Annotated in this window: 52 protein-coding genes and 2 tRNA genes (2 of these 54 only partly in view); 28 read left to right on the top strand and 26 right to left on the bottom strand. The window is 72.6% G+C overall.

Annotated features, from left to right (window positions below; all coding sequences use genetic code 11):
• The 3 genes from KG111_RS03945 to KG111_RS03935 all read left to right on the top strand — a co-directional run.
• Positions 1–104 carry the 3' end of a DNA glycosylase AlkZ-like family protein gene (locus tag KG111_RS03945; protein ID WP_205290809.1) on the top strand. Its footprint begins 991 nt before the window's first position, so 104 of the gene's 1,095 nt are visible here — the last part of the coding sequence; its start codon lies off the left edge, out of view; the stop codon is at positions 102–104.
• A gap of 82 nt (positions 105–186) precedes the next feature.
• Positions 187–1,947, top strand: coding sequence for a phytase (locus KG111_RS03940; protein ID WP_205290661.1), 1,761 nt, complete (start codon positions 187–189; stop codon positions 1,945–1,947).
• Between the two features lie 53 nt (positions 1,948–2,000).
• Positions 2,001–2,606, top strand: a complete 606-nt coding sequence (locus tag KG111_RS03935) for a Maf family protein (RefSeq protein ID WP_205290662.1) — start codon at positions 2,001–2,003, stop codon at positions 2,604–2,606.
• A 15-nt stretch (positions 2,607–2,621) separates the two neighbouring features.
• Here KG111_RS03935 and KG111_RS03930 read toward each other — a convergent pair whose 3' ends face one another.
• Complete coding sequence (locus KG111_RS03930) at positions 2,622–3,821, bottom strand: acyl-CoA dehydrogenase family protein (RefSeq protein WP_205290663.1); 1,200 nt, start codon at positions 3,819–3,821, stop codon at positions 2,622–2,624.
• A 164-nt stretch (positions 3,822–3,985) separates the two neighbouring features.
• On the opposite strand from KG111_RS03930, the gene KG111_RS03925 reads away from it, so the two are divergent.
• From KG111_RS03925 to KG111_RS03910, 4 genes are all read left to right on the top strand, one after another.
• Positions 3,986–5,770: an acetyl/propionyl/methylcrotonyl-CoA carboxylase subunit alpha gene (locus KG111_RS03925; RefSeq protein ID WP_249666286.1), complete on the top strand. Its 1,785-nt coding sequence runs from the start codon at positions 3,986–3,988 to the stop codon at positions 5,768–5,770.
• Between the two features lie 126 nt (positions 5,771–5,896).
• Positions 5,897–6,382: a PH domain-containing protein gene (locus KG111_RS03920; protein ID WP_249666285.1), complete on the top strand. Its 486-nt coding sequence runs from the start codon at positions 5,897–5,899 to the stop codon at positions 6,380–6,382.
• The gene (locus tag KG111_RS03915; protein WP_205290664.1) at positions 6,379–7,887 is read left to right on the top strand and encodes a PH domain-containing protein; all 1,509 of its coding nucleotides are present in this window, start codon (positions 6,379–6,381) and stop codon (positions 7,885–7,887) included. The genes KG111_RS03920 and KG111_RS03915 overlap by 4 nt, the downstream gene beginning before the upstream one ends.
• A gap of 25 nt (positions 7,888–7,912) precedes the next feature.
• On the top strand, positions 7,913–9,223 hold the full coding sequence (locus tag KG111_RS03910; protein ID WP_249666284.1) for a benzoate/H(+) symporter BenE family transporter: 1,311 nt from the start codon (positions 7,913–7,915) through the stop codon (positions 9,221–9,223).
• On the opposite strand, the gene KG111_RS03905 is transcribed toward KG111_RS03910, so the two are convergent.
• Positions 9,183–10,379, bottom strand: a complete 1,197-nt coding sequence (locus KG111_RS03905) for a SpoIID/LytB domain-containing protein (protein ID WP_205290665.1) — start codon at positions 10,377–10,379, stop codon at positions 9,183–9,185. The two genes, KG111_RS03910 and KG111_RS03905, sit on opposite strands and share 41 nt — an antisense overlap.
• A gap of 58 nt (positions 10,380–10,437) precedes the next feature.
• Between KG111_RS03905 and valS the strand changes: the two genes are divergently transcribed.
• From valS to KG111_RS03890, 3 genes are all read left to right on the top strand, one after another.
• Positions 10,438–13,071 (top strand): valine--tRNA ligase, encoded by a 2,634-nt coding sequence (valS, locus tag KG111_RS03900; RefSeq protein ID WP_205290666.1) that lies wholly within the window; start codon positions 10,438–10,440, stop codon positions 13,069–13,071.
• A gap of 181 nt (positions 13,072–13,252) precedes the next feature.
• Positions 13,253–14,830: a class I adenylate-forming enzyme family protein gene (locus KG111_RS03895; RefSeq protein ID WP_205290813.1), complete on the top strand. Its 1,578-nt coding sequence runs from the start codon at positions 13,253–13,255 to the stop codon at positions 14,828–14,830.
• A 24-nt stretch (positions 14,831–14,854) separates the two neighbouring features.
• Complete coding sequence (locus tag KG111_RS03890) at positions 14,855–16,012, top strand: acyl-CoA dehydrogenase family protein (protein ID WP_205290667.1); 1,158 nt, start codon at positions 14,855–14,857, stop codon at positions 16,010–16,012.
• 117 nt (positions 16,013–16,129) lie between these two features.
• Here the strand turns inward: KG111_RS03890 and clpX are convergent, their stop codons facing one another.
• The 12 genes from clpX to lpdA form a co-directional block, all read right to left on the bottom strand.
• Entirely contained in the window at positions 16,130–17,413 is a 1,284-nt protein-coding gene (gene clpX, locus KG111_RS03885) for an ATP-dependent Clp protease ATP-binding subunit ClpX (protein WP_205290668.1), read from the bottom strand.
• 105 nt (positions 17,414–17,518) lie between these two features.
• Positions 17,519–18,124 (bottom strand): ATP-dependent Clp protease proteolytic subunit, encoded by a 606-nt coding sequence (locus KG111_RS03880; RefSeq protein ID WP_205290669.1) that lies wholly within the window; start codon positions 18,122–18,124, stop codon positions 17,519–17,521.
• Between the two features lie 2 nt (positions 18,125–18,126).
• On the bottom strand, positions 18,127–18,732 hold the full coding sequence (locus KG111_RS03875) for an ATP-dependent Clp protease proteolytic subunit (RefSeq protein ID WP_205290670.1): 606 nt from the start codon (positions 18,730–18,732) through the stop codon (positions 18,127–18,129).
• A gap of 164 nt (positions 18,733–18,896) precedes the next feature.
• Positions 18,897–20,087, bottom strand: a complete 1,191-nt coding sequence (locus tag KG111_RS03870; protein ID WP_205290671.1) for an esterase/lipase family protein — start codon at positions 20,085–20,087, stop codon at positions 18,897–18,899.
• Between the two features lie 117 nt (positions 20,088–20,204).
• Complete coding sequence (tig, locus tag KG111_RS03865) at positions 20,205–21,608, bottom strand: trigger factor (RefSeq protein WP_205290672.1); 1,404 nt, start codon at positions 21,606–21,608, stop codon at positions 20,205–20,207.
• A gap of 40 nt (positions 21,609–21,648) precedes the next feature.
• A tRNA-Pro gene (locus KG111_RS03860) sits at positions 21,649–21,721 on the bottom strand.
• A 26-nt stretch (positions 21,722–21,747) separates the two neighbouring features.
• Positions 21,748–21,818 (bottom strand) — tRNA-Gly (locus KG111_RS03855).
• Between the two features lie 175 nt (positions 21,819–21,993).
• Positions 21,994–23,076 carry a PP2C family protein-serine/threonine phosphatase gene (locus KG111_RS03850; RefSeq protein ID WP_205290673.1) on the bottom strand — a complete coding sequence of 361 codons (1,083 nt, stop codon included), beginning with the start codon at positions 23,074–23,076 and terminating at the stop codon, positions 21,994–21,996.
• Entirely contained in the window at positions 23,073–23,933 is an 861-nt protein-coding gene (locus KG111_RS03845; RefSeq protein WP_205290674.1) for an Fpg/Nei family DNA glycosylase, read from the bottom strand. Before KG111_RS03845 ends, KG111_RS03850 begins: the two co-directional genes overlap by 4 nt.
• Complete coding sequence (locus KG111_RS03840) at positions 23,926–24,444, bottom strand: ribose-5-phosphate isomerase (protein ID WP_205290675.1); 519 nt, start codon at positions 24,442–24,444, stop codon at positions 23,926–23,928. Before KG111_RS03840 ends, KG111_RS03845 begins: the two co-directional genes overlap by 8 nt.
• Before the next feature lie 68 nt (positions 24,445–24,512).
• On the bottom strand, positions 24,513–25,880 hold the full coding sequence (locus KG111_RS03835) for an NAD(P)H-quinone dehydrogenase (protein ID WP_205290676.1): 1,368 nt from the start codon (positions 25,878–25,880) through the stop codon (positions 24,513–24,515).
• Between the two features lie 159 nt (positions 25,881–26,039).
• Positions 26,040–27,440: a dihydrolipoyl dehydrogenase gene (gene lpdA, locus KG111_RS03830; RefSeq protein WP_205290677.1), complete on the bottom strand. Its 1,401-nt coding sequence runs from the start codon at positions 27,438–27,440 to the stop codon at positions 26,040–26,042.
• Between the two features lie 116 nt (positions 27,441–27,556).
• On the opposite strand from lpdA, the gene KG111_RS03825 reads away from it, so the two are divergent.
• From KG111_RS03825 to KG111_RS03815, 3 genes are all read left to right on the top strand, one after another.
• Positions 27,557–28,798 (top strand): S8 family peptidase, encoded by a 1,242-nt coding sequence (locus tag KG111_RS03825; protein WP_205290678.1) that lies wholly within the window; start codon positions 27,557–27,559, stop codon positions 28,796–28,798.
• Positions 28,799–28,888: 90 nt separating this feature from the next.
• Positions 28,889–29,341, top strand: a complete 453-nt coding sequence (locus KG111_RS03820) for a gamma-glutamylcyclotransferase family protein (RefSeq protein ID WP_205290679.1) — start codon at positions 28,889–28,891, stop codon at positions 29,339–29,341.
• A gap of 54 nt (positions 29,342–29,395) precedes the next feature.
• Complete coding sequence (locus KG111_RS03815) at positions 29,396–30,229, top strand: purine-nucleoside phosphorylase (protein WP_205290680.1); 834 nt, start codon at positions 29,396–29,398, stop codon at positions 30,227–30,229.
• Positions 30,230–30,239: 10 nt separating this feature from the next.
• On the opposite strand, the gene KG111_RS03810 is transcribed toward KG111_RS03815, so the two are convergent.
• Positions 30,240–31,364, bottom strand: coding sequence for a hypothetical protein (locus tag KG111_RS03810; protein WP_205290681.1), 1,125 nt, complete (start codon positions 31,362–31,364; stop codon positions 30,240–30,242).
• A gap of 123 nt (positions 31,365–31,487) precedes the next feature.
• Here KG111_RS03810 and KG111_RS03805 point away from each other — a divergent pair, with 123 nt between their 5' ends.
• From KG111_RS03805 to KG111_RS03790, 4 genes are read left to right on the top strand one after another with little or no spacing between them, the layout of a single operon-like run.
• Positions 31,488–32,189, top strand: a complete 702-nt coding sequence (locus KG111_RS03805; RefSeq protein WP_249666283.1) for a response regulator transcription factor — start codon at positions 31,488–31,490, stop codon at positions 32,187–32,189.
• Positions 32,186–33,568, top strand: coding sequence for a sensor histidine kinase (locus KG111_RS03800; RefSeq protein ID WP_205290682.1), 1,383 nt, complete (start codon positions 32,186–32,188; stop codon positions 33,566–33,568). The genes KG111_RS03805 and KG111_RS03800 overlap by 4 nt, the downstream gene beginning before the upstream one ends.
• Positions 33,565–33,765 (top strand): hypothetical protein, encoded by a 201-nt coding sequence (locus KG111_RS03795; RefSeq protein ID WP_205290683.1) that lies wholly within the window; start codon positions 33,565–33,567, stop codon positions 33,763–33,765. The genes KG111_RS03800 and KG111_RS03795 overlap by 4 nt, the downstream gene beginning before the upstream one ends.
• A gap of 10 nt (positions 33,766–33,775) precedes the next feature.
• A complete protein-coding gene (locus tag KG111_RS03790) occupies positions 33,776–34,351 on the top strand; it encodes a TetR/AcrR family transcriptional regulator (protein ID WP_205290684.1) in 576 nt (191 codons plus the stop codon).
• A 48-nt stretch (positions 34,352–34,399) separates the two neighbouring features.
• On the opposite strand, the gene KG111_RS03785 is transcribed toward KG111_RS03790, so the two are convergent.
• Genes KG111_RS03785 through KG111_RS03760 form a run of 6 tightly spaced genes read right to left on the bottom strand, consistent with a single transcriptional unit; the run spans position 34,400 to position 41,564 of the window.
• Positions 34,400–35,839 carry an HtaA domain-containing protein gene (locus KG111_RS03785; RefSeq protein ID WP_205290685.1) on the bottom strand — a complete coding sequence of 480 codons (1,440 nt, stop codon included), beginning with the start codon at positions 35,837–35,839 and terminating at the stop codon, positions 34,400–34,402.
• Between the two features lie 42 nt (positions 35,840–35,881).
• The gene (locus tag KG111_RS03780) at positions 35,882–37,294 is read right to left on the bottom strand and encodes a hypothetical protein (protein WP_205290686.1); all 1,413 of its coding nucleotides are present in this window, start codon (positions 37,292–37,294) and stop codon (positions 35,882–35,884) included.
• Complete coding sequence (locus KG111_RS03775) at positions 37,284–38,477, bottom strand: hypothetical protein (protein ID WP_205290687.1); 1,194 nt, start codon at positions 38,475–38,477, stop codon at positions 37,284–37,286. The genes KG111_RS03780 and KG111_RS03775 overlap by 11 nt, the downstream gene beginning before the upstream one ends.
• The gene (locus KG111_RS03770; RefSeq protein ID WP_205290688.1) at positions 38,474–39,307 is read right to left on the bottom strand and encodes a heme ABC transporter ATP-binding protein; all 834 of its coding nucleotides are present in this window, start codon (positions 39,305–39,307) and stop codon (positions 38,474–38,476) included. The genes KG111_RS03775 and KG111_RS03770 overlap by 4 nt, the downstream gene beginning before the upstream one ends.
• Positions 39,304–40,452 (bottom strand): FecCD family ABC transporter permease, encoded by a 1,149-nt coding sequence (locus KG111_RS03765; protein WP_205290689.1) that lies wholly within the window; start codon positions 40,450–40,452, stop codon positions 39,304–39,306. Before KG111_RS03765 ends, KG111_RS03770 begins: the two co-directional genes overlap by 4 nt.
• On the bottom strand, positions 40,449–41,564 hold the full coding sequence (locus KG111_RS03760; RefSeq protein ID WP_205290690.1) for a heme/hemin ABC transporter substrate-binding protein: 1,116 nt from the start codon (positions 41,562–41,564) through the stop codon (positions 40,449–40,451). Before KG111_RS03760 ends, KG111_RS03765 begins: the two co-directional genes overlap by 4 nt.
• A gap of 209 nt (positions 41,565–41,773) precedes the next feature.
• Here KG111_RS03760 and KG111_RS03755 point away from each other — a divergent pair, with 209 nt between their 5' ends.
• Positions 41,774–42,451 (top strand): biliverdin-producing heme oxygenase, encoded by a 678-nt coding sequence (locus tag KG111_RS03755; RefSeq protein WP_249666282.1) that lies wholly within the window; start codon positions 41,774–41,776, stop codon positions 42,449–42,451.
• Here KG111_RS03755 and KG111_RS03750 read toward each other — a convergent pair.
• Genes KG111_RS03750 through KG111_RS03740 form a run of 3 tightly spaced genes read right to left on the bottom strand, consistent with a single transcriptional unit; the run spans position 42,436 to position 45,484 of the window.
• On the bottom strand, positions 42,436–43,488 hold the full coding sequence (locus tag KG111_RS03750) for an alpha/beta hydrolase (RefSeq protein WP_205290691.1): 1,053 nt from the start codon (positions 43,486–43,488) through the stop codon (positions 42,436–42,438). The two genes, KG111_RS03755 and KG111_RS03750, sit on opposite strands and share 16 nt — an antisense overlap.
• Positions 43,485–44,123: a TetR/AcrR family transcriptional regulator gene (locus KG111_RS03745; RefSeq protein WP_205290692.1), complete on the bottom strand. Its 639-nt coding sequence runs from the start codon at positions 44,121–44,123 to the stop codon at positions 43,485–43,487. Before KG111_RS03745 ends, KG111_RS03750 begins: the two co-directional genes overlap by 4 nt.
• Positions 44,120–45,484, bottom strand: coding sequence for a flavin-containing monooxygenase (locus KG111_RS03740; RefSeq protein ID WP_205290693.1), 1,365 nt, complete (start codon positions 45,482–45,484; stop codon positions 44,120–44,122). Before KG111_RS03740 ends, KG111_RS03745 begins: the two co-directional genes overlap by 4 nt.
• Before the next feature lie 120 nt (positions 45,485–45,604).
• Here KG111_RS03740 and KG111_RS03735 point away from each other — a divergent pair, with 120 nt between their 5' ends.
• The 4 genes from KG111_RS03735 to KG111_RS03720 all read left to right on the top strand — a co-directional run bounded on the left by KG111_RS03735 (position 45,605) and on the right by KG111_RS03720 (position 49,967).
• The gene (locus KG111_RS03735; RefSeq protein ID WP_205290694.1) at positions 45,605–46,357 is read left to right on the top strand and encodes an SDR family NAD(P)-dependent oxidoreductase; all 753 of its coding nucleotides are present in this window, start codon (positions 45,605–45,607) and stop codon (positions 46,355–46,357) included.
• A complete protein-coding gene (locus tag KG111_RS03730; RefSeq protein ID WP_205290695.1) occupies positions 46,354–47,193 on the top strand; it encodes an SDR family oxidoreductase in 840 nt (279 codons plus the stop codon). The genes KG111_RS03735 and KG111_RS03730 overlap by 4 nt, the downstream gene beginning before the upstream one ends.
• Before the next feature lie 34 nt (positions 47,194–47,227).
• Positions 47,228–48,217 carry an aldo/keto reductase gene (locus KG111_RS03725; protein WP_205290696.1) on the top strand — a complete coding sequence of 330 codons (990 nt, stop codon included), beginning with the start codon at positions 47,228–47,230 and terminating at the stop codon, positions 48,215–48,217.
• A 73-nt stretch (positions 48,218–48,290) separates the two neighbouring features.
• Positions 48,291–49,967, top strand: coding sequence for a phospho-sugar mutase (locus KG111_RS03720; protein WP_205290697.1), 1,677 nt, complete (start codon positions 48,291–48,293; stop codon positions 49,965–49,967).
• Positions 49,968–50,012: 45 nt separating this feature from the next.
• Here the strand turns inward: KG111_RS03720 and KG111_RS03715 are convergent, their stop codons facing one another.
• On the bottom strand, positions 50,013–50,633 hold the full coding sequence (locus KG111_RS03715) for a hypothetical protein (RefSeq protein ID WP_205290698.1): 621 nt from the start codon (positions 50,631–50,633) through the stop codon (positions 50,013–50,015).
• 23 nt (positions 50,634–50,656) lie between these two features.
• Here KG111_RS03715 and deoC point away from each other — a divergent pair, with 23 nt between their 5' ends.
• From deoC to KG111_RS03690, 5 genes are all read left to right on the top strand, one after another.
• Positions 50,657–51,640: a deoxyribose-phosphate aldolase gene (gene deoC / locus KG111_RS03710; RefSeq protein ID WP_205290699.1), complete on the top strand. Its 984-nt coding sequence runs from the start codon at positions 50,657–50,659 to the stop codon at positions 51,638–51,640.
• A gap of 7 nt (positions 51,641–51,647) precedes the next feature.
• A complete protein-coding gene (locus KG111_RS03705; RefSeq protein WP_205290700.1) occupies positions 51,648–53,084 on the top strand; it encodes an aldehyde dehydrogenase family protein in 1,437 nt (478 codons plus the stop codon).
• A complete protein-coding gene (locus tag KG111_RS03700; protein ID WP_205290701.1) occupies positions 53,084–53,962 on the top strand; it encodes an aldehyde dehydrogenase family protein in 879 nt (292 codons plus the stop codon). The genes KG111_RS03705 and KG111_RS03700 overlap by 1 nt, the downstream gene beginning before the upstream one ends.
• A gap of 194 nt (positions 53,963–54,156) precedes the next feature.
• On the top strand, positions 54,157–55,515 hold the full coding sequence (locus KG111_RS03695) for an HNH endonuclease signature motif containing protein (protein ID WP_205290702.1): 1,359 nt from the start codon (positions 54,157–54,159) through the stop codon (positions 55,513–55,515).
• A 131-nt stretch (positions 55,516–55,646) separates the two neighbouring features.
• Positions 55,647–55,895, top strand: coding sequence for a hypothetical protein (locus KG111_RS03690; protein WP_205290703.1), 249 nt, complete (start codon positions 55,647–55,649; stop codon positions 55,893–55,895).
• Here KG111_RS03690 and KG111_RS03685 read toward each other — a convergent pair.
• Positions 55,886–56,890, bottom strand: a complete 1,005-nt coding sequence (locus tag KG111_RS03685; RefSeq protein WP_249666281.1) for a stage II sporulation protein M — start codon at positions 56,888–56,890, stop codon at positions 55,886–55,888. The genes KG111_RS03690 and KG111_RS03685 overlap by 10 nt on opposite strands.
• A 43-nt stretch (positions 56,891–56,933) precedes the next feature.
• On the opposite strand from KG111_RS03685, the gene KG111_RS03680 reads away from it, so the two are divergent.
• Positions 56,934–57,140, top strand: partial view of an RDD family protein gene (locus KG111_RS03680; RefSeq protein WP_205290704.1) — the 5' end (the start) only. It continues 618 nt past the right edge of the window; the window shows 207 of its 825 coding nt (coding positions 1–207); the start codon lies at positions 56,934–56,936; its stop codon lies off the right edge, out of view.

Genomic DNA, 57,140 nt, shown 5'->3' with positions numbered 1-57,140 from the left:
CCCTGCACCGCGACGTGCCGTGGACCGCGGCCGTGGTCGAGGCGGTGGAGGCCGAGGTCGCCGCCCTGGGCAGGTGGCTCGGCCTGGAGGTCGCTGGGGCCTGAGCAAGTGCTCCCCCATCTGGTCGATGCCGACTCCCGCGGCCAGGCAGCAGGCTGGATGCGAGCCCACCGGGAGGTATCTCTGATGCGCCTCTATGTCGCCGCCCTGCTCATCTGCCTGGGCCTCGCGCCGGCGCTCTCGCCGGTGGCCCCGGCACACGCCGCCCCCGACCCCGTCGTCCCGGTCCCCTCCGTGGCCGAGACCGTCCCGGTGGGCACCACCGGCGACTCCATGGACGACCCCGCCGTGTGGCGCCACCCCACCGACCCCTCCCGCTCCCTGCTGCTGGGCAACAACAAGCGGGGCGCGCTGGAGACCTACGACCTGGCCGGCAACCGGGTGCAGCGGATCACCGACTCCGTGACCTTCTGGGGCAACGTCGACGTCCGCCAGGGGGTCCCCGTCGCCGGGGTGGTCGGCGACGTCGTCGCGGTCTACCACCGCGGCCTGCAGCTGTACCGGGTCGACCCGGCCACTCGGATGCTGCAGCGGGCCAACGAGGGCACCGCCATCTCCACCGCCGGTGAAGGACTGTGCCTGTACTCGAGCCCCGCCAGCGGCCGGCTGTACGCGTTCGTGATCGCGATCAGCGGCGCGGTGCGCCAGTTCGAGATCCGCGACGCCGACGCCGACGGACTGCTCGAGGGCGTCGAGGTCCGCCAGTTCGCGGTCGGCTCGGAGGCCGAGGGCTGTGTGGCCGACGACGACCGCGGCGTGGTCTACATCAGCGAGGAGGAGCGGGGCCTGTGGCGCTACGCCGCCGAGCCGACCGGCGGCACCAGCCGGGTCGCGGTGGACACCACCGGCGCGGGCGGACACCTGGTCGGCGACGTCGAGGGCGTCACCCTGGTCGACCTGCCCGACGGTGGCGGCTACGTGATCGCGTCGGCGCAGAACTCCGCGGACCCCGACAACTCCTTCTTCGTGGTCTACGACCGGCACTCGAACGCCTACGTGCGCACCTTCCGTGTCACCTCGGGCTCCGCCTCGGACGACTGCGACCGCACCGACGGCATCACAGCGCTCGCCGCCGACCTCGGGCCACGCTTCCCCCGCGGGATCTTCGTGTGCCAGGACAACAACAACGACGCCCCGGGCACGGTCGGGAACCAGGACCTGAAGATGGTGCCCCTGCAGGACGTCGTCGCGCTGGACTCGACACCACCTCCGCCGCCACCACCGCCTCCGACGGACCCTCCCCCTCCGCAGGGGCAGGTCACCCTGGTGACCGCGTCCGCGGTGAACAGCAACGCCACCGCGTGGTCGCGCACCGTCCCCGCCGGGGTGGCGCCCGGGGACGGCATGCTGCTGTTCTTCTCGCGCAGCGCCGACTCCGGTGCCCTGAGCGGGCCGGGCTCCGGCTGGAGCCGCCTGGCCGACGTGGTCGACGGCAGCCTGCAGACCACCGTGTGGCAGCGGGTGGCGACCGCCACCGACCCGGGCACCACGGTGCAGGTCTCCGGCGCCGGCGGCCAGCGCAAGGGAGCCCTCACTCTCGCCGTCTACCGCGGCACCGTGCCGAGCGTGCCCTTCGCCACCGGAGCGGGCGCGGCCGAGAGCAACCTCACCGCAGCGCACACCACGCCACGTCTCACCGCCTCCGCCGGGATGCTCCGCGTCTCCTACTGGGCCGACCGCAACAGCAGCGCGTCCGGCTGGACCGCGCCGGCAGGTGAGCAGGTGCGCGTGGTCTCCGGCGGCACGGGCGGCGGCCGGATCGGTGTCCTGCTCACCGATCCGGCCGCTCCCGTGCCGGCCGGCGCGACCGGCGGGCTCACCGCGACCTCGGCGTCGGCCTCGGACAAGGCCACGTCGTGGACGATCCTGCTCCGCCCGACCCCGTAGCCGGGCGCGGCCGCACGGCCCGGATCGCCGGCGCGGATCAGTAGTCTGGCCCGATGCCGGTCCTCGTGCTCGCGTCCGCCTCCCCCTCCCGTCTCGCCACGCTGCGCAAGGCGGGCCTCGACCCGCAGGTGATCGTCTCCGGGGTGGACGAGTCCGGCGTCGGCGGCGTCACCCCCTCCGAGCTGGCGCTGACGCTGGCGGAGCTGAAGTGCCGTGCGGTCGCCGAGCGCGACGACCTTCCCGCCGAGGCCCTGGTGCTCGGCTGCGACTCCGTGCTGGAGCTGGACGGCGAGGCGCTGGGCAAGCCGGCCGACGCCGAGGACGCCGTACGACGCTGGCGGTCGATGCGCGGGCGCAGCGGGGTGCTGCACACCGGGCACTGCCTGCGCGACACCGCGACCGGTCGGCAGGCGGCGGCCACCGCCTCCACCCGGGTGCACTTCGCCGAGGTCACCGACGAGGAGATCGACGCCTACGTCGCCACCGGCGAGCCGCTGAACGTGGCCGGCGCGTTCACCATCGAGGGCCTGGCCGGTGGCTTCATCACCCGGATCGAGGGCGACCACCACAACGTGGTCGGGGTGAGCCTGCCGCTGCTGCGCTCCATGGTCCGCCAGCTGGGGCACGGCTGGACGCAGCTGTGGGCGCCGCGCTCCTGAGCGCGACGCCCCGGCTCACTCGACCGGCAGGCCCAGGCCGCGGGCGATGAGCATCCGCTGCACCTCGGAGGTCCCCTCGCCGATCTCGAGGATCTTGGCGTCGCGGTAGAAGCGCGCCACCGGGTACTCCTCCATGAAGCCGTAGCCGCCGAAGACCTGGGTGGCGATCCGGGTCGCGGTGACCGCGGACTCGCTGGTGTAGAGCTTGGCGACCGAGGCGGCCTGCTTGAACTCCTTCGTCGACGGCCCGCCGCCACCGAGCATGGCGTCCTTCATGGCGGCGGCGCGGTAGGTCAGCAGCCGTGAGGCGTGCAGCATCACCTCGAGGTCGGCGATCTGGAAGGCGACGCCCTGCTTGCGGCCGATGGGTCCGCCCATGGTCTGCCGGTCGCCGGCGTACTCCACGCACAGGTCGACGCAGGCCTGGATCAGCCCGACCGCGAGGGCGGCGATGGCGACCCGGCCGTCGTCGAGGGTGGCGAGGAACTGCGCGTAGCCGCGCCCGCGCTCCCCGAGCAGGTTGGCCTCGGGCACCCGGCAGTCGGTGAAGGTCAGCGGGTGGGTGTCGGAGATGTGCCAGCCGAGCTTGTCGTAGCCGGGCTCGGCGACGAAGCCGGGCGTGCCGGAGGGCACGATGATGGTGGAGATCTCCGGCGAGCCGTTCTCGCGCACGCCGGTGCGGGCGGTGACCGTGACCAGGCTGGTGATCGCGGAGCCGGAGTTGGTGATGAACTGCTTGGCGCCGTTGATCACCCACTCGCCGTCGGCGAGCTCCGCGCGGGTGCGGGTGGCACCGGCGTCGGAGCCGGCGCCGGGCTCGGTGAGGCCGAAGCCGGCCAGCCGCCTGCCTGCGACCAGGTCGGGCAGCCACGTCTGCTTCTGCTCGTCGGTGCCGTAGGTGAGGATCGGGTTGATGCCGAGACCGACCCCGGCCTCCAGGGTGATCCCGATGGACTGGTCCACGCGACCGAGCTCCTCGATGGCCAGGCACAGCGAGGTGAAGGGGCCGTCGGCGGCGTCGATGCCCGCCCCGCCGTACTCCTCGGGGGCGGTCAGGCCGAAGAGTCCGAGCTCCCCCATCTGCTGCACGACGTCGGTCGGGAAGTGGTGCGCGGAGTCCCACTCGGCGACGTGCGGAGCGATCGCGCTCCGAGCGAAGTCGCGGACGGTGCGACGGAACTCCTCGTGCTCGCGGGACAGCTCGAACTGCGTCATGCGGCCATCCTAGGGGCCGGGTTAGCGTCTGTTAACCACCATCGGGTGCCCGGTGCGCGGATGCGGTCCCGGATCGTTCCCGCCGACGCCCTACACTCCCACGTTGGCGTGACACTCCGACGTTGGCGTGCCTCGCCGCCCCCGACCGCTCGACAGGAGAAACCGTGTCTCAGCCCGTGCAGCCGCTGCGCAAGGTCCTCATCGCCAACCGCGGCGAGATCGCCGTCCGTGTGATCCGAGCCGCCAAGGACGCCGGCATCGCCAGCGTGGCGATCTACGCCGAGCCGGACGCGAACGCACTGTTCGTACGTCTCGCCGACGAGGCCTACGCCCTCGGCGGCAACACCCCGGCCGAGTCCTACCTGTCGATCGAGAAGATCATCGACGCCGCCAAGCAGTCGGGTGCCGACTCCGTGCACCCCGGCTACGGCTTCCTCGCCGAGAACGCCGAGTTCGCCCAGGCCGTGATCGACGCCGGCCTGATCTGGATCGGCCCCTCCCCCGAGGCCATCGACGCGCTCGGCGACAAGGCCAAGGCCAAGCACATCGCCGAGAAGGCCAACGCCCCGCTGGCGCCCGGCACCAAGGACCCGGTCAAGGACGCCGACGAGGTCGTCGCCCTGGCCAAGGAGTTCGGCCTGCCGATCGCCATCAAGGCCGTGTACGGCGGCGGTGGCCGCGGCCTCAAGGTCGCCCGGACCATGGAGGAGATCCCCGAGCTCTTCGAGTCCGCCACCCGTGAGGCCATCGGTGCCTTCGGCCGCGGCGAGTGCCTGGTCGAGAAGTTCCTCGACCGTCCGCGCCACGTCGAGACCCAGTGCCTGGCCGACACCCACGGCAACGTCGTCGTCGTCTCAACCCGCGACTGCTCGCTGCAGCGCCGCCACCAGAAGGTCGTCGAGGAGGCCCCCGCGCCGTTCCTGACCGACGACCAGGTCAAGCGCCTCTACGAGTCCTCCAAGGCGATCCTCAAGGAGGCCAAGTACGTCGGCGCCGGCACCTGCGAGTTCCTCGTCGCCGCCGACGGCACGATCTCCTTCCTCGAGGTCAACACCCGCCTGCAGGTCGAGCACTGCGTCTCCGAGGAGGTCACCGGGCTCGACCTGGTCCGCGAGATGTTCCGCATCGCTGCCGGCGAGGAGCTCGGCTACGGCGACCCGGAGATCAAGGGCCACGCCATCGAGTACCGGATCAACGCCGAGGACGCCGGTCGCGGCTTCATGCCGGCCCCGGGCACGCTGACCGAGTGGGCGCCGCCGAGCGGCCCCGGCATCCGGCTCGACTCCGGCTACGAGAAGGGCGAGACCATCCCGGGCGCGTTCGACTCGCTGATCGCCAAGCTCATCGTCTCCGGCGCCGACCGCGCCCAGGCCATCGCCCGCTCCAAGCGCGCGTTGTCGGAGTTCAAGGTCGACGGCATGCCGACGATCATCCCGTTCTTCACCAAGGTCCTGGACGAGCCGGCCTACGTCGGTGCCTCCAACCCCAGCGGCGAGGGCTCCTTCGACGTCTACACCACGTGGATCGAGAACGAGTTCGTCAACGACATCGAGCCCTACGGCGGCGAGGCCGGCGAGGCCGACGAGGCCGGTGAGAAGCACCGGGTCGTCGTCGAGGTCGGCGGCAAGCGCGTCGAGGTCGTCCTGCCGGCCGGTCTGGGCGGGATGTCCGCCGGTGCCGGTGCCAAGAAGCCGAAGCGTGCCGCCGGCAAGAAGGCCGGGGCCGCCGCCTCCGGTGACGCCGTCGCCTCGCCGATGCAGGGCACCATCGTCAAGGTCGCCGTCGAGGAGGGCCAGGAGGTCGCCGAGGGCGACGTCGTGGTCGTGATCGAGGCGATGAAGATGGAGCAGCCGCTCAAGGCGCACAAGTCCGGCACCGTGACCGGGCTGTCCGCCACCGTCGGCGCCACCATCGGCAACGGCGAGGTCGTCTGCGAGCTCAAGGACTGACGCAGCAGCTGCCTGCGAGTCGGTGCCGCCACGCTGAGCGTGGCGGCACCGTCGTTTTTCCCTGCCCGCAGGTCACAGCACCATGGCAGCAGCGAGTGCTCGGAGGACGCCGTTAGGCTCCCGACGGTGACGACCCAGCTGCGCGAGCCCGCCCACCAGGTCAGCCGGCGTGCCTTGACGATGTGGCAGGTGGAGGCCGGCCTCGAGGCCGTGGCGTTCGCCGTGGCCGGCACGGTGGCGGCCCTGGTGTGGACGCCGGCACCGCTGCGCTGGTGGCTGGTCGCGCTCGCGGTGCTGGTGCCCGCGGCCCTCGCGGTCGTCGTACCGCCGTGGCGGTTCCGGGTGCACCGCTGGGAGGTCGTCGCCGAGGCGGTCTACACCCAGCGCGGCTGGTGGGCGCGTGAGCGCCGGATCGCCCCGCTCTCGCGGGTGCAGACCGTCGACATCGCCGAGCCGCCGCTGGCGCGGCTGTTCGGCCTGGCCACGGTGACCGTCACCACCGCCTCAGCTGCCGGCGCACTGCGCATCGACGGCCTGGACCGGCCGCTGGCCGTGGCCCTGGCCGACGACCTGACCCGCCGCGCCAACGCCGTCGCCGGGGACGCCACGTGACCTGGGAGCGCCTGGACCGCCGGATGCTGCTGGTGCATCCGGTCAAGGAGCTCATCCGCTTCGCCCCGGCCCTGATCGCGGTGCTGGTCGCCGGCAGCAGCAGGGGTTTCGGCGGCTGGAGCCTGATCGGCGTCGCGGCGCCGATCACCCTCGGCGTGGTGCGCTACCTGACCACCACCTACCGGATCACCGCCGACCGCGTCGAGCTGCGCCGGGGCCTGCTGCACCGGCACCAACTCTCCGCGCCGATCGACCGGGTGCGCACCGTGGACCTCACCGCCTCGCCGGTGCACCGCCTGCTGGGCCTGGCGACCGTCGTGATCGGCACCGGGAGCGCGGTCGGTGACGAGGAGCGCCTGGAGCTCGACGCGCTCTCCCGCGACCAGGCGGCGGCGCTGCGGGAGCGACTGCTGCGTGCGGCCGGGGCCGCCCAGGCGCCCGAGCCCACTGCGCCCTGGCCAGCGCCCGACGGCGCGATCACCACACCCCCGGCCCCCACCGCACCCGGTGCGGCCGCCGCCCCGGAGGTGGTGCTGGCCAGGTTCTCGGCGAGCTGGCTGTGGTACGCGCCGTTCAGCGGGGCGCTGCTCGTCGTGCTCGGCGCGAGCGCCGGCGTCCTGAACGAGGTCGCCGAGTTCCTCGAGCTGCGGGTGCGTGAGCCGCACCTCGGGAACGTGAGCAGCCTTCCCCTGGTCGCGCTGGCACTCGCGGTCCTGCTGCTCGCCGTGCTGGTCAGCGTCGTCGGCTACGCCCTCGTCAACGGCGGCTTCGTGCTCGCCCGCCAGGGCGCGACCTGGCACCTGCGACGCGGCCTGCTCACCCGGCGCGAGACCAGCATCGACACCGCCCGGCTGGCCGGCGTCCGGCTCGGCGAGCCCGCCGCCCTGCGCGCGGTGCGCGGCCGGCGGCTCACCGCGATCGTGACCGGGCTCACCGGGGCCCACGAGAGCTCCACCGTGCTGCTGCCCCCGGTGCCGGCGACCGTCGCACTGGAGGTGATGGCCGGCGTGCTCGGCAACGCCGAGCCGGTCGTCGGCCCCCTGGCCACGCACGGCCGGACCGCCCGGACCCGGCGCTTCACCCGGGCCGGGCTCGCCGCCCTCCCCGTCGCCGTCGGGATCGCCGCAGCGGTGGTGCTGCTGGACGCCGGCCCCTGGCTGCTGCTCGCGGCGGTCGCGGTGCTCGTGCTCGCGGTGCTGCTGGCCGCGGACCGGTGGCGGGCCCTGGGCCACGCACACCTGGCCGGCCACGTGGTGATGCGCTCGGGGTCGGTGCGCCGGGGACGAGACGTGCTGGAGGACAGCCACGTGATCGGCTGGAACCTGGACGCCACGTGGTTCCAGCGGCGCGCGGGGTTGGTCACCCTGTCGGCGACCACCGCCGGTGGCGGCGGCCGGATCCACGTCCCCGACGTACCCGTCCCGGCGGCGCTCGCACTGGCCGAGGCGGCCACCCCCGGCCTGCTCACGCCCTTCCTGGTCGAGAACCAGGCGAGCACCGAGTGAGTCCGGCGCACGCTACCTTCGCCCGGTGACCAGCGCGCCCCCGCCGAGCAGCGACGCAGCCCCGGGCGCGAGCGGCGCCCCCTCCCCCGTCACCTCCCCCGGTACGACGTCCCTGCTGACGCCCGTGCTGGCCGGGGTGGTCGCGGCGGTGGTGGGGTTCGCGAGCACCTTCGTGGTGGTGCTGGCCGGCCTGACCGCCGTGGGCGCCACACCCGCCCAGGCAGCCTCGGGCCTGCTCACGCTGTGCGTGGTGTCGGCGCTGACGATGCTCTGGCTGGCGGTGCGGCACCGAATGCCGATCACCGTGGCGTGGTCCACCCCGGGGGCCGCGCTGCTGGCCACCACGGCGGGGGTCACCGGGGGTTGGCCGGCGGCCGTGGGTGCGTTCGTGGCGACCGGGCTGCTGATCGTCGCGACCGCGTTCGTCCCCCGGCTCGGCGACCTGGTGGCCGCGATCCCGCACAGCCTCGCCCGGGCGATGCTGGCCGGGGTGTTGCTGCCGCTGTGCCTGGCTCCGGTCGTGGCGCTCGTGGAGTCACCCGAGGTCGTCGCCCCGGTGGTGCTGACCTGGCTGGTGCTGCTCCGTCTCGCCCCGCGCTGGGCGGTGCCGGGCGCGCTGGCGGTGGCGCTGGCGATCGTGGCCGCGACCGCCCACGTCCGCGCCGCCGACCTGGTGCCGGTGGTGACCTGGACGGTGCCGAGCTGGTCGCTCTCCGCGCTGGTCGGCATCGCGCTTCCGCTCTACGTGGTCACCATGGCCTCGCAGAACGTGCCGGGGGTGGCGGTGATGAGCAGCCTCGGCTACCGGGTCCCCTGGCGGGAGTCGCTGGCCGTGACCGGCCTGGGCACCGTCGCCGGGGCCTGCTCCGGTGGGCACGCGGTCAACCTGGCCGCCATCAGCGCGGCGCTGGCCGCGGGACCGGCCGCCGGTGGTGACCGGGCCCGGCGCTGGGTCGCCGCGCTCAGTGCCGCGGTGACCTACCTGGTGCTGGCGGTGGGCAGCAGCGCGCTCGCCGCGATGGTGGTGGCCGCCGCCGACGGGCTGATGCAGGCCGCCGCGGGCCTGGCGCTGCTCGCCACGCTGGGCGCGGCGCTGGGTGAGGCACTGGCCGACCCGGCGGAGCGGGAGGCCGCGGCCGCGACGCTGGTCGTCGCCGCGTCCGGCGTCACGGTCCTCGGCATCGGCGCCGCCTTCTGGGCGCTGCTCGTCGGCCTGGTGCTGCGGGCGTTCCTGCGCACCCCCGTCCCCGGTCGGTCCGCCCCAGACGGCCCAGTCAGCCCAGGCGGCCCGGACGTCAGCCCAGGTCGAACATCGTCGAGCGCAGGCCGAACCTGACCCGGAACGCGTCGCCGGACAGCGGCGCGGCGCTCTTCTCGGTGCCCACGACGGTGACGGAGCGGACCCGGCCGCTGGTGGGATCCTTGGTGAGCTCGAGGCGCACGAAGTCGCCGATGCCGGGGAACTCCTTCTCGATGGCGTCGTCGCTCAGCACCACGCGCCACTGCTGGTTGGGGTTGCCGGCCCAGCGGTCGAAGGGGTCCTCGCGCGCGACGAGGTAGGGCTGCGAGCCGGCCAGCGTCCAGCCACCGTTGCTGGAGGAGAACTGGGTGAAGGCCGGCTTGCCGGCGTAGGTGCGGATCTGGCCGGTCGTGGCGCGGATCGCCGCGTCGGCGGCGGGGTGCTCGACGGCGACGCCGCGGTACACCTGGCAGGCGGTGGTGTCGCACAGGTCGTAGGAGCGGCGCTTGCGGTCGGTGCGCGCGAACACGGCGTAGGTGCGGGCGGCCACGGACTGGGCGCGGACCGCCTGCGGGTGCCAGCCGGCCGGCACCTCGGCGGGCACCACCCCGCGCAGGTAGTTGTTCAGCCCGACGACGTTGACGGTGTCGCGGCCCCCGCCCGAGTCGGGGACCGCGGAGCGCAGCTTGCCGCGGTACTCACGCCACCCGCCGGGCACGTAGAGGCGGATCGCGCCGCTGGTCACCTTGAACTCGGCCTCGCCGGGGAGGTCGCGCACCTTGATCCAACGCTTCTTCGCGGTGCGGTACCACAGCCGGGTCTTGTTCCCGCGCGCGGTGAGCATCCAGAGCCGGGCGCCCTTGCGCTTGAGGTTCCAGGTGCGCCCGTTCTTCACGCTGCGCACCTTCAGCCCGCTGCGGTGCTTGACCATGACGCTGCTCGTGGTGTCGGCGGTGATCAGCACCCGCATCGCCCCGGCCACCTTCGTGGTCCTGGTGCCCGGGTAGTAGAAGTCGAGGATCTGCTCGGCGCTCTGGCCGTGGTTGCGGGCCCGGTTCTGCGCGCCGTACTGCGACATGCCGCGACCGTGGCCCCAGCCCGAGCCGACCAGCGTCACGGACTCCGCGCCCTTCTTGGCCGCAGCCGCGGCGGGCGCCGAGGACGCAGGGCTCGCGGCTCCCGGCACGGCGAGCAGGACACCGAGCAGGAGCAGCAGGGACAAGGAGGCGGCGGGACCCGAGGACGGACGCATCGAACGAGACTAACCCGCGGTTCCAGGCTTCCGCAGCCGCCGCCATAGGATTCGAAGCATGACCGAGCAGCACAGCACCCAGGCACCGGACCCGACCCCGGAGACGCAGGCGACGCCCGCGCCCGCGGGCGCGGCCGTACCGGAAAAGCCCGCGCTGGAGGGGCTCGAGGCGAAGTGGGCGGAGCGTTGGAAGGCCGACGGTACCTACACCTTCGACCGCACCCAGCCCCGCGAGAACGTCTACTCCATCGACACGCCGCCGCCGACGGTCAGCGGCAGCCTGCACGTGGGCCACGTCTTCTCCTACACCCACACCGACCTCATCGCCCGCTTCCAGCGGATGCAGGGCAAGTCGGTGTTCTACCCGATGGGCTGGGACGACAACGGCCTGCCGACCGAGCGCCGGGTGCAGAACTACTTCGGCGTGCGCTGCGACCCCTCGCTGCCCTACGACCCCGACTTCACCCCGCCGGAGAAGCCGGACCCGAAGCGGCAGGTGTCGATCAGCCGGCCCAACTTCATCGAGCTGTGCGAGCAGCTGGTCGAGCAGGACGAGAAGGTCTTCGAGGAGCTGTGGCGCACGCTCGGCCTCAGCGTCGACTGGGACATCACGTACACCACCATCGGCGCCAAGGCGCAGACCGCGAGCCAGCGGGCGTTCCTGCGCAACCTGGCCCGCGGCGAGGCCTACCTGCAGGAGGCGCCCACGCTGTGGGACGTCACCTTCCAGACCGCCGTCGCCCAGGCCGAGCTGGAGGCCCGCGACTACGCCGGTGCCTACCACCGCGTCAGCTTCCACAAGCCCGACGGCAGCCCGGTGTTCATCGAGACCACCCGCCCCGAGCTCATCCCGTCCGTGGTGGCGCTGATCGCGCACCCCGATGACGAGCGGTACGCCGACCTGTTCGGCACCACCGTCACCTCGCCGGTCTTCGGCGTCGAGATCCCCGTCCTCGCCCACGAGGCAGCCGAGAAGGACAAGGGCGCCGGCATCGCGATGTGCTGCACCTTCGGCGACCTCACCGACGTCACCTGGTGGCGTGAGCTGCAGCTGCCCGTGCGCACCGTGATCGGCCGCGACGGCCGGTTCACCCGGGAGACGCCGGAGTGGCTGGGCTCCGAGCAGGCCTCGGCGGCGTACGAGGACCTCAAGGGCAAGACGGTGCACTCCGCGCGCGAGGCGATCGTCGCCAAGCTGCGCGAGAGCGGCGACCTGGACGGCGACCCGAAGCCGACGCAGCGGATGGCGAACTTCTACGAGAAGGGCGACAAGCCGCTCGAGATCGTCTCCACCCGGCAGTGGTACCTCCGCAACGGCGGCCGCGACGCCGGCGTGCGTGAGCAGATGCTGGCCCGTGGCGCCCAGATCGAGTGGCTGCCGCCGCACATGAAGCACCGCTACGACAACTGGGTCGGCGGCCTCAACGGCGACTGGCTGATCTCGCGCCAGCGGTTCTTCGGCATCCCGTTCCCGGTCTGGTACCCGCTCGACGACGAGGGCCAGCCCGACTACAGCCGCCTGCTGCTGCCAGGCGAGGAGCAGCTGCCCGTGGACCCGTCCACGCAGGCGCCCACCGGCTACACCGAGGACCAGCGCGGCAAGCCGGGCGGCTTCATCGGCGACCCCGACGTGATGGACACCTGGGCCACCTCCTCGCTGACCCCGCAGATCGCCGGCGGCTGGGAGTCCGACCCCGACCTGTTCGCGCGGGTCTTCCCGATGGACCTGGCCACCCAGGCCCACGACATCATCCGCACCTGGCTGTTCTCCCGGGTCGTGCGCGCCCACTTCGAGAACGGTGTGGCGCCGTGGTCGCACGCGATGATCTCCGGCTTCATCGTCGACCCCGACCGCAAGAAGATGTCGAAGTCCAAGGGCAACGTGGTCGTCCCCGACCAGATCCTCGGCAAGTACGGCGCCGACGCGGTCCGCTGGCGTGCCTCCATCGCCCGCCCCGGCCTGGACTCGCCGTTCGACGAGACCCAGATGAAGGTCGGCCGCCGGCTGGCGATGAAGGTGCTCAACGCCTCCAAGTTCGTCCTCGGCAGCGTGGGCGCCACCGAGTTCGCCGCCTCCCGGGTCAGCCAGCCCGTCGACACCGCCCTGCTGGGCCGGCTCGCGAACGTGATCCGCAAGGCCACCGACGCGTTCGAGGCCTTCGACTACACCACCGCGCTCGAAGTCACCGAGAAGTTCTTCTGGGAGTTCTGCGACGACTACGTCGAGCTCGTCAAGGAGCGCGCGTACGCCGACTCCTCCGACGCCTCGGACTCCGCACGGGCCACCCTCGCCGGGGCGCTGCAGGTGCAGCTGCGGCTGCTCGCGCCGTTCCTGCCGTACGTGACCGAGGAGGTCTGGTCGTGGTGGCAGGAGGGCTCGGTGCACCGCGCCCCGTGGCCTACCGTCAACGAGCTCGGCTCCCCCGCCGCCACCGACGGCTCCGTGATCGACCAGGTCTCCGCAGCCCTGGCCGGCATCCGCGGCGCGAAGTCCCAGGCCAAGGTGAACATGAAGACCCCGCTCTCCCGGGTCGAGATCACCGGCCCCGAGGCCGTCATCGCCGCCGCCCGGATCGCCGAGCCCGACCTGGTCGCCGCCGGCAAGATCGTCGGGGACCTCGTGTTCACCGTCGACGACGCCGCGACCGAGCTGAAGGTCACCGCAGAGATCGCCGAGCAGCCGGCGGAGTGACCCGCCCGGCCGGTTCCTGACCGGCCGCTGAGCCGTCGCAGGGGTCCCCGGGTGTGCCCGGGGACCTCTGCGTGCTCGACGAGCGAAGCCGGGGCCAAGGTCCCGTTCGGGTGCCGGTCGCCCGACACCCGGGGACGTGTCTTGCGTTACATTCCAACCGGTAGGTATCTTCTCTGGTGTGATGCCGCCCACAACGACGCCGTCCACCTCCCGCCTGCCCGACGGCACCGCACTGACCCGCCTCGCCGACATCGTCCGTGCCCGTGCGCAGGTCAGCCCCACCGCCCGCGCGATGACCACGGCCGCCGGCGCGGCCACGTTCGCGGAGCTGGACGAGCTCTCCTCCCGCATCGCCCACCGGTTGGTGAGCGAGGGCGTGCGGCCCGGTGACCGGGTCGCCTACATCGGGCGCAACTCGCCGGAGTTCCTGGCCGTGCTGTACGGCGCCGCGAAGGCCGGCGCCGTCGCGACGGCGGTCAACGTGCTGCTCGCGCCGGCCGAGGTCACCTGGATCCTCGACGACGCCGCGCCGCGGGCGGTGTTCCTCGGCGCCGAGGACCAGCACCACCGCCCGGCCGTGCAGGCCTCCACCGCCCGACCGCTGGTCGTGTCGGCCGCGCCCGAGGACCTCACCGCCTGGACCGCCGACGTGCCGGCGACCGACCCCGCAGCCGACGGCGGCGGCGACGAGCCGGCTCTGATCCTCTACTCCTCGGGCACCACCGGGAACCCCAAGGGCGTCGTGCTCAGCGGGCACAACATGGCCCGTGCACTGGCCGCCGTGCAGGACCTCCTCGAGCTCGACGATACCTCCGTCGCGATGGCACCCATCCCGTTCTTCCACATCTCCGGGCTCGGCCTGGCACTCGTCGCCACCCTGGTGGGCGCCGAGCTGATCACCTTCACCCCCGCCGGTCCCGAGGACCTGGTCGCCACGCTGCGCGAGCGCCGGGTCAGCCACGCCGTCGTGGTGCCCACCGTCCTGCAGCGCCTCGTGGAGATGCCGCAGAGCCAGGAGCCGGGCGCCTGGGAGCACCTGCGCTACGTCATCTACGGCGCCGCCCCCATGCCCACTCCCCTGCTGCGCCGCGCCATCGACGTGCTCGGCTGCAAGTTCGTGCAGAGCTACGGCCTCACCGAGTCCTCGGGCGGGGTCACGATCCTGACCCACGAGGACCACCTCGCCGGCCTGGAGCGTCCGCACCTGCTGACCTCCTGCGGCCGTGCGCTCGGCAGCGTCCGGCTGCGCGTCGTGGACCCGGTGCTGGGCAGCGACGTGGCGCCCGGGGAGCGCGGCGAGATCTGGATCGGCGGCGACCACGTGATGAGCGGCTACTGGCGCAACGCCGAGGCGACCGACGCCGCGATGAGCGGCGCGTGGCTGCGCACCGGCGACATCGGCGTCCTCGACGCCGAGGGCTACCTCTACGTCGTCGACCGGCTCAAGGACATGCTCGTCTCGGGCGGGGAGAACGTCTATCCCGCAGAGGTGGAGCGCGTCCTCGTCGAGCACCCCGACGTGGCCGAGTGCGCCGTCGTGGCGATGCCGTCGCCGACCTGGGGCGAGGTCCCGGCCGCGCTCGTCGTACGACGCCCCGGCAGCGCCGTGGACGCCGACGCGCTGGTCGCCTGGGCTCGGGAGCGGATGGCGCACTTCAAGTGCCCCAAGGTGGTCGAGTTCACCGACCAGCTGCCCCGCAACGCCAGCGGCAAGGTGCTGAAGCGGGCCATCCGCATCGCACCGGTGCCCACCGCCTGATTCGAACAACCCGAGAGAGGCACCATGAAGCGCACGGTCTTCAACGAGGACCACGAGGCCTACCGCAGCACGCTGCGCAGGTTCATCGAGGCAGAGGTCGTCCCGCACTACGACCAGTGGCTGACCGACGGCCTGGTCCCCAAGGACCTCTATCGCAAGCTGGCGGCGCTGGGCATGTTCGGGATCGAGGCGCCCGAGGAGCACGGCGGCGCCGGCATCGACTCGTTCACGTACGCCGCGATCGAGTGCGAGGAGACCGCCCGCGCCGGCGTGGTGCTGGGCAGCTCGGGGGTCCACGTCGCGCTCTGCCTGCCCTACCTGCTCCAGCTCGGCACGCCGGAGCAGCTGAAGGCCTGGATGCCGGGATTCATCTCCGGCGAGACGATGTATGCCATCGCGATGACCGAGCCGGGCACCGGCTCGGACCTGTCCGGGATGACGACCCACGCGCGGCTCGACGAGTCCGGCACGCACTACGTGCTCAACGGCGCCAAGACCTTCATCACCGGCGGCTACCAGGCCGACCGGATCATCGTGTGCGCCCGCACCGCGCCCGCGGACCCGACGGACCGCCGCTTCGGCATCTCGATGCTGGTCGTGGACACCACGCTGCCGGGCTTCTCCGTGGGCCGCAAGCTCGACAAGCTCGGTCTGCGGGTCTCCGACACCGCCGAGCTCTCCTTCACCGACGTCCGGGTGCCGGTGGACCACCTGCTGGGCGAGGAGCACCGCGCCTTCCACTACCTGCGCGACAACCTGCCCAAGGAGCGACTGGCGATCGCGTACGGCGCCTATGCGCAGGCGAAGGCGGCCGTCGACTTCACCCAGGCCTACGTCACCGACCGCACGGTCTTCGGCAAGTCGCTGGCGACCTTCCAGAACACCAAGTTCGAGCTGGCCGCCTGCCGCGCCGAGGTCGACGCGGCCCAGGCCGTCGCGGACCGTGCCCTGGAGGCGCTCGACGCCGGTGAGCTGACGCCGGCCGAGGCGGCCTCCGCGAAGCTGTTCTGCACCGAGGTCGCCACCCGGGTGATCGACCGCTGCCTGCAGCTGCACGGCGGCTACGGCTACATGACCGAGTACCCCGTCGCCCGCCTGTACGCCGACAGCCGGGTCAACCGGATCTTCGGCGGCACCTCCGAGGTGATGAAGATGATCATCGCCAAGGACATGGGGCTCTAGAGCCCCCGGGACCGGCACGCCCCCCCGAGCCGGTCCCGGGACCGACGAAGCCCCTGCACCCGGTGGGTGCAGGGGCTTCGTGCTGTGTGCTCAGGCGCCGCGCAGGGCCGCGAGGCCTCAGGCGGACTTCTTCTTCGGCTTGCTCTCGCGCAGGACGAGGGTGGGGGCGACGTCGTCGGTGACGACCTCGCGGGTGACCACGACCTTCTCCACGTCGCCACGGCTGGGGACGTCGTACATCACGTAGAGGAGGACCTCCTCGATGATGGCGCGCAGGCCGCGGGCGCCGGTGCCGCGCTCCAGCGCCTTGTCGGCGATGGCGGCGATGGCGTCCTCGGTGAACTCCAGCTCAACGCCGTCGAGCTCGAAGAGCTTCTGGTACTGCTTGACGAGGGCATTGCGGGGCTCGGTCAGGATCTGCACCAGGGCCGCTTGGTCGAGCGGGGTGACGCTCGCGATCAGCGGCAGCCGCCCGATGAACTCGGGGATCAGGCCGAACTTGGTGAGGTCCTCGGGCCGGACCTGGCTGAGCAGGTCCTCGGCCGCACGCTCGGCCTCGCCGCGCGGCGCGGCGGTGAAGCCCAGCGACTTCTTGCCGACGCGCTGCTCGATGATGTGGTCCAGGCCGGCGAACGCGCCGCCCACGATGAACAGGATGTTCGTCGTGTCGATCTGGATGAACTCCTGGTGCGGGTGCTTGCGGCCGCCCTGCGGCGGCACCGAGGCGGTGGTGCCCTCGATGATCTTCAGCAGCGCCTGCTGCACGCCCTCACCGGAGACGTCGCGGGTGATCGAGGGGTTCTCCGCCTTGCGGGCGACCTTGTCGATCTCGTCGATGTAGATGATCCCGGTCTCGGCCTTCTTGACGTCGTAGTCGGCCGCCTGGATCAGCTTGAGCAGGATGTTCTCGACGTCCTCACCGACGTACCCGGCCTCGGTCAGCGCGGTGGCGTCGGCGATCGCGAACGGCACGTTGAGCATCCGGGCCAGGGTCTGCGCCAGGTACGTCTTGCCGCACCCGGTCGGTCCGATGACCAGGATGTTGGACTTGGCGACCTCGACGACCTCGTCCTTGTGCTTGCCCTGCCCGACCCCGGGCTGGACGCCGGCCTGCACCCGCTTGTAGTGGTTGTAGACCGCGACCGCGAGCGACTTCTTCGCCTGCTCCTGGCCGATCACGTAGGAGTTGAGGAACTCGAAGATCTCCTTGGGCTTGGGGAGGTCGGCGAGCTCGACGTCGGAGCCCTCGGCGAGCTCCTCCTCGATGATCTCGTTGCACAGGTCGATGCACTCGTCGCAGATGTAGACACCCGGACCAGCGATGAGCTTCTTGACCTGCTTCTGGCTCTTCCCGCAGAACGAGCACTTCAACAGGTCGCCACCGTCACCGATGCGTGCCACGGATCCTCCTCAGCTGTGAACTCCCCGACGGTACCCCGTGTCCCGCCCGGATGAGGGCGGGACACGGTGGCGACGTCGGAGCGGTCATGGTCCTTCGATGGTCGCTCAGACGAGCGCGGGCGTCTTGAGCGACTCGAGCACCGAGTCGATCAGGCCGTACTCGATGGCGGCCTGGGCGGTGAGGATCTTGTCGCGCTCGATGTCGCGGCTGACCTCCTCGATCGACTTGTTGGAGTGGTCGCTGATCATCTTCTCGAGCAGCTCGCGCATCCGCAGGATCTCGTTGGCCTGGATCTCGATGTCCGAGGTCTGGCCGAAGGTGCCCTCGGTGTAGGGCTGGTGGATCAGGATCCGGCTGTTGGGCAGCGCGAGACGCTTGCCCTTGGCGCCGGCCGCGAGCAGGATCGCGGCGGCCGAGGCAGCCTGCCCGATGCACACGGTCTGCACCTCGGGCTTGATGAACTGGATCGTGTCGTAGATCGCCGTCAGCGCGGTGAACGAGCCACCGGGCGAGTTGATGTAGATGCTGATGTCCTGGTCGGGGTTCATCGACTGCAGGCACAGCAGCTGGGCGATGACGGCGTTCGCGACGTCGTCGGAGATCGGCGAGCCGAGGTAGATGATCCGGTCCTCGAACAGCTTGCCGTAGGGGTCGATGCGGCGGAACCCGTAGGAGGTCCGCTCCTCCCACTGCGGGATGTAGTAGTTCATGCTCAGTCCTTCTTGTGGGCGGGACGGCCCTCGTCGGAAGCTTCCTTGGCGCTCTTGATGACCTTGTCGACCAGGCCGTAGTCGCGGGCCTCGTCGGCGGTGAACCAACGGTCCCGGTCGGCGTCGGTGGTGACCTGCTCGACGCTCTGGCCGGTGTGCGCGGAGATCAGCTCCAGCAGCACCTTCTTGATGTGCAGCGACTGCTGCGCCTGGATCTTGATGTCCGAGGCCGAGCCGCCCATGCCGGAGGACGGCTGGTGCATCATGATCCGCGCGTGCGGCAGCGCGTAGCGCTTGCCCTTGGTGCCGGCGCAGAGCAGGAACTGGCCCATCGAGGCGGCCAGGCCCATGCCGACGGTCGCCACGTCGTTGGGGATGTAGTTCATCGTGTCGTAGATCGCCATGCCGGCGTCCACCGAGCCGCCCGGGCTGTTGATGTGCAGGAAGATGTCCGCCTCGGGGTCCTCCGCCGACAGCAGCAGGAGCTGCGCGCAGATCGCGTTGGCGTTCTGGTCGCGGACCTCGGAGCCGAGGAACACGATCCGCTCGCGGAGCAACCGGCTGTAGATGTTGTCGTCGAGGAAGTTCATGCCCGACGCGCCGTTCATCTGAGGGCCTCGCTCGGGGCCACCGGGAATCTGAGTCACGCAGGTGACACTAGCCGCCGGGTCCGCCCAAACCACGCGTTGGGCTCCCCTGTTCGCCGACAGCGGATTTGGCGTCGCCGAGCGCCACGACCGACCCGGAGGCCCGGTCGGTCGGACTCGTCGGCCTAGCCGAGCCAGCGCTCCAGGGCGGGATAGACGTCCGGGTGGTTGAGCAGCGCGATGTGGTCGGTGCGGGGCAGCGACAGCACCTCGGCGGAGTCGAACAGGTCGACACCGCGCCGCGGGTCCCGGCCCGCGGCCGAGCCCGGCGTGACGAGGAGGTCGCCGACCAGGCGGGCCACGGGGTGCGACGGGCTGCGGGTCACGGTGGCGGCCACCAGCCGGTAGCGGGCGTGCGGCAGCGGCGGCGCCTCGGGGCCCAGGCCGAGCTGCAGGTCGCGGATGCCGACCGAGCGGCGGTCGATGATCGCGCCGAAGCCGCGGGACTCCGGCAGGAGACCGAGCGCGCGGGCGCCGCGGTCCGCGGCGCGGGCCACCGGGGAGCCGAGGTGCGGCGTGCCCAGGGTGACCACGTCGCTGACCCGGTCGGTCCAGCGTTGCGGTGCGGCGACGTCGGGGACCTGCACGCTCGTCGCCGCCCGGGCGACCAGGCCGCCGAGGGAGTGCCCGACGAGCGCGATCCGCCCGACCGGGCCCGGCCACGCCTCGACCAGCCGCTGCAGCACCGCTGAGGTGGCGGCGCCGTTCTCACGCAGCGACAGGCCGGTGTTGGTGCGCAGGAAGACCGGCGTCCAGCCGCGCACCGCGAGGCTCTCGGCGTACGTCGTGCCGTGCCGGGCGCGCCGCAGCCGCCAGTAGTCCTCGTTCTCGCACAACCCGTGCAGGAAGACCGCGAGTCGCGGCGTGGGCGCGTCGAACGCCGCGGTGACGCCGGCGCGCGTCAGCGGCACGTCGCGGCCCTCGTGGCGCACGCCGGCGTTGATCGCCAGGTGCGGCCGGTCGCGCTCCAGCTCCTCCCCGATCAGCCCGTTGACCGCGGCCCGCACGAACCGCCCTCGCGCGCCGGCGTCGAGGGTGGGGCCGACCCCTGCCGTGCCGAGGCGGTCCAGGCCGGCGCTGGTGGCACGCAGGGAGGTGCGCAGCGCGCCGTACACGAGACCGGCGACGCCCTCGTGGACCGCCTGCACGCCGTCGGTCACCGCGTCCACGCCGCACGGCGCCGCACCGGCCCGCAGCACCGCGTGGGCGCGTCGCGAGAGCGCGGAGTGGGTGTCACGCGCGGTGAGGACGACGAGCTCGTCGAGGGCGAACGCGGTCAGCGCCAGCGCGTCGGCGAGGGTGGCTTCGCGGGGCATCCAGCCACGCTAGCCGATTTCAGTGCACATTTGTTCACTGAATTGCGTGGCGCGTGCCGGAAATGCCGGAGGGCACCGGGATCACCCGGTGCCCTCCTGACGTGCGGTGCGCGAGGCTCAGGCCTCGGTGGACTCCTCGGTGGACTCCTCGGCCGGCGCCTCGGTCGCCTCGGCCTCGGGGGCCTCGGGCTCGCCGATGCTGCCGTCGCCGCGCAGGTTCTTCAGCTCCACGGCGTTGCCGGAGGCGTCGGTGACGGTCGCGCCCTCGACGATGAGCTGCAGCGCCTTGCCGCGGCGGATCTCCTGGACCAGGTCCGGCACGTGGTTGTGCTCGAACATGTGGTTCACGAACTCCTGCGGGTCCTGGCCCGACTGCTGCGCACGACGGATCATGTGCTGGGTCAGCTCGGCCTGCTCGACGCCCATCTCCTCGGCGTCGGCGATCTCGTCGAGCAGGAACTGCGCGGCGACCGCGTCACGCACGCGGCGCTCGAGCTCGGCCTCGAACTCCTCCTGGGTCTGGCCCTCGTCCTCGAGGTACTTCTCCAGCGGGATGTTGGACATCTGCAGCTGCTGCTCGAAGCTGGCGCGGCGGGCGTTGAGCTCCTCGGTGACCATGGTCTCCGGCAGCGGCACCTCGACCTTCTCCAGCAGGGCCTCGAGCACGGCGTCGCGGGCGGCGGCAGCCTGCTCCAGGCGCTTGCCGCGGACCAGGCGCTCGCGGACGTCCTCGCGCAGCTCGGCGAGGGTGTCGAACTCGGAGGCCTCCTGGGCGAACTCGTCGTCCAGCTCCGGCAGCTCCTGCTCCTGGACCTGGGTGACCTTGACCTTGACGTCGACGTCCTCACCGACCAGGTCGCCGGCGACGAGCTGGGTGGTGAAGGTCTTCTCCTCGTCCACACCGGCGCCGACCAGGGCCTCGTCGAGCCCCTCGATCATGCCGCCGGAGCCGACCTTGTAGGAGAAGCCGGCGATCTCGGCGCCCTCGACGACCTCGCCGTCCTTGGTGGCGACCAGGTCGATGACCACGAAGTCGCCGTCGGCGGCGGGGCGCTCGACGTCGATCAGGGTGGCGAACCGCTCGCGCAGCGCGTCGACCTGGGTGTCGATGTCCTCGTCGCTGACGGCCGCGTCCTCGACCTGGGCGCTCAGGCCCTCGTAGTCGGGCAGGGCGATCTCAGGCTTGACGTCGACCTCGGCAGTGAACTCCAGGCCCTCGTTGTCCTCGAACTTGGTGACCTCGATGTCCGGCTGCGCCAGCGGGGTCAGGTTGTTCTCGGTCAGCGCCTCGACGTACGCCTTCGGCAGGACGTCGTTGACGGCCTCGTCCAGCACCACACCACGACCGACCTGCCGGTCGATGATCTGCGGCGGGACCTTGCCGCGGCGGAAGCCGGGGACGTTGATCTGCTTCGCAATCTTCTGGTACGCCGCGTCGAGGCTCGGCTTGAGCTCCTCGAAGGGCACCTCGACGGTCAGCTTGGCCCGGGTCGGGCTCAAGGTCTCGACGGCGCTCTTCACAGGTGTTCTCCTACTGCTTGGGTGGATGGGGGGAATGGAGTCGGGGCGACAGGACTCGAACCTGCGGTCTCCTGCTCCCAAAGCAGGCGCGCTAGCCACTACGCTACGCCCCGTCCGCGGGCCTGTCCGGCTCGCTTCGAGGGGATGACGGGAATCGAACCCGCGTAATCAGTTTGGAAGACTGAGGCTCTACCATTGAGCTACATCCCCGCGTGCGGACAGGCCCGGTCCGAGCCCCCGTGAGGGGTCCCCGCCGAAGTGCCCGCAAGCGGTAGTCATGGTGCCACATCGGCTCCGACCACCCGCAACCGAGGCGGGGTTCGGGCTCCCCCGCGGTCTCGGTCGCGGTGCCACCCCGGCGCCGGTCCCGGTGCTGGTCCCGGTGTCAGTCCCGGCGGTGCACGACCAGCAGGGCGCGGTCGTCGTCGGGCGAGCCGACCGCGGCGACCAGGCGACCGGCCAGGCCGGTCCACGAGCGGCGCAGCAGCGACTCGGCCTCCCCCATCATGTGGGCGACGCCCAGGTCGATGTCGCGGCCCGGCTCCTCCACCATGCCGTCGGTGTAGAGCAGCAGGCTGTCGCCCGGGGCCAGGCGGCCGCGGGCCGGCGCCAGGGGCAGGTCCTGGACGACCCCCAGCACCGGTCCCTCGCTGTCGAGCACCTCCCAGCGCCCGGAGCCGGCGTGGCGGTGCACCGCCGGCGGGTGGCCGGCGGTGCGCACCTCGTACTCCGCGGTGTGCAGGTCCAGGGAGAGATGGATGGCGGTCGCGAACCCCTCGTCCCAGGCCCGCTGCAGCAGGTAGCCGTTGACGGCGGGCAGGAACCTGTCCGGGCACAGCGCCGTGACCAGCCCGCCCATCGCGCCGGACAGCTGCAGCGCCCGGGTGCCGGCGGCCTCCCCCTTGCCCGAGACGTCGACGACCACCAGCTCCAGCCGGCGCCCCTCGTCGCGCAGCGTGGTGACCACGAAGTCACCGGCGAACGAGGCGCCGCCCGCCGAGGCCATGGCGGACTCCACGAGCCAGCCCTCAGGAAGCGTGGGGATCTCACCCTGGGCCAGGACCCGGTCGCGCAGGTCGACCAGCATCGAGGTCCGGCGGCGGTTGCCGGCACCGATCGGGCTGCGCGTGATGCCGATGGTGAGCACCAGCAGGCACATCACCGCGGTGATCCCCAGCGCCCCGTAGGTGCGCGCCGTGGCCGCCTCCTGCGCCGACGCGGCGAGCAGCACCGCGACCAGCGTCGCGGCACCGAACCACACCAGCCGGCGCGGCCCCAGCGTCGCCGCCCCCACCACCAGCGGAAGGTTCAAGGCGGTGACGGGGAACGTCGACGGCGCGATGAACACCCCGGCGCAGATCACGACCACCACGGCCAGCAGCACCGCGACGAGCGCGTTCTCGAGGACCGACGGCTCCGGACGCCGGGCCCACCGGCTCCGGGCCCAGCGCGCCCGCACCCACCTCATCGGGGCTCACCCGAGGCGCGGGAGCGGAACACCGGCTGGCAGCGGGCGCACCAGAAGAGGTTGCGCCCGCCCAGCACGTCGGCGCGGACCGCGGTGCCGCACACGTGGCAGGGCTGCCCGGCGCGGCGGTAGACGTAGACCTCGCCGCCGTGGTCGTCGACGCGGGGCTCGCGGCCCATCGCCTCCGGGGTGTGCTCGGGGCGGACGGTGTCGATGCGACCCGAGCCCACGCCCTCGGTCATCAGGACGACGAGGTCGTCCCAGATCGCGCGCCACTGCGAGACCCGGAGCGTGCGACCGGGGCGCAGCGGGTGGATGCGGTGCCGGAAGAGCACCTCGGCGCGGTAGACGTTGCCCACGCCGGCCAGCACCGACTGGTCCATGAGCAGGGTGCCGATCGGCGCGCTGCTGCGCCGGACCCGCGCCCAGGCCCGGTCCGGGTCGGCGTCGCAGCGCAGCGGGTCGGGTCCGATCCGTGCGACCACGGCGTCGCGCTCCTCGGCGGTGACCAGCTTGCACGCGGTCGGCCCGCGCAGGTCGCCGTACGCCGCGGGGCGCTCGGCGGCGGGTCGCAGCAGGCGCAGCCGGACCTGGCCCACGGCCTCGGGCACCGCGTCGACGTCGTCGTGCACGTCGAAGGTGCCATAGAGGCCGAGGTGGACGTGGACGAAGCGCTCGCCCTCGAAACGCGCGAACAGCTGCTTGCCCCAGGCGTCGGCGTCGAGCAGCCGACTCCCGTCGAGCCGCTCGGCGCCCGCGGCGAAGCGGCCCTGCGGGCTGCTCACCCGGACACGGTGGCCCCCGAAGACCTCGGTGAGCCGATCAGCCAGACGGTGGAGGGTGTGCCCCTCAGGCATCGTCCTGCCCGCTCGGGCCCCCCTGGGCGGAGACGGGCAGCGGGGGCAGCTCACGGGTGGTCTCGTAGGTCGTCAGCTGGCCGATGCGGCGCACGTGCCGCTCGTCGCCGGGGAACGGGGTGGCGAGGAAGACCTCGACCAGGCGGGTCATCTCGTCCAGGGTGTGCATCCGGCCACCGACGGCGACGACCCAGGCGTCGTTGTGCTCACGCGCGAGGGTGGCGGTCTCCTCGGACCAGGCCAGCGCGGCCCGGATGCCCTCGACCTTGTTGGCCGCGATCTGCTCGCCGTTGCCCGAGCCGCCGATCACGACGCCGAGGCTGTCCAGGCCGGCGGCACGGTCCGCCGCCACGCCCTCGGCGGCGCGCAGGCAGAAGACGGGGTAGTCGTCCAACGCGTCGTAGACGAAGGGGCCGTGGTCGACGGGCTCGTAGCCGTGGTCGGTCAGCCAGCTGATCAGGTGGGACTTGAGCTCGAGGCCGGCGTGGTCGCAGCCGAGGTGCACGCGCATGGCGCCGATTCTCTCATCCGTCGCCCGTGCGGATCGAACCGCGGGCAGGTGCGACCGCCCAGCCGCGCTCAGCTCTGGTGCAGCCGGCGCGCGGCCTCGGCGATCGAGCCGCTCATCGACGGGTAGACGGTGAACGCCTGGGCGACCTGGTCGGCGGTCAGCGACTCCGCCACGGCGATCGCGACCGGATGGATCAGCTCGCTGGCGCGGGGCCCGACGACCACGCCCCCGACCACGATCCGGGTGCCGGGACGGCAGAACAGCTTCACGAAGCCGTCGGCGACGCCCTGCATCTTGGCGCGCGGGTTGCCTCGCAGCGGCAGCATGACCGCGTCGGCCTCGATCTCGCCGGCGTCGATGGCGTTCTGCGACCAGCCGACCGTGGCGATCTCGGGGGCGGTGAAGACGTTGGAGGCGACCTTCCGCAGGTCCAGCGGCGCGACCGCGTCGCCGAGGAAGTGGTACATCGCGATCCGGCCCTGCATCGCGGCCACGGAGGCGAGCATCAGCACCCCGGTGCAGTCCCCGGCGGCGTACACGCCGCGCGCGGAGGTGCGCGAGACCCGGTCCACGTTGATGAAGCCGCCGTCCTTGAGGACGACACCGGCCTCCTCCAGCCCGAGGTCGGCGGTGTTGGGCACCGACCCGAGGGCCAGGATGCAGTGCGACCCGGTGACCTCGCGGCCGTCGGTGAGCCGCACCGTGACCACGTCGCCGTCCCGGGTCACCGACTCCATCCGCGACCGGCCGAGCACCGTCATGCCGCGCCGCTTGGCCACGTCCTCCAGCACCAGCGAGGCGTCGGCGTCCTCGCCGGGCAGCACCCGGTCACGCGAGGAGACGAGGGTGACCGGGATGCCGAGCGCCTGGTAGGCGCTGGCGAACTCGGCGCCGGTGACGCCCGAGCCGACCACGATCATGTGGGTGGGCAGCTCGTCGAGGTCGTAGACCTGCTCCCAGGTCAGGATCCGCTCGCCGTCGGGCTGCGCGGAGGGCAGCGTCCGCGGCGAGGCGCCCGTGGCGAGCAGCACCGCGTCGGCGTCGTACGACGTCTCGGTGCCGTCGTCGCAGACCGCGACCACGCGGCCGGGACCGTCGAGGCGACCCCGGCCACGCACGACCTGGACGCCCTCGCGGTCCAGGCGCCGCTCGATGTCGGCGGACTGGCGCAGGGCGAGCGCCTTGACCCGCTGGTTGACGCGGCCGAGGTCGACGCGGGGCGGGTCGGAGAGGATGCCGAGCTCGTTGGCGCCGGCCAGCTCGGTCATCACCTCGGCGGTGGCGATCAGGGTCTTGCTGGGCACGCAGTCGGTCAGCACCGCCGAGCCGCCGATGCCGTCGGAGTCGACGACCACGACCTCCGCCCCGAGCTGTGCTGCCACGAGGGCCGCCTCGTATCCGCCCGGTCCGCCTCCGAGGATCACCACGCGCGCCATGGCCTCATTCTTGCAGCGCACCACAGCGCCGCCGCGCGCCGGCGGCACGTCGGCCCCGGGCGGGGGTTGGCTACGTCACCTGACGACGACGAGATGACGACGACGGCCACCGTCCCGGGTGGGACGGCGGCCGTCGTTGAGAGCCGGTGCGGGGACCGCTCAGAGGTTGATCATGTGTCCCGAGATGCCGTGGATGGCCTCCTTCACCGACTCCGACAGCGTCGGGTGGGCGAACACGTTGCGGCCGACCTCGTCGGCGGTGAGGTCCCACTTCTGCGCCAGGGTCAGCACGGGCAGCAGCTCGGTGACGTCGGGGCCGATCATGTACGCGCCGAGGATCTCGTTGTGCTCGGCGTCGGCGATGACCTTGACGAAGCCGACGGCCTCGCCGAGGCCTTGGGCCTTGCCGTTCGCGGAGAACGGGAAGGTGGCCGTCTTGACGTCGTACCCCTTCTCCTTGGCCTGCGCCTCGCTGTAGCCGAAGGAGCCGATCTGCGGCTGGCAGTAGGTCGCGCGCGGGATGAAGTCGTACTCGATCGGCATGGTCTCCGCACCGGCAATGGTCTCCGCGGCGACGATGCCCATCGCCTCGGCGACGTGGGCGAGCATCATCTTGGCGGTGACGTCGCCGATGGCGTAGACGCCGTCGACGTTGGTGCGGCAGTACTCGTCGATCGCGATCGCGCCGCGGTCGGTGAGCTCCACGCCGGTGTTCTCCAGGCCGTAGCCCTCGGTGCGCGGGGCGAAGCCGAAGGCGGCCAGGAACTTGTCGGCCTCGAGCACCTGCTCGTCGCCGCCGCCGGCCGGCGCGACGCGGACCTTGACCCCGGAGCCGGTGTCCTCCACGCCCTTGACGGCGGTGGAGGTCAGCACCTTCACGCCGAGCTTCTTGTAGTGCTTGGCCAGCTCCTTGGACACGTCGGCGTCCTCGGTGGGCACCATCCGGTCCAGGAACTCCACGATGGTGACGTCGACGCCGAAGTTCTTCATCACGTAGGCGAACTCGACGCCGATGGCACCGGAGCCGCCGATGATGAGCGAGGACGGCAGGTTCTCGTCGAGGATCAGCTCCTCGTAGGTGACGATGTTCTTGCCGTTGACCTCCACGCCGGGCACGGTGCGCACGGTGGCGCCGGCGGCGATGATCACGTTGTCGGCGGTGTGCTCGGTGGTCGAGCCGTCCTCGCCCTTGACCGCGATCGTCTTCGGTCCGGTGAAGGTGCCCCAGCCGTCGATCTCGGTGATCTTGTTCTTCTTCATCAGGTAGTGGACGCCCTTGACGATGCCGGCGCTCACCTGGCGCGACCGCTTGTGGGTCGGGCCGTAGGACATCGTGGCGTCGCCCTCGATGCCGAACTTCGCCTTCTCGTGGGTCAGCGTGTGCGCCAGCTCGGCGTTGCGCAGCAGCGCCTTGGACGGGATGCAGCCCACGTTGAGGCACACACCGCCCCAGTACTGCTTCTCGATCACGGCAACGGACTTGCCGAGCTGCGCGGCGCGGATCGCGGCGACGTACCCACCGGGGCCGGCACCAAGGACGAGGACATCGAAGTGGCTCACGGCGCCCAGCCTAGACCGGGGCGCCTTGTGGCCCGCATCACGTTGGGGCAGAGTTCGATCTACTCAACGGTACGGCGACATGGGGTCGCCGCCCACGACGGAAAGAGCTGCTCCCGATGTCTCGGTTCCTCGGTCTCACCTCTGCCTGCGCGCTCGCTCTCGCCGGCCTGCTCCACGTCCCCCTCGCCGCCTCCGCCACCCCCTCGGAGGGTGTCCCGGCCACCGCTGCGGCGCCCGCTCCGGCCGCTGTCGGCCTGCCCGCGAAGGCGCCGGGGCTGCTCGACGTGATCGTCACCCTCGAGCCGAACGCCGACGCGCGGGCCACCGCCCGCAACCTGGTGACCCGGCGCGGCGGCGAGGTCAACCACGTCTACACCAGGGCGCTCAACGGTTTCGCCGCCACGCTCACCGACGCCCTGCTGTCGCTGCTGCGCACCGACTCCCGGGTGCTGGCGGTCGAGCTGGACCGCACGGTGCGCGCCAGCGAGGTGCAGAGCCCGACCGGCAGCTGGGGGCAGGACCGGCTCGACCAGCGCAACCTGCCGCTGGACAACCGGTTCGCCACCTCCCGCACCGGCGCCGGCGTCGACGTGTACGTCGTCGACACCGGCATCGCGGTGAGCCACCCCGACCTCGGGGGCCGTGCGGTGCACGGCACCGACACCGTGGACGGCGACGCCGACGCCAGCGACTGCAACGGCCACGGCACCCATGTGGCCGGCACCGTCGGCGCCACCACCTACGGGGTGGCCGAACGTGCCCGGCTGATCGGCGTGCGAGTCCTGGACTGCGAAGGCTCCGGCTCCAACTCCGGCGTGATCGCGGGCCTGGACTGGGTCGTGGCGCACCACCAGGCCGGCCGCCCGGCCGTGGCGAACATGAGCCTCGGCGGCGGCGCCTCCACCGCGCTCGACACCGCCGTGCAGCAGGTCATCGCCGACGGTGTGACGATGGCGGTCGCCGCCGGCAACGAGAACACCGACGCCTGCTCGACGTCGCCGGCCCGGGTCCCGGGTGCGCTCACCGTCGCGGCCAGCGACCGCAACGACGCCCGCGCCAGCTTCTCCAACCGCGGCACCTGCGTGGACCTGTTCGCCCCCGGCGTGGACATCACCTCCACCTGGCTGGACAACGGGGTGCGCACGATCAGCGGCACCTCGATGGCCGCCCCGCACGTGGCCGGCGCGGTCGCCCTCTACCTCTCGGCGAACCCGGGTGCCTCACCGAGCGCGGTCAACGCCGCGATCGTCGAGGCGAGCACCAAGGCGAAGATCTCCGGCACCGCGCGCACCTGCCTGCTGCTGATCCTCTGCTCGGCGGCCACGCCCGCCAACCACCTGCTCCACGTCGCCCAGTGAGCCTGCGGCGCCGTCGAGCCGGCCGGGACCCGCGGTGGTCCCGGACGACTCGGCGGCGCGGGGCTCGGTCGAGGCACTAGCCTTCAGCGCGTGACGTCGTACGCCGCCTACGGCACCAACCTGGACCCCGCCCGGATGGGCGAGCGGTGCCCGCACTCGCCGCTGCAGACCACGGGCTGGCTGACGGGCTGGCGCCTCACCTTCGGCGGCGAGGAGCACGGCTGGGACGGCGCGCTGGCGACGATCGTGCAGGACCCGACGAGTGCGGTCTTCGTCGCCGTGTACGACGTCAGCCCGCTCGACGAGCCCGGCCTGGACCAGTGGGAGTCGGCCGACTCCGGCCTGTACCGCCGCACGAGGGTGCGGATCTCGACCATGGCCGGCGAGGTCGTGGCGTGGACCTACGTGCTCGACGCGTTCGAGGGCGGGCTGCCCTCGGCGTCGTACCTGGGCGTCATCGCCGATGCGGCCGAGGCCGCCGGCGCCCCGGACGACTACGTGGCGGCACTGCGCGCCCGCAGCTGCCGCTCCACAGGCCTGTGACGGCCGCGGGCCGGGACCGGAAGCGAGAGCGACCCCAGGACTAGGGTGAGGCGTGTGACTGAGTCCCCCACGCCGTACGTCCTGGCCGAAGAGGCCGCCGCCCGCCTCGCCGAGCTGACCGGGGTGGCCCGGCACGACGTGGCCCTGGTGCTGGGCTCCGGCTGGCTGCCGGCCGCGGACGCGCTCGACGCCAGCGGCGGGGCGAACACGACCGAGATCGACGTCACCGAGCTGCCCGGCTTCGCCGCGGCCGCCGTCGCGGGCCACTCCGGCAAGATCCGCTCGATCCGGATCCCCGGCACCGACGGGGGCGAGGACCGTCACCTGCTGCTGTTCTTGAGCCGCACCCACTACTACGAGGGCCGCGGCGTCGCCGCCGTCGTGCACGGCGTGCGGACCGCCGCGGCCGCCGGCTGCCGCGCGATCGTGCTGACCAACGGCTGCGGCGGGCTGAAGGAGTCCTGGACCCCGGGCACGCCGGTGCTGATCAGCGACCACATCAACCTCACCGGCCGTTCCCCCATCGTCGGCGCCAACTTCGTCGACCTCACCGACCTCTACTCCGCCCGACTGCGGGCGATGTGCCGCGAGGTGGAGCCGTCGCTGGACGAGGGCGTCTACGTGCAGTTCCCCGGCCCGCACTACGAGACGCCGGCGGAGGTCCGCATGGCCGGCATCCTCGGCGGTCACCTGGTCGGGATGAGCACCACGCTGGAGGCGATCGCCGCCCGCGAGGCCGGCATGGAGGTGCTGGGCATCAGCCTGGTCACCAACCTCGCCGCCGGGATCAGCGACGCGCCGCTGAACCACGCCGAGGTGCTCGAGGCCGGCCGCGCCGCGGCCACCCGGATGGGCGACCTGCTCACCCGGCTCGTGCCGCGGATCTGAGGGGTCAGACCTAGCGAGCCGGCCGGCGCGCGAGGCGACGCCGCAGCAGGCCGCTCAGGTCGCGCAGCCCGAGGCCCTCGCCCCGGGGCTCGCCCGCCCGGGCATCGCGGTCCGCCTGCACCACACCGGAGCGGTGCATGGCGTGCGCCAGCAGGCCGGCGTCCCGCACCGAGATCGACGCCGGCTGCGCCACGCGCTCGGGGAGCGGGGCGGGGTCGACCAGGAGGGCACCCACGTCGCCCGCCACCGTGGCCGAGGAGTGCCGCAGTCGTTCGATCCAGCCCTGGGCGACGACGTTGGCCTTCTCCGCGGCCCAGCGGGGCACCGGCACCGGCGCCGCGCTCAGCCCTGGGACCGCCCGCACGCTGCGCATCACCTGGTGCCGCAACCGGGCGGCCCGCACCTCGTCCTCGACGCCCTGCTCGGCCTGCGCGGCGTTGAACTGACGCAGCATCTCGTAGACGGTGAAGGGCATCCCGCGGTTGTCCCAGTCCGGCGGGGCGAGGGTGTGCTCCGGGACCCCGAGCAGCGCCTCGAAGTGGCGCAGCAGGTCCTCGGGGTCCGCCGGGTCGGGCACGACGAACAACAACCGGTCCTCCCCCACCACGGGCCCCCACCGGTCCAGCACCGCCGGGACGCTCCACCGCTCCAGCCCGCTCGCGCCGGGAGCGAGCACCACCTGCAGCCAGTTCTCCAGCGACCGGCGCCCGCCCTTGATGATCGAGGCCTGCCACCGCGAGCGGAGCAGGGGCGCGAGCGCGCGCAGCGTCACCACGACCTGGAGGTCCCCGCCGAGGTCCTCGACGATGGCCCGCACCCGCTCCTCGGGGGCGCCGGCGAGGGACTCCGCGGAGAGGTAGGTCACCGGTGCGACGGAGCGGGCGAAGTCGCCAGAGAGCTGCCGCCAGTCGCGCTCGCCCTCCTCGCGCAGGAACGGAAGCGGCTCGCCCGCCGCCGCTCGCGCCGCCCGGTAGGGGTGGTGGTTGCGCGCCACGCTGACCACGCCGTGCTCGGCCAGCGCCTCCCGCCCCGCGAACATCGACCGCTGCACCGCGGAGGTCCCGGTCTTCGGCAGCCCGATGTGCACGATCCGGCTGCGCGGCCCGGGACGGGCAGGACGCTCCACTCGATTCACGGAGCAGATGGTCACGTCTGCTCTTGGCGGTGACCCGGCGACGACTTTGCAGTTGCGTGACAATCCGTCCGGCGCGACCCGCCCCCGCCCGGCTCCCGGGGCTCGCGGTGGCACCATGGGGCGGTGACGCGGGTGCTGGTGCTGGAGGACGACGACCACCTGCGCACCTCGTTGCGGCTGATGCTGGAGCAGGACGGCAAGGAGGTCGTGGAGGCCGAGCGCGCCGAGACGGCGCTGCAGGCGGTCCTGGCCGGGCCGGTGGACGTGATGCTGGTCGACCTGATGCTCGGGGGTGTCGACGGCTTCACCTTCATCCGCCAGGCCCGGCAGCACACGACGGCGCCGATCATCGTGATCAGCGCCCGCGACAGCACCACCGATGTCGTGCTGGCGCTGGAGGCCGGTGCCGACGACTACGTCCGCAAGCCCTTCGACGTCGAGGAGGTCCAGGCGCGCCTGGCCGCCGCGCTGCGCCGTCCGACGATCGCCGAGCACGGATCCGCGGGGACCAGCGGCAAGGTCCTCGACTCCACGCACGGACCGCTGGTCTTCGACCAGGATGCGGCCTCGCTGACCCGCGGCGGCGAGGAGATCCACCTGACGCACACCGAGTACCAGCTCCTCGTCGCGCTCTCGGCCCACGCCGGCCAGGTGCTCAGCCGCAGCACCCTGCTCGCGCACGCCTGGTCCGACGGGCACTACGGCGACGAGCGGGTCGTCGACGTCCACGTGCGCCGCCTGCGCACCAAGATCGAGGCCGACCCCGGACGACCCCAGCTGCTCTCCACCGTCCGCGGCCTCGGCTACCGGCTGAACGTGAGATGAGCCGGCTGCGTCGTACCCGCGGGCTGCGGGCCTCGGTCCTCATCGCGTTCGGCGCCGGGGCGCTGCTGATCAGCCTGCTGATGGCGGCCAGCACCTACCTGGCGGCACGGCACTACATCGTCGAGCAGCGGGAGCGCTCCGCGGTGCGCCAGGCCTTCAACGGCGCCGGTCTGGTGCAGGCCGCACTGCAGGACCCGGACCGCGACGTGGAGACCGTCCTGGAAGGCCTCAACATCAGCAGCCGCACCACCGTCTACCTGCGACTGGACGGCACCTGGCACACCGTGGGGCCCGCCCCGACGGGTCCGGACATCACCGACGGCGTGGCGCGCGCCGTCGCGGACGGCGACGTCGCGCTCAGCTGGTCGTCGCAGACCCGGCCGCCCTCGCTGGTCGTGGGCACCCCCCTGCCCGACATCGAGGCCGAGTACTACGAGGCCACGCCGACCGAGGAGCTGGCGACCACGCTGGGCACGCTCCGCACGACGCTCGCCATCTCCGCCGGCGGCACGACGCTGGCCGGGGTCGCCCTGGGCTGGTTCGCCACCCGCCGCATGCTGCACCCCCTGCACCAGGTCGCCGACGCCGCCTCCCGCATCGCCGAGGGTGACCTCGACACCCGCCTGCAGGACAACGAGGACCCCGACCTGGCGGGGCTCGTGCGCTCCTTCAACACGATGGTCGATGCCGTCGCCGAGCGGATCCAGGCCGACGCCCGGTTCGCGGCCAACGTCAGCCACGAGCTGCGCACCCCTGTCTCGACGCTGACGACCAGCCTCGGCGTGGTGCAGCGCGACCCCGAGCTCTCCGAGCGCTCGGCCACGGCGGTCGGCCTGATGGCCGCGGAGGTGGCGCGGCTGCGGCAGGCGCTGGAGGACCTGATCGCACTGGAGCGGCTCGACGCCCGCGTCCCCGACGCCGACGCCGACGCCGACGCCGAGGTCGTGCCGGTGGGCGACCTCGTCGCCCACGCGCTCCGGGAGAACCAGGTGGACACCTCGCGGGTCGAGATCCTCGACGAGGTGGCCGTCCGGGTCGACCAGCCGCAGATCCGGCGCGCGCTGAGCAACCTGGTCCGCAACGCGCAGACCCACGGCGGGGGCCTGCACAGCGTCGTGGTCCGCCGCGTCGGGGACGAGGTGGAGATCCACGTGCGCGACCGCGGCCCCGGGATCGCGGCCCAGGACACCGCGCGGGTCTTCGAGCGCTTCACCAGGCTCGGCGCCCGCGGCAGCGGTGGTGGCAGCGGTCTGGGGCTCAGCATCGTGGAGGGCACCGCCCTCGCCCACGGCGGCTCGGTGCGCTACGTCGACCACCATCCCCGGGGCGCGGACTTCGTCCTCACCCTGCCCCTGAGCGAGACCCAGGAGCCCGAGTGAGGCGGCGGGTGCGGACCCGGGCGGGCACCCTCGCCCTGCTCGTCGCCCTCGGCGCCGCGGCGTGCGGGGTCCCTGCCGACGACGAGGTGCGCCGCATCGACCCCGAGCGGGTGCCGGAACGACTGCAGCCGACCGAACCGCCCCAGCCGACCCAGCCGACCCAGCGGCCCCCAACGGCCGAGCCGACGCGGCGCTAGGGTTCGCTACGTGCCACGTATCGAGGGAGAGACGCTGAGCGCTCATCGCGAGCAGTTGCGGCGTCGCATCTTCGAGGCGTTCGCGGAGCTGATGGGCGAGAGCAGCTTCGACGCGGTGACGATGCGCGGTCTGGCCGAGCGCGCCGGCATCGGGCGTACGGCGATCTACCACCACTTCAGCGACAAGGAGGCGGTGCTGGTCGCCTTCGCCACGCACGAGACGCAGGCCTACACCACCGAGCTGCAGGCCGCGCTCACCGAATCCGACGACCCGGCACAGCAGCTGCGCATCTACGTGCGCCACCACCTCGCCGCCGGCGAGAAGTTCCACATGGGCTTCGGCCCGGCGCTGTACGGCTTCCTGTCGCCGACCGCACGCCTGGAGATCCGCGACCACGTGGTCGAGGTCGAGGGCGTGCTGCGCGGGATCCTTCAGCGGGGCCGGGAGTGCGGGGAGTTCTCCTTCGACGACCTCGACGCCACGCTGTCGCTGGTCCACGCATGCCTGAGCCCCCGGCACCTTCCCGTCGCAGCGATCGAGGACTTCGTGCTGCGGGCGGTCGGCGCCGAGGGCTCGGGCGACTGAGTCACACCTGAGCCGGCCCCCGCGCGCTGCGGGGACCGGCCGGCGGCGTCACTTCTTGACGTTGATCTTCTTCGAGACCGTCTTGGTGGCCTTGTGCGTGTTGGTGCCGAGGTACTTGACCTTGACGGTGCGCTTGCCCTTGGCGGACTTCGGCAGGGTCACCGAGACCGTGCCGTTGGCGCCCAGGCGCACGGTCTTGGAGACCTTGACCTTCTTGCCCTTGAGCTTGCCGCCGTTGTAGGTGACCTTCACCTTGCCGGAGGCCTTCTTGGCGCCGCCCGTGACGGTGATGACGACCTTGCCCTTCTTCTTGGTCGTCGGGACCTTGGAGACCTTGATCTTCGCGGTCGTCGCGGCGGGCTTGACCGGGAAGATCTTGCTCCCGTCGAGCACGACGCGGGTCTCGGTGTCGTAGCTGGCGTCGGCGACCAGGTGTGCCTGGAAGGTGTAGACGGAGTAGGCCTGTCCCTTCGCGAGCTTGGCGGCGGGAAGGTTCAGGGAGAGCGAGAACGCACCGTCCTTCAGGACGCCGGTGGCACCCGGGGTGGGGGTGTTCGCCAGCCAGGCAGCGGCCACGGAGTTCTTGATGCCCTCAGCAGCGGACTGGCCCTGCGGTCGGCCGCCGGCCTTGCCGACGACGACGTAGATGCCGGCGGCGCCGGTGACCGGTGCCACGAACCCGGTGCCGTCGACCTTGACGGTCGCGCCCGCGGCGCTCTGCGCCGTGGTCGCCACCCGCACCTTCGGGGCGGCCGGCGCCGGAGCTGCCGTCGGGATCTCGGCGGAGAACTGAGCGGGTGCCTTGGTCTCCTGGCTCGCCGAGGTGCCGGTCTTGTGGAAGTGGGCCCGCAGCGAGCTCGGGAGGTGCTTGAGCAGGGAGACATCCCACGACTTGCCCTCGAGCGGCCTGTCAGCGGCGAGCTCGAGCTCGGCGGGGGCCGTTCCCGTGGGCAGGACGTCCGCCCAGCGCGGCGTCGCCGTCAGCGTGTCGAGACCGGCGCCGGTGGTACGGCTCGCCGCGCTGACGTCGAACGTGGTCAGTGTCACGAGCGCCGGCGCGGTGTCCGGAGCCTGGTCGACCGTCGCCGACACCGTCGCCTTGATCGCGCCGTCGTTCCCGTCGACCACGACGACGGGGTCCTTGACGGTGATCGAGTAATGCCTCGTGCCCATGAACTCGAAGGCACCGGTGACGGCACCGTCGTACTGCACCTGCTCCACGCCATCGACCACGGAGCGCTCTCCGCCGCCGAAGGTGAGCACGCCGTCGCCGTCCTCCGTGACGCCTCCGGCGTAGCTGTGGGTGCTCAGGTGGTTGTCGAACCAGCCCGAGATCTCCCAGCGCAGCTCGGCGTTGGCCGCGTCGGCGTTCGCGGGCACGAAGGCGCCAGGAACGAGGCTGAGCCCGGCGGCGGTGACGCCGGCTGCCGCGGTCGCCGCGACGGTGGCGCGCAGGCGGCTGCGCCGGCGAGGGGTGAGTGAGGACATGGAGCTTCCCTTCCTTGGGTGGTGCGCTTCGAGAGGAGTGGTTCAGGGCCGTGCGGGCACGGGCGGCACGAGCAGCGCGGCGGCGGCGAGGAGCAGGATTGCTCCCCCGCCCCACCAGGTCCAGCTGCGTCGTACGTCGTCGTCGGCGGGGGCCGCGGTCGGCAGCAGCCGGACCTGGCCGGCGGTGCGGTCCAGCACCAGCTCCGGCGCGGCGAGCGGCGCGCCCAGCACGGGCGGTACGGCGGCGGCGGGGGCTCCGGCAGCGAACGGCTGGACGCCCGATGCCACCGGGGTGCCGGCGTCCGTTCCGGTCGTGGTGGTGACCGGCGGCGGCGGCGCGCTGTTCTCCACCTCGACCGGCGCCTGGCTCTGGGGCGCCGGCGTGGGCGCGACCACGCGGTCCGCGGCGAAGGAGACGGTCAGCGGCAGCGGGACCTTGTTGGGGTCGGCTGCGCCACCGCTGGTGTACCAGAACGACGCGGTGCCGACCTTCTCCATGAAGCTGACCCAGCTCTGCGGGAACGCGCCCCAGCCCTCGCCGGTGCGCTTCTGGGTGCCGGAGGCCACCTCGACGGCGACGCCGCGGAAGTCGGGGCTGACCGTGAACCCGTCGCCGGTGAGGCTGACGCCGGACAGCGTCGCCATGGTGACCTCTGTCTCCGGCAGCGGGATCCACTGCGACATGTCTGCCTGCGACGAGCCGAATCCGCCGAGGGTCGCGGTGATCGTGCCGCGTCCGTTCGCGACCGTCAGCACGGGGTCGCTGAGGTAGAAGAAGGAGATGCCGGAGTAGTAGACGACGGTGGCGTCGCCGTCCCAGGCGATGCGGGCGGTGCCCGCCTCGCGGTCCAGGGTGCCGGTGCCGCCGGAGAAGACCAGCTGGTGCTCGCTGGACGTGCCGATGCGGAGCTTCTTGCCGGAGCTGTCCTCGCTGAGGCCCTTCCACGTCGCAGGTCGCCACGCCTTCGCGGAGGCGTTCCACTTCTCCACCGCGACGTCGCCGACCTTCTGCCGCCACTGCGCTGCCGGGAGCTGCACCCCGCCCCTGCCCGGGTTCGGGATCCGGCCGGCGACGGGGAAGTTGTAGGTGCCGGGGTTGTACGCCGCCGTGTTGGACTCGATGTTCAGGCCCCAGCGCAGCACGGCGCTGTCGACCTTCTCGGCCCCCTCCCCTGCAGGGTCGCTCGGGGTGGCGGTCGGGGTGTCGGTCGGGGTGTCGGTCGGGGTGTCGGTCGGGGTGTCGCTCGGGGTGTCGCTCGGGGTGTCGCTCGGCCCGTCGGTCGGCCCGTCGGTCGGCGGGTCGGTCGGCGGGTCGGTCGGGGCGCCGGTGGACTCCGGCGCCGCCGGCTCCGCCGAGGCCGTGCCGGCCCCCATCGTGGCCAGGCCGACCGCGAAGGCGGTCAGCGCCAGGACGGCGAGGACGGCGGCGAGCGCGCGACGCGGACTAGGCAGCATCGGCGGCCTTCGGGCGGCGGGCGAGCAGGACCAGCCGCAGCACCGCGGCGAGCAGGATCAGCCCGGCGGCCAGGAAGAACCAGATGCCGAGCCCGTCGACGTCGGTCTCCTCCGCGGCTTCGGTCTGCGCCGCGACCGGCGTGGTGTCGTCGGCCGGGGCGACGGCGAAGCGCACCAGGGGCGCGTCCTCGCCGGCGAGGCCGAAGAGCCGCAGCTCGTGGGTGCCGCTGCCGAGGTCCAGGGGCAGGGTGAGCACACCGGTGACCTGGCCCTGGGCGCTGACCAGGAACGGCCCGGCGGCGGCCACGCCGTCGTCGAGCACGGCGGAGACCTGTGCCCCCGCCGGCAACCCGCGGGCGGTGAAGGAGAGCACGCGGCCGGCGACCGCCGAGGTGCGGTCGACGCTCAGCACGGGCTTGCCGGCGGCGGGCACCTCGCCGGTGGCGTCCGGGGACGCACCGTCGCCGGTGGCGTCGCCGGCATCGGGCTGCGCGGTGGCCGTGCCCGAGTCCTGCGTCGCCGTGGCGCTCGGCGCGGTGGAGCCTCCGCCGGGGGGCTGCTTGCCGCCGTACAGGTCCTTGACCGCGACGGGGGTGAAGGTCTCGTTGGCGGAGTTGGCGACGCCGTGGGCACCGACGGTGATGATCCCGCAGGTGACCTTGCGGCAGTCGACGGTGCGCACCCGTCCCTTGCGGTCCACGGCCTTGAACGTGGCGCCGGGCACGGTGACGGTGGCCGACCAGCGGCCGTCGGCGGACACGACGCCGCCGTTGGCCGACGCCGCGGTGTCGGAGCCCGGGAACGCGACGTAGCTCTGGTGCCCGGCGTTGTCCTTGGACTCGTTGTCGGGCACGTAGAAGTAGTTCTCGCCGGTGGAGCCGCCCTTGCTGGGGCGCCACTGGCCAGAGACGGTGCCGAAGAAGACGTAGATGCCGCCGTGGCCGCTGCGGATCGACTGGAAGCCGCGGCCGGTGACCTTCAGCCGGGTGCTGTAGGTCGGGTCGATCGCGGCGCTGCCCTGGTCGTTGGCGATGCTCACCCGCGCCGCGGCCTGGGCGGCCGGCAGGGGGCCGGCCAGCGCCGGCACGGCGGCCAGGACGAGCCCGGTCGCCAGGGCGACCAGGCCGCGGCGGCCTCGCCCACCTCGGACCCGAACGCGGCGGGCTCGCATGATCCGGTTCATCCCAGGACTCCTTCCATGACCTCAGGCGCCGCCTTCGCCAGCGCGCCGCGGACCGGCACCACCACCGGCGTGCCCTCGTGCATCAGCACCTGCACCGGGTGCTGGTAGACGTCGCTGAGCAGCTCGGCCGTGAACACCTCGGCGGGCGCGCCGTCGGCGCGGACCGTGCCCGCGCTGAGCACGCAGATGCGGTCGGCGTAGGCCGCGGCCAGCGACAGGTCGTGCAGCACGACCACCACCGCGGTGCCCTCGTTGGCCAGTGACCGGGCCACGCTCAGCACGGCCTCCTGGTGGCGGATGTCCATGGCCGCGGTGGGCTCGTCGAGCAGCAGCACCGGCGTCTCCTGCGCGAGGGCGCGGGCGAACGACGTACGCGCCTGCTCCCCGCCCGAGAGCGTCGGGAAGGCCCGCTCGGCGAAGACGTCGACCTCGGTGCGGCGCATCGCGGCCCACACGACGTCCTCGTCGGCGGCCGCGCGCGGGGTGCGGTACCAGGGGCTGCGGCCCATCATCACGACGTCGAGCACCCGGAAGCCGAACGCCAGGCCCTGGTGCTGCAGCTGCACGGCGCGCTGGCGCGCCGCCGCCCGCGCGGAGTACGACGCCAGGGGCCGTCCCGCGAGCTCGATCGTGCCCGCGCTCGGCGACACGTCGCCGGAGAGCACCGAGAGCAGCGTCGACTTGCCGGCGCCGTTGGGGCCGACCAGCGCGACGAGCTCGCCGGGGGCGACCTTCAGGTCGACGCCGCGCAGCACCTGCGCGCCGCCGAGCTCGACCTCGATGCCGTGGGCGGCGAGGGCGAGCGAGGACGAGCTGTCCGGCGCGCTCATGCCCAGCCTCCCGCGGTGCGCCGCGAGCGGCGGATGAGCCAGAAGAAGAACGGTCCGCCGACGAGCGCGGTGAGCATCCCGATCGGCAGGTCGGCGTTGTCGATGGCGGTGCGGGCCCACAGGTCGGCGAAGGTGAGCAGCACGGCGCCGCCCAGGGCGCTGGCCGGGATGAGCAACCGGTGGCCGGGCCCGGCGATCATCCGGATCAGGTGCGGCACGACCAGACCGACGAAGGCGATCGTGCCGGCGAAGGCGACGGCGGCGGCGGTGAGCACGGCGACCACGACGATGGCGACCATCCGCAGCCGCTCGACGTCGATACCGACGTGGAAGGCGGCGCGATCGCCCAGGGACAGCAGGTCGAGCGGGCGGGCCAGCAGCAGCGCGGCGACGATCCCGACGACGGCGAGCGGCGCGACCACGGTCACGGCCTCCCAGCGGGTGCCGTTGAGACTGCCCAGCGTCCAGAACACGATCTCCTCGCGGGCCTGCTGGTCGCCGAGGAACATCAGGAACGCCAGCGCGGCGCTGGTCATCGCGTTCATCGCGACGCCGGTGAGCACGAGGGTGACGACCTCGGTCCGGCCGCCGGCCCGCGACAGCAGGTACACCAGCGTGGTGGCGACGAGGCCGCCGAGGAACGCCGCGAAGGCGATGGTCCAGGAGCCGAGGAAGGAGATCTGGAAGACGATGACCGCGCCGGCAGCGACCGAGGCGCCGGAGGCGACACCGACCACGCCGGGCTCGGCGAGCGGGTTGCCGAACACGCCCTGCATCACCGCGCCGGCGGTGGCCAGGCAGGCTCCGACGAGGGCGGCGAGCACGACCCGCGGGAAGCGGACCTCCCACAGGGTGCCCTCGCCACGGGGGTGGCTGGGCAGCGGACCGATGTCGAGGCCGAGGCGGTGCAGGATCGAGCCGAGCACCTCGGAGGCGGGGATCTGCATCTGTCCCTGCCCGGCACCCAGCACCAGCGCCACCACGAGGCCGACGGTGAGCACACCGATCAGGCCGACGCGGTTTCCCAGGCTGCCGCGCCATCCCGCCTGCGCCGGGGCCCCGGCACGCCGCGGCGCACCGCGGCCGGGTCGCGCGGGACCGGGAGCGGCGGGGCCGGGAGCCGGGTTGGACGGAGCCACGGTCATGACAGCGCGTCCGGTGCGTAGACGGCGACGCCGAGGGCGTTGAGCACGTCGGCGGTCAGCGGGCCGAAGCCGAGGATCTGGGAGTCCTCCATGTCCACGAAGCGCTCGCGCTCGCCGGCCGGGGTGTTGGCCAGGGCGGGCAGGCGTTCGAGCAGGCCCTTCACCCCGCCGGCGGAGTCCAGGCCGCCGGTCATCATCAGCACCACGTCGGGCTGGGCGGCGATGATCGCCTCGTCGGTGACCGGCTTCATGCCGTTCCAGTCGATCTCCTCGGCGACGTCGTACAGCCCGAGGGCGTCGATCAGCCCCTCGGCGCCGGAGTCCGCGCCGAACATGTAGTAGACGCCGGCCTGGCCGCGCACGTAGAGGAAGACGGCGCGCAGCTGGTCGCTCACCTTGTCGGGGGCGACCCGCTCGAGGACCGCACGCACCTTCTCGACCTCGTCGGCGGTCCGCTTCGCCAACGCCTTCCCGGCCTTCGGCACGCCGAGCGCCTGCGCGACGTCGGTGATCAGGGCGTCGACGTTGCGCAGCCCGCGGCGCGAGTCGAGGACCACGACGGGGATGCCGATCTCGCGCATCTGCAGGATCACGTCCCAGGGGCCGAGCGAGGTGTCGGTGAGGATCACGGTCGGGTCGAGCTCGAGGATCGACTCAGCGGACAGGTCGTGCCCGTTCTGGGTGACCAGCGGGAGGTCGTCCGCCTCGGCGAACCGCGTGGTGGTGTCCCGGCCGACGACGTTCTTGCCGAGGCCGAGCTCGAACACGGTGCGGGCCAGGGTGCCGTAGACGTCGAGGGCCAGGATCCGGCTGGCGTCCCGGACGGTGACCTTCGTGCCCTGGTTGTCGGTGACGGTGACGGGCAGCTCGGGAGTGGGGTCCGCGACGGGGTCGACCTCGGTGTCGCCGACGACGGCGCTCGAGGCTCCGGTCCACGCCCGGGGGTCCGCCAGCGGCTTCACGTCGGCGAGGTCGGGTGCGGCGGCACCGGAGGGCCGCTCGTCCTTCGCCGACCCGGCCGGCGACGACAGGCCGCACCCCGCCAGCGCGAGGACCAGGAGGGCGACGACCGCGGGGAGCACGCGCGTCCTGCGGGCCGGGAGGAAGGGCATGGGTGACTCGCTCCTGTGTGGACAGGGCTCACGCCGAACCAGGCGTGTCGCCAGAGGTGTGCGCCGGGCCCCGAGACCGGCAGCGGCAACGTAGCACAGATCTACTTAGGCAAGCCTATCCTCGGCTTCTTCTTGACAGGTTGTCACAAACTTGCTGACAATGTGTCAACATCTCTCGGGCCCCACCCCCTCCAGCCGCAGGAGTCCCCGTGACCACACTTGCCCCGAACGCCGCCACCGACGTCGTCCCGCTCTCGCGCGCCATGCGCGAGGGCTCCATGTCGGAGCACCAGGCCGCGGAGGGCTCGACGTACATGTCCGAGCTGCTCGACGGCAAGCTCGTCGCCGCCGGCTACGCGGACCTCCTGCTCCGGCTGCGCCGGGTGTACGGCGCCCTCGAGGAGACCCTGCGCGCCCACGCAGGCGACCCGATCGTCGCCGCCGTGCACGACCCGGCGCTGGACCGGGTCGCGGCGATCGACGCCGACCTCGCGCACTGGGCGCCCGGCGTGGACCCGGAGAGCATCGACTCCCCCGCCGTCACCGCCTACGTGGAGCGGATCAAGGCGGCCGGCGCCTGGGGCGGCCTGCTGCTCGCCCACCACTACACCCGCTACCTCGGCGACCTGTCGGGCGGCCAGGCCATCGGCCGCGTCCTGCAGCGCACCTTCGGCCTCGCCGACGGCGAGGGCGTGGCGTTCTACACCTTCGAGGCCATCGAGAAGCCGAAGGTCTACAAGGACACCTACCGGGCCAACCTCGACAGCATCGAGCTGACCCCCGAGGAGACCGCCCGCGTCGTCGCCGAGGTCAAGGACGTCTTCGCCCTCAACCAGGGCGTCTTCGACGAGCTCGGCCGCAACATCGAGGCCTACCGGGTCGCGTAGCCGACCTGCTCCGGGCCGGTCGCGCCGGCCGGCCCGGAGCCCTCGGCCACCTCGGCCACCTCGGCCACCTCGGCCGGCTCCCCCGGCTCGACCGGAGCCGGCACGTCGAGGTGGCGGCGCAGGAACAGCACGGCGTGCGCGACCGCCCGCTCGTGACACGGCTTGCCCGCGAACAGGTCGAAGTGGCCGCCCGGGTAGTGCCGGACCTCGGCCCGCCCCGCGCCCGCCGCCTTCATCGCCGCGTGCGGTGGGGCGCTGCGGTCGAAGTCGGCCACCTGCACCAGCCACGGCACCCGCAGCGAGTGCGCCGCCTTCGCCGGCGCCCGGGTGCCCAGCTCCATCACCACGTCGGCGGCCACCTCGTTGCGCCACGTCGGTCCGGCGATCGCCAGGTAGTCCTCCAGTGCGCCGGGCTGGGTCAGCGCGCCCACCTCACCGGGGCGCGCCACCACCGGGATCATCGCCGGCCCCCGGCCCGCGCGACGTCGTACGGCGCTGAGCACGCCGCGGCCGGTGGAGGCGAGCAGCTGCGCCGGCGTGTGCTCGCGCGCGGCCAGGGCCGCCGCGGCCAGGCCGTCGACCAGCGGCACGGCGGAGATCACCGCCGCGACGTCGTCACGCTCGGCCGCGACGGAGACGACGTGGCCGCCACCGAGCGAGATGCCCCACAGCACCACCTGCTCGGGGTCCACGCCGTCGCGGCGCTTGGCGGCCTCGATCACGGCGTGCAGGTCGGCGATCTGCCCGGCCAGGGAGACGCTCTGGCGCGGACTGCCCTCGCTGGCGCCGAAGCCGCGGTAGTCGAAGGTGACCGCGTGCAGCCCTGCCGCGGCGAACGCCTCGGCGAAGGGCATCATCCCGGCGTCCTGCGTGCCCGCGAGACCGTGGGCGAGCACGACGACCGGGCGCAGCACGCGCCGGCCGCCGGGACCCTCGCTCGCACCGGTCGCACCGGCCGGGGCGACGTGCGTGGCCGCGCAGCGCACTCCTGCGGACGTGAAGTGGAAGGTCTCGGACGTCGTGCTCGCTGCGTTCATGCGGTGCTCCCGTCGGTGGCGTAGATGCTCTGCATCCAGATGTGGGTCATGGCGTCGATGTGCGCCTCGCGCGGCGGGCCCGCCCCGAGGGCGTGCCGCTCGAGGGCGTGGTCGTTGAGGTCGAGCAGCACGGCCGCGAGCGCGGACGCCGCGGGGCCGGGCACGGCGCGGGCCCCGGCCCGCTCGCGGTCGATCATGTCCGCGACCATCGCGGCGAACTCGGCTCGGCCGGCGTCCCACAGCTCGTGCACGCCGGGGCTGCTCGCCCGCGCCTGCAGCAGGGCGCGGTAGGCGTGCGGCGTGCGGTCCACGGCGTCGAACAACGTGGTGATGACGCTGCGGATCCGGGTGCGCGGGTCACCCTCGGCCTTGACCAGCAGGTCGGTGGCGTCCGAGGCGTCGTCGTACAGCTCGGCCATCAGGGCGAGCACCGCGGCGGCCTTGGACTCGAAGTAGAAGTAGAACGCCGAGCGGGTCACCCCGGCGCGCCGCGAGATCTCCGCGACGTTGACCTGCTCCAGGGTCTGCGTGCGCAGCAGCTCGTCGAGGGCGTGCAGCAGGGCGGCGCGGCGCAGGTCGCCGCGGTTGACGCTGCGCCGGTCGACCAGCCGCGCCCAGGCGCGCTCCTCGCTCACGACAGGGCCGGCTGTGCACGCCCGGCCCGCTCGGCCCGGGTCGCTCCCGCGGGGATCTCCTTGACCCGCAGGTCGTGCTCGTAGAGGAAGTAGTCGAGCTGCTGGGTGTGGCGAGGGCGCTGCACCATGTGCGCGGTGTAGCGGTGCTGGTCGGCGTCGATGACGCGCTCCATCTCCGCCACGTCCGGCGGCAGGTAGCGCCCGGCCAGCCAGGCCGCGACCAACCGGGTCTGGCACTCCACGAACGGGAAGAGCGTGGGCGTGGCCTGCGCGAACCCGACGAACGCCAGGTCGTCGATCCCAGGCTTGAAGATCCGCTTGAAGAGGCGGATCTCGTTGTCCGGCGCGCTGATGAGCTCGGGGTCGAAGAACGGGAAGGTGATGTTGTAGCCGGTGGCGTGGATGACCACGTCGAACTCCTCGACCGTGCCGTCGGCGAAGTGCACGCGGGGCCCGTCGAACCGCTCGATGTCGCCCTTGGCCCGCAGGTCGCCGGAGCCCAGGCGCAGCGGCAGCTCGACGGACTGGGTCGGGTGGGCCTCGAAGAACTTGTGGTTGGGCGTCGGCAGGCCGTAGTCCTCCGGGCGCCCGGCCGTCATCGGCTGCATCACCTGCACGAACTTCCGCTGCCAGGCCACCGGCAGGTACGGCGAGGTCCGGTAGTACTTGTCGGCCGGCTTGCCCGCGAAGTACTTCGGCACGATCCAGGCGCTCGAGCGGGTGGAGATGACCACCTCGTTCCCCAGCGTCTTGCTGGACAGCTCCACCGCGATGTCGGCGGCACTGTTGCCGAGCCCGATGATCAGGATCCGCTTGTCCGAGAGGTCGTACGGCGTGCGCGGGTCGACGTAGGCGTGGGAGTGCATCGTGGTGCCGGTGAACTCGCCCGGCTTGTCGGCGAAGCGGGGGTCCCAGTGGTGCCCGTTGGCCACGAGGAGCACGTCGAAGCGGCGGGTGCCGGTGCGCTCGGTGTCCAGCTCCCAGCCGCCGCCGTCGGCGACGGGCACCCGGCGCGCGTGCAGCACCCGGTTGCGGAACTCGATGCGGCGGCGGATGTCGAAGGTGTCGGCGTAGTCGTCGAGGTAGGCCTTGACCTGGGTGTGGTGCGGGAAGTCCGGGAACTCCTCGGGCATCGGGTAGTCCTTGAAGGACAGCTGGTGCTTCGAGGTGTCGATGTGCAGCGAGCGGTAGGCGCTGCTGTGCCCGTTGGGGTTCTCGAAGGCCCAGTTGCCGCCGACCCGGTCGGAGGCCTCGAAGGTCACGAAGTCCAGGCCGTAGTCGTCGAGCATCTTGCTCATCGTCAGGCCGCTGATCCCGGCACCGATCACCGCGACGGTCGTGGACGTGCCGGGCTTGATCATGACTGCTCCTCGTGGGCCCCACCCGGGACCTTGACAACGACATGTGACCGCCATCACGTTAGGTCCGTACCTGACACCTGTCAACGGACGCCGACGAGCGTCAGACTGGAGCCGACCCCCATGACCGGTCCCATCACAGTGATCATCGGCGGCGCGTCCGGGATCGGGGCGGCCACCGCCTCGGTCCTGCGCGCGGCCGGCCACGAGGTCGTCGTCGCCGACCTGCCCGGCGCCGCGGTCTCCCCGGGCGCAGGGGTCGACGTCGGCGTCGACGTGACGGACGAGGCCTCGGTCGAGGCGCTGTTCACCGAGGTCGCCGGACGCCCGGGCGGCTTCACCGGGGTGGTGAACTGCGCAGGCGTCAGCACCCTGGCCCGCGTCGTCGACCACGACGCCGCCGAGTGGCGGCGCGTCGTGGACGTGTGCCTGACCGGTGCCTTCCTGGTGCTCAAGCACGCCGGGCGGAACGTCGCCGACGGCGGCAGCCTGGTCTCACTCTCCTCGCTCAACGCCCGCCAGCCCGGCACCGGGCTCGCCGCCTACTGCGCCGCGAAGGCCGGCCTGGTCGCCCTCACCGAGGTCACCGCGCTGGAGCTCGGCGGCCGCGGGATCCGGGTCAACGCCGTCGCGCCCGGCCTGGTCGTCACCCCGCTGACGGCGCCGGCGATGGACATCCCCGGGGTGCGCGAGGAGTACGTCGCCAACACCGCGCTCGGCCGGTCCGGGGAGGCGGTCGAGATCGCCGCCGCGATCAGGTTCCTGCTCTCCGACGACGCCGCCTGGATCACCGGCGAGACCCTCGACATCAACGGCGGCGCCCACCTGCACCGCTACCCCGACCTCGTCGGCCTGGTGGAGAAGGCGTTCGCATGAGCGCCCGGCCCCGGAGCGCGATCGTCACCGGCGGTGCCTCCGGGATCGGCGCCGCGCTGGTCCGAGCACTGGTCGCCGACGGCGCCCACGTGCTGTGCGCCGACCTCGACCTCGCCGCCGCCGAGCGGCTCGTCGCCGGCCTGAGCGGCCCCGGCACGGCCCGCGCCGCCCGGGTCGACGTCACCTCCGCGGAGGAGGTACGACGCGCGGTGGCCGACGTCGTGGCCGAGCACGGCCGCCTCGACCTGATGTTCAACAACGCCGGGATCAGCCTGCTCGGCGACACCGAGGACCTCACCTTGGAGCAGTGGGACGCGATCATCGACGTCAACATCCGCGGCGTCGTGCACGGCGTGCACGCCGCCTACCCGCAGATGATCGCCCAGGGCGGCGGGCACATCGTCAACACCGCCTCGATGGGCGGGCTGATGGCGGCCGGCCTGCTGACGTCGTACGTGATGACCAAGCACGCCGTCGTCGGGCTGTCACTGGCCCTGCGCACCGAGGCCGCCTCCCGGGGCGTCGGGGTCACCGCGGTCTGCCCGGCGGCGGTCGACACCCCGATCCTGGACAAGGGCGAGCTCGGGCCGGTACGGGGACGCGACTACTTCCTCAAGGGCCAGGGCATCAAGCGCCCCGTCGACCCCGACGTGCTGGCCGCGAAGGTGCTGCGCGCGGTCGCCGCGAACGAGCCGCTGGTCGTCGAGCCGGTCCAGGCCCGGATCGCGTGGCGGCTGGGTCGGCTCGCCCCCGGGTTCGTGCTGCGCTCGGGCACGAGGTTCGTCGAGAAGCAGCGCGCTGCGGCGGGCGGTCGGGCCGCGCCCCGATCGGGTTGACCTGGAGCGCACTCCACCCTGTTGTCTGGTGCACATGACCCTTCCCACCCGCACCCTCGGCACCCTGGCACCGCTCACCGTCTCCACGCTCGGCCTCGGCTGCATGGGCATGTCGGAGTTCTACGGCAGCCCCGACGAGGCGGGCGGCATCGCCACGATCCACCGCGCCCTCGACCTGGGCGTCACCTTCCTCGACACCGCCGACATGTACGGCCCCTTCACCAACGAGCAGCTGGTCGGCAAGGCGATCGCCCGACGGCGCGACGAGGTCCAGCTCGCCACCAAGTTCGGCAACGAGCGGCTGCCCGACGGCACCGGACTCGGCGTCAACGGGCACCCCGACTACGTCCGCCGCGCCGCCGAGGCCTCGCTGCAACGGCTCGGTGTCGACCACATCGACCTCTACTACCAGCACCGGGTGGACCGCACCGTGCCGATCGAGGAGACCGTCGGTGCGATGCAGGAGCTGGTGGACGCCGGCAAGGTCCGCTTCCTCGGGCTGTCCGAGGCGTCGGCGGAGACCATTCGCCGGGCCCACGCGGTCCACCCGATCACCGCGGTGCAGACCGAGTACTCCCTGTTCACCCGCGACCTCGAGGACACGGTGCTGCCCACCCTGCGCGACCTCGGCATCGGGCTGGTGCCCTACTCGCCCCTGGGCCGCGGCCTCCTCACCGGCGCGATCACCACGACGCCTGAGGAGGGTGACAGCCGCGCCACCGGCTACTTCCCCCGCTTCCAGGGCGAGAACCTGGCGAGCAACCTCGCGCTGGTCGAGCAGGTGCGTGCCCTGGCCTCGGACCGCGGCTGCACGCCCGGCCAGCTCGCCCTCGCCTGGGTGCTCGCCCAGGGCCCCGATGTCGCGCCGATCCCCGGCACCAAGCGGGTGCGCTACCTCGAGGAGAACGTGGGCGCCGCCGACGTCGCGCTCAGCGCCGAGGACCTCGCCTCGCTGGAGGCCGCGGTGCCCCGCGGCGCGGTCGCCGGCCAGCGGTACGGCGACATGAGCACCATCGAGGAGTGAGCCGCCCCGCCCCCACCCCGCCACCGTCCGAAGGCGGCCGAGCGCGGCCGAGAGCGGGCGCTAACGTGTTCCGGTGAGCACGCCGGAGACCGACGCCCTGATCGCCCGCGCCCTGGCCTGGCGCGCCGAGGACCCTGACGAGCAGACCGCGGTCGAGCTGTCCGGGATCATCTCCGCGGTCCAGGCCGACGACGCCGCCGCGCTGGTCGACCTCGCCGACCGCTTCGACGGCACGCTGCAGTTCGGCACCGCCGGGCTGCGCGGTGCGCTCGGCGCGGGGCCGAACCGGATGAACCGGGTCGTCGTGATCCGCGCCGCGGCCGGCCTGGCGTCGTACCTGCGGGACAACGGGGCGGAGGCCGGCGCCTCCGTCGTGATCGGGTACGACGCCCGGCACAACTCCGACGTGTTCGCCCACGACACCGCCGAGGTGATGGCGGGTGCCGGGCTGCGCCCGCTGCTGCTGCCGCGCCCGCTGCCCACTCCCCTGCTGGCCTTCGCGATCCGCCAGCTGGGCTGCGTGGCCGGCGTGATGGTCACCGCCAGCCACAACCCGCCGCAGGACAACGGCTACAAGGTCTACCTCGGCGACGGCAGCCAGATCGTGCCGCCGGCCGACACCGAGATCGCCGCCCGGATCGCCGCGGTCGGTCCGCTCGCGACCGTGCCGCGGGCGCCGCTGGGCAGCACCGGTGGCCGGGTGCTCGACGAGGACATCGTCGACACCTACCTCGACACCGTCGCCGGCATCGCCGAGGACGGGCCCCGCGACCTGGACATCGTCTACACGCCGCTGCACGGCGTCGGCAGCAGCTCGCTGCAGCAGGTGCTGGAGACGGCCGGGTTCTCCGCGCCCCGGCTGGTGGCCGAGCAGGACCAGCCGGACCCCGACTTCCCCACCGTCGCCTTCCCCAACCCCGAGGAGCCCGGCGCCATCGACCGGGCGGTGGCGCTCGCCGAGGCCGCGGGGGCCGACATCGTGATCGCCAACGACCCCGACGCCGACCGGTGCGCGGCGGCGGTGCCGGACCCGGCCGTCGGCGGGTGGCGGATGCTGCGCGGCGACGAGGTGGGGGCACTGCTGGCCAACCACCTGCTGCGCACGGGCCGCACCGGTGTCTACGCCACCTCGATCGTCTCCTCCTCGCTGCTGGGCCGCCTCGCGGCCGCCCACGGCCAGCCGTACGCCGAGACGCTGACCGGCTTCAAGTGGATCGGCCGCCTGCCGGACCTGGCGTTCGGCTACGAGGAGGCGTTGGGCTACTGCGTGGACCCCGAGCACGTCGCCGACAAGGACGGCATCTCCGCGGCCCTGGTGCTGTGCGAGGTCGCTGCGGCCGCGAAGGCCGCGGGCCGCACGCTGCTCGACGAGCTCGACGACATCGCCGTCGCGCACGGGCTGCACGCCACCGACCAGCTCTCGGTGCGGGTCAGCGACCTCGGCGAGATCGCCGCGGCGATGGCTCGGTTGCGGGCGACGCCGCCGACGTCGTTGGGTGGGGCCGACGTCGTCGCCGCGGACGACCTGGCCACCGGCTCGGCCGGCCTTCCGCCGACCGACGCCCTGCGCTACCGCACTGCGGACGGCGGGCGGGTCATCGTGCGGCCAAGCGGCACCGAGCCGAAGCTGAAGTGCTACCTGGAGGTCGTGGCGCCGGTGCGTGAGGGCGACGTGGCCGCCGCCCGCGCCGAGGCCGCCACCAGCCTGGTGGCGCTGCGCACCGACATCGCGGCCGCGGCGGGGATCTGAGCCCCCTCGCCTGAGGCCCCGCGCCTGAGCCCCCTCGCCTAAGCCTCAGCCCACCAGGGCGAGCACCACGGTCGCGGCCACCGAGACCGCGAGCAGCACGAGCACCGGCCAAGACCAGACGCGGCGCACGCGGGACGCGGTGGGCGTGCCGTCAACGTCCGCGCCGGCGGCCAGGGTCTGCTGCTCCTGCGCCGCGCGCACGCGGCGCTGCAGCAGGTCCTCGACGAGCTGGCCGGCGGACACCTTCTCCGCGCGCGGACGGCCGTCGGTCGTGCCCGCGACGTGCTTGCCGTCGCGTCGGATCGCCGTCCGGCTGCGCCCGAACCCGCTGCCGACGTACCGACCGTCCTCGGTGTGCACGATGGTCACCTGGGCGACCCGGACCTCGACCACCTCGGCGTAGGGGATCCAGCGGCTGTGGAAGACGTTGCGCAGCTCCATCTCGTCCTCGCCCAGCACCAGCGCAGGGCGGATCATCACCGCCCAGATCACCACCGCCACGGCCAGGCCGCACGGATACGCCCAGGCCGGGAAGTCGCCGCGGTCGTCCACGGTGCCGACGACCAGGACGACGGCCACGACCACCAGCCCGAGGACACCGACGGTGACCCCACCCGCCCGGAACCGCTGCGGCTTGCGGGCCTCCTCGCCACCTTCGCTCTGCACGTCGGCAACCTTAGACTGGCCCGATGCCGACCTCCGCCTCCGCAGATCCCCGACCGGGACTCGCGGCGTACTCCGACGTGAGCGCCAGCGACACCACGCTGCGCCGCTTCCTGCACGGTCTCCCCGGTGTCGACCAGGTCGGGGCGGAGGCCCGCGCCGCCGCACTGGGCACCCGCTCGATCAAGACCACCGCCAAGGCCTGGGCACTCGACCTGGCCATCCGGATGGTCGACCTCACCACCCTCGAGGGCCAGGACACCCCCGGCAAGGTGCGGGCCCTGGCCGCCAAGGCGCTGCGCCCTGACCCGGCCGACCCGACCTGCCCCTCGGTCGCCGCCGTGTGCGTGTACGGCGACCTGGTCGGCGAGGTGAAGCAGGTCGTCGGCGACGCGGTCAACGTCGCCGCCGTCGCCACCGCGTTCCCCTCGGGCCGGGCGTCGATGGACGTCAAGCTCGCCGACACCCGCGACGCGGTCGCGGCCGGTGCCGACGAGATCGACATGGTCATCGACCGTGGCGCGTTCCTGTCGGGGCGCTACCTGCAGGTCTTCGAGGAGATCGTCGCCACCCGGGAGGCGTGTGCGCGTCCCGACGGCTCACACGCGCACCTGAAGGTGATCTTCGAGACCGGCGAGCTGCAGACCTACGACAACGTGCGGCGCGCCTCGTGGCTGGCGATGCTCGCCGGCGCGGACTTCATCAAGACCTCCACCGGCAAGGTGCAGCCCGCGGCCACCCTGCCGGTCACCATGGTGATGCTGGAGGCCGTGCGCGACTTCCGTGAGGCCACCGGCGTGCAGATCGGCGTGAAGCCGGCGGGCGGCATCCGTACCGCCAAGGACGCGATCAAGTACCTCGTGATGGTCAACGAGGTCGTCGGCGACGACTGGCTGGACCCGGACTGGTTCCGCTTCGGCGCCTCCACGCTGCTCAACGACCTGCTGATGCAGCGCACCAAGCTCACCACCGGCCGCTACAGCGGCCCCGACTACTTCACCCTGGACTGAGGCAGAGATGGGTTTCGAGTACGCACCGGCTCCGGAGTCGCGCAGCATCGTCGACATCAAGCCGTCCTACGGCCTGTTCATCGGCGGCGAGTTCGTCGAGGGCAGCGGGGCGTCGTTCAAGACGATCAACCCGGCCACCGAGGAGACGCTTGCCGAGGTCGCCCAGGCCGACGAGGCCGACGTCGACCGGGCGGTGCGCGCCGCTCGTCAGGCGTTCCGCGGCTGGTCGCGGATGCCCGGCTCCGAGCGCGCCAAGTACCTGTTCCGGATCGCCCGGATCATCCAGGAGCGCGGCCGTGAGCTGGCGGTCCTGGAGACCATCGACAACGGCAAGCCGATCAAGGAGAGCCGCGACGTCGACGTGCCGACGGCCGCCGCGCACTTCTTCTACTACGCCGGCTGGGCCGACAAGCTCGAGCACGCCGGTCTCGGCGCCAACCCCCAGCCGCTCGGTGTGGCCGGTCAGGTCATCCCGTGGAACTTCCCGCTGATGATGCTGGCCTGGAAGATCGCGCCCGCCCTGGCCTGCGGCAACACGGTGGTGCTCAAGCCCGCCGAGACCACGCCGCTGAGCGCCCTGTTGTTCGCCGAGATCTGCCAGCAGGCCGACCTGCCGCCGGGCGTCGTCAACATCGTCACCGGTGCCGGCGCGACCGGGCAGGCGCTGGTCGCGCACCCGGACGTGGACAAGGTCGCGTTCACCGGCTCCACCGCCGTGGGCAAGCAGATCGCCCGCACGGTGGCCGGCACGAACAAGAAGGTCACCCTGGAGCTGGGCGGCAAGGCCGCCAACATCGTCTTCGATGACGCCGCCATCGACCAGGCGGTCGAGGGCATCGTCGGCGGCATCTTCTTCAACCAGGGCCACGTGTGCTGCGCCGGCTCCCGGCTGCTGGTGCAGGAGTCGATCGCCGAGGAGCTGCTCGGCCGGCTCAAGCGCCGGATGGGCACGCTGCGCCTGGGCGACCCACTGGACAAGAACACCGACATCGGTGCGATCAACTCCGCCGAGCAGCTGGCCCGGATCACCGAGCTCGCCGGGGCCGGCGACGACGAGGGCGCCGAGCGCTGGTCGCCGGCGTGCGAGCTGCCGACCTCCGGCTTCTGGTTCCCGCCGACCGTCTTCACCGGCGTCACCCAGGCCCACCGCATCGCCCGCGAGGAGGTGTTCGGCCCGGTGCTGTCCGTGCTGACCTTCCGTACCCCCGCCGAGGCGGTGGAGAAGGCCAACAACACCCCGTTCGGGCTGTCCGCAGGGGTGTGGACCGAGAAGGGCTCGCGGATCCTGCACATGGCCGACAAGCTGCGCGCCGGCGTGGTCTGGGCCAACACGTTCAACAAGTTCGACCCGGCCAGCCCGTTCGGTGGCTACAAGGAGTCCGGCTACGGCCGCGAGGGCGGCCGCCAGGGCCTGGCCTCCTACCTGCAGGGAGAGGACCTCTGATGGCCCGGATCGACGTCCGCAAGACCTACAAGCTCTACATCGGCGGCGCGTTCCCGCGCTCGGAGTCCGGCTACTCCTACGAGGTCGCCGACAGCAAGGGGAAGTTCGTGGCCAACGCAGCCCTCGCCTCCCGCAAGGACGTCCGCGACGCGGTCGGCGCCGCCCGCAAGGCGTTCGGCGGCTGGTCGACCCGCACCGCGTTCAACCGCGGCCAGGTCGTCTACCGGGTCGCCGAGGTGATGGAGGACCGGCGCGCCCAGTTCGAGGACGCGGTGCGCCAGTCCGAGGGCGCCAGCGCCGCCGCCGCCCGCGCGCAGGTGGACGCCGCTGTGGACCGGCTCGTCTGGTACGCCGGCTGGGCGGACAAGCTCGGCCAGGTGATCGGCAACGCCAACCCCGTCGCCGGTCCCTTCCTCAACCACACCGCCCCCGAGCCGACCGGCGTCGTCGGCGTGCTCGCGCCGCAGGCGTCCTCGCTGCTCGGGCTGGTCTCGACGGTGGCGCCGGTCGTGGTCACCGGCAACACGGCGGTGGTCGTGTCGTCGTACGCCCGGCCGCTGGCGGCGGTCACCTTCGCCGAGGTGCTGGCCACCTCCGACGTGCCCGGTGGCGTGATCAACATCCTCACCGGCGACGCCGCGGCGCTGGGCCCGTGGCTGGCCTCGCACATGGACGTCAACGCCATCGACCTGACCGGCGTCGCCGGCCTCGAGGGTGCCGCCGAGCTGGCCACCTCGCTGGAGGTGGCCGCTGCCGACAACCTCAAGCGGGTACGACGCGCCCCGGCCGCCGAGCCGGACTGGTCGGCCGACCCGGGTCTGTCGCCGATGACCGCGTTCGTCGAGCACAAGACCGTCTGGCACCCGATCGGCATCTGAGGCTCCCCCGCGGGTCTGGTTCGTCAGGACCGGCCGTCGTCGACCTCGTCGACGGCGGCCGGTGCTGCGTCCATGGCCGGCAGCTCCTGCAGCGCCATGCAGGTTCGAGGCACGCGGGATCACCCCTGGCCGAGCCTCGAACCCCCGGCGCCGACAGGCGGAGTTGTGTCGGAGGGTCGGAGGAGAATCCAGGTATGGATCTCAGGAGCAGCACCGCAGTCGCGGAGCACGACGGCCGTCCGGTCGCCGAGCTGCTCAACGTGCTCAGCGCCGGCGTTCGACGTCGCGCCGCCCTGATGATCGATGAATGGGCCGCCATCGTCGCGTGGGCGGACCAGAACGTCGTGGATGCACCCGAGCACGCCGCCACCGTCCGCGACTCCTTCGTCGACACCGGGGTCCCCATCGCTGGGACGGGTGCTCCGCTGGTGTCGGAGTTCAACCTGATGGAGCTCATCGCGGTGCTGGGCCGCTCACCCGACGGCGGACGGATCTATGTCGGTCGGATCGTCGAGTGCGCTTGGCGGCTGCCTCTGCTCTACGGCCAGGTGATGGCCGGGAAGGTCGCCACCTGGCGGGCCGAACGCGTCGCCGACCTGACCCACGGATTGAACGCAGAGGCTGCGGCGTTCGTGGACCGCCAAGTCGCATCGAGGGTCGGTCGCGTGGGGTGGGCGGCGCTGGACCGCATCGTCGCGACCGCGATCCTCAGACATGACCCGGAAGCCGCCGAGGCTCGCCGCAAGGACGCCTCCGACCACCGGCACTTCGAGATCGGCGAGGCGAACGAGAACGGCCTCAGCGTCATCGGCGGTCTCCTCGACGCCGCCGGCGCGGCCGACCTCGACGATGCCGTCGGCCGCCGCGCGACGCTCCTCGGTCGGCTGGGCTCCGAGGACTCCTTGGACGTCCGTCGCTCCATCGCCGTCGGCGAGCTCGCCCGGAACGACCTCGAGCTGGACCTGCTCACCACGGATGAGGAGACCGGTGAGGTCACCGTCCGCTCGGCCGGTCGCAAGGCCGAGATCAGCGTGCACATCACCGACACCATGCTCAACGAGGTCGCGGGCGAAGTGAACGCGGTCGGCCGCTGGCACGACGGCCGCCGTCCGGTGCTCAAGGAGCAGATCCGCGAGTGGCTGCGCACCGCCACCTCCATCACCGTGCAACCGGTGATCGACCTCGCCGACTGCGACCCCGTGAACCGGTACGAGATCCCCGCCCGGCACCGCAAGCAGGTCGAGCTGCGCGACACCACCTGCCGGTTCCCCGGCTGCAGCAGGCGCGCCGAACGCTGTGACCTCGACCACCGCATCCCACACGCCGACGGCGGCTCGACCTGTCCCTGCAACGAGTTCCCATGCTGCAGGCGACACCACCGCGCCAAGACCCACTCCGGTTGGCGCTACTTCGTCCTCATGCCAGGCCACCTGCTCTGGCGAAGTCCCCACGGCTGGTTCTTCCACGTCGGCCCCAACGGCACCCAGGCCCTCGACCCACCCGGCCACTGGCCCGACGCCCTGGCCGACCCCAGCCTCGTCCCCGCCGCCTGACCCACGCGGACCCCGCCATGCAGATGCGGGGGTCTCGAGGCGCGCTTCGCTCGCTCCTCAACCACCGGTCGGGCTGCGCTCGTCGAGCGCAAAGCTACCCCTGGGTCCCGGGCGGTTGGCAGGATCGGCCCGTGATCCCGGAACCGCTCCTCCTCCTCGTGGTCTCGTGCGCCCCGTCTCTGCTCGCCGTGGTGGACATGTTCCGGTTCCGGTCGACGACGTGGGAACGAGCAGGCCAGAACCGGCCGTTGTGGATCGCCCTGGCGCTCCTCATGAGCTGCCTCGGCCCGGCCCTGTACGTGACGGGTCCCCGGCTGGTGCTGCGCCGGACGGTCCGCGAGATGCGTGCCGAAGCCCGCGTGCGGCCGGTTCAGGCCTGAGTGGCCACCCGGTCCTCGAGCAGCTCAGCACCGATGTCGCCGGTTGCGCCGCGGGCGGCGGCGGCCCGGCCGAGGGTGAAGACGTAGGTCAGGAACGCCACCTCGGCCAGGACGCCGATCCCGATCCGCGCCCAGGTGGGCAGCGGCGAGGGCGTCACGAACGCCTCGACCAGGCCGCTGAGGAACAGCACCACACCGAGGCCCATCGCGACGGTGACCGCGGTCCGCCCGGCCCTCGCCAGCGACCCGGCCCGGGTGAGGTCGCCGGGCTCGATCCAGGACCAGAACAGCCGCAGCCCCACGCCGCCGGCGACGAAGACGCAGGTCAGCTCGAGCAGGCCGTGCGGGATGATCAGGCCCCAGAACAGCTCGCCCCGGTCGTGGCGCACCATGATCGACCCGACGATGGCCAGGTTCGCGATGTTGTTGAACAGCAGGTAGAGCACCGGAGCCCCGAGGATCCCGAGCGCGATGCACAGCGCACTGACCCAGGTGTTGTTGATCCACACCCGGGTGGCGAAGGCGCTGGCGGCGTTCTCGCTGTAGTAGCTCTCGAAGTCGCTGTTCACCAGCTGGTCCACGTCGGCCGGCGAGAGCAGGCTCTGCTCGACCTCGGGGTGCCCGGCCAGCCAGATCATCATCACCGCGATCACCGCGACGTTGCCGGCCAGGCAGCCCAGCCACCACCAGCGCAGCCGGTACAGCGCCGCCGGGAACTGCTCGGTGAAGAACCGACCCACGCCGCGCCACCGCGGCACCCGTGCCGCCAGCATCGCGATCCGCGCCCGGCCCAGCAGCGAGGACAGGTAGGCGACCAGCTCGCCGTCGGGGGCCGACGTACGCACCACCGACAGGTGGGTGGCGACCTGTTGGTAGCGATCGACCAGCTCGTCGGCCTCGGCGCCGCTGCGGCGACGCTGCTCCACCAGGCGCTCCAGCCGCGCCCACGTGTGGGAGTGGGCCGCCACGTAGGCGTCGAGATCGATGCGGGGCACGAGCGACAGGGTACGGCGCCGCGCACGCCCTAGGCTGTCCGCGATGCCATCCACCGTCCGCGCCACCGACCGCGCCACCGTCACCGCCGACGACCTCGTCACCGGCGAGGGTGTCGCGCTCGACCTGCCGGCCGCCTCGCTCGGCCTGCGGCTGGCCAGCGGGATGCTGGACGTGCTCGCGACGATGGCCGTGTTCGTGCTCTGCTACGTGCTGCTCACCGTCGCCTCGCTGCCGTTCTCCGACGCGGCG

The sequence above is a fragment of the Nocardioides faecalis genome, assembly GCF_018388425.1.
Classification (GTDB): Bacteria; Actinomycetota; Actinomycetes; order Propionibacteriales; family Nocardioidaceae; genus Nocardioides; species Nocardioides faecalis.
This window is presented reverse-complemented; position numbering and strand designations above follow the sequence as displayed.

Coding starts and splice junctions, on each gene's coding strand:
- KG111_RS03785 (WP_205290685.1), bottom strand. CDS start 35,839: ATGTCCTCACTCACCCCTCGCCGGCGCAGCCGCCTGCGCGCCACCGTC.
- KG111_RS03895 (WP_205290813.1), top strand. CDS start 13,253: ATGCCGCCCACAACGACGCCGTCCACCTCCCGCCTGCCCGACGGCACC.
- deoC (WP_205290699.1), top strand. CDS start 50,657: ATGCCGACCTCCGCCTCCGCAGATCCCCGACCGGGACTCGCGGCGTAC.
- KG111_RS03760 (WP_205290690.1), bottom strand. CDS start 41,564: ATGCCCTTCCTCCCGGCCCGCAGGACGCGCGTGCTCCCCGCGGTCGTC.
- KG111_RS03940 (WP_205290661.1), top strand. CDS start 187: ATGCGCCTCTATGTCGCCGCCCTGCTCATCTGCCTGGGCCTCGCGCCG.
- valS (WP_205290666.1), top strand. CDS start 10,438: ATGACCGAGCAGCACAGCACCCAGGCACCGGACCCGACCCCGGAGACG.
- KG111_RS03935 (WP_205290662.1), top strand. CDS start 2,001: ATGCCGGTCCTCGTGCTCGCGTCCGCCTCCCCCTCCCGTCTCGCCACG.
- KG111_RS03770 (WP_205290688.1), bottom strand. CDS start 39,307: ATGAGCGCGCCGGACAGCTCGTCCTCGCTCGCCCTCGCCGCCCACGGC.
- KG111_RS03850 (WP_205290673.1), bottom strand. CDS start 23,076: ATGAGGTGGGTGCGGGCGCGCTGGGCCCGGAGCCGGTGGGCCCGGCGT.
- KG111_RS03780 (WP_205290686.1), bottom strand. CDS start 37,294: ATGCTGCCTAGTCCGCGTCGCGCGCTCGCCGCCGTCCTCGCCGTCCTG.
- KG111_RS03835 (WP_205290676.1), bottom strand. CDS start 25,880: ATGGCGCGCGTGGTGATCCTCGGAGGCGGACCGGGCGGATACGAGGCG.
- KG111_RS03800 (WP_205290682.1), top strand. CDS start 32,186: ATGAGCCGGCTGCGTCGTACCCGCGGGCTGCGGGCCTCGGTCCTCATC.
- KG111_RS03905 (WP_205290665.1), bottom strand. CDS start 10,379: ATGCGTCCGTCCTCGGGTCCCGCCGCCTCCTTGTCCCTGCTGCTCCTG.
- KG111_RS03735 (WP_205290694.1), top strand. CDS start 45,605: ATGACCGGTCCCATCACAGTGATCATCGGCGGCGCGTCCGGGATCGGG.
- KG111_RS03740 (WP_205290693.1), bottom strand. CDS start 45,484: ATGATCAAGCCCGGCACGTCCACGACCGTCGCGGTGATCGGTGCCGGG.
- KG111_RS03875 (WP_205290670.1), bottom strand. CDS start 18,732: ATGAACGGCGCGTCGGGCATGAACTTCCTCGACGACAACATCTACAGC.
- KG111_RS03840 (WP_205290675.1), bottom strand. CDS start 24,444: ATGCGCGTGCACCTCGGCTGCGACCACGCCGGCCTCGAGCTCAAGTCC.
- KG111_RS03725 (WP_205290696.1), top strand. CDS start 47,228: ATGACCCTTCCCACCCGCACCCTCGGCACCCTGGCACCGCTCACCGTC.
- KG111_RS03870 (WP_205290671.1), bottom strand. CDS start 20,087: ATGCCCCGCGAAGCCACCCTCGCCGACGCGCTGGCGCTGACCGCGTTC.
- KG111_RS03700 (WP_205290701.1), top strand. CDS start 53,084: ATGGCCCGGATCGACGTCCGCAAGACCTACAAGCTCTACATCGGCGGC.
- KG111_RS03775 (WP_205290687.1), bottom strand. CDS start 38,477: ATGAACCGGATCATGCGAGCCCGCCGCGTTCGGGTCCGAGGTGGGCGA.
- KG111_RS03695 (WP_205290702.1), top strand. CDS start 54,157: ATGGATCTCAGGAGCAGCACCGCAGTCGCGGAGCACGACGGCCGTCCG.
- KG111_RS03750 (WP_205290691.1), bottom strand. CDS start 43,488: ATGAACGCAGCGAGCACGACGTCCGAGACCTTCCACTTCACGTCCGCA.
- KG111_RS03825 (WP_205290678.1), top strand. CDS start 27,557: ATGTCTCGGTTCCTCGGTCTCACCTCTGCCTGCGCGCTCGCTCTCGCC.
- KG111_RS03890 (WP_205290667.1), top strand. CDS start 14,855: ATGAAGCGCACGGTCTTCAACGAGGACCACGAGGCCTACCGCAGCACG.
- KG111_RS03730 (WP_205290695.1), top strand. CDS start 46,354: ATGAGCGCCCGGCCCCGGAGCGCGATCGTCACCGGCGGTGCCTCCGGG.
- KG111_RS03930 (WP_205290663.1), bottom strand. CDS start 3,821: ATGACGCAGTTCGAGCTGTCCCGCGAGCACGAGGAGTTCCGTCGCACC.
- KG111_RS03765 (WP_205290689.1), bottom strand. CDS start 40,452: ATGACCGTGGCTCCGTCCAACCCGGCTCCCGGCCCCGCCGCTCCCGGT.
- KG111_RS03880 (WP_205290669.1), bottom strand. CDS start 18,124: ATGAACTACTACATCCCGCAGTGGGAGGAGCGGACCTCCTACGGGTTC.
- KG111_RS03845 (WP_205290674.1), bottom strand. CDS start 23,933: ATGCCTGAGGGGCACACCCTCCACCGTCTGGCTGATCGGCTCACCGAG.
- KG111_RS03705 (WP_205290700.1), top strand. CDS start 51,648: ATGGGTTTCGAGTACGCACCGGCTCCGGAGTCGCGCAGCATCGTCGAC.